This window comes from Candidatus Bostrichicola ureolyticus, from assembly GCA_029851125.1.
GTDB lineage: Bacteria > Bacteroidota > Bacteroidia > Flavobacteriales > Blattabacteriaceae > Bostrichidicola > Bostrichidicola ureolyticus.
In genome coordinates this window covers 115,344-173,014 of the sequence record CP100319.1, presented here as the reverse complement: position 1 = coordinate 173,014, position 57,671 = coordinate 115,344, and the positions used below count along the sequence as shown (strand labels likewise).

The following is a 57,671-nucleotide window of genomic DNA, read 5'->3' as shown; positions in this document are numbered from 1 at the left end:
AATAATTTTTCTAAACTATTTTTTTTACCATATAATACTCCTACTCCTGTAGGACCATACATTTTATGTGCAGAAAATACGTAAAAGTCAGCATCCAAATTTTGTACATCAATCACTAAGTGAGATAAAGCCTGTGCACCATCAATTAATACTTTGGCACCATAAGTATGAGCTTTTTTTATAAATTTTTTAACAGGTGGATTTATACCTAAAACATTAGATAAGTGGGTAATTGCAACAATTTTAGTATTAACTGAAATAAGTTGTTCAAAAACTTCCCATTTTAATGTACCTTCTTTATCAATTGGAATAACTTTTAAACAAGTTTTTGTACGTTCACAAAGCATTTGCCATGGAACAATATTAGAATGATGTTCTAAATATGAAATTAGAATTTCATCTCCTGGTTTTATAAAATTTGAAATTCCTAATGCTACTAAATTAATTGCTTCTGTAGTATTACGTGTAAAAATAATTTCTTCTGAATATCTTGCATTAATAAAATTTTTAATTTTTAATCTACTATTTTCAATAGCATTCGTTGCTATTTGACTAAGATAATGAGCTCCTCTATGAACATTAGCATTAATAGTAGTATAATATTTTTTAATAGCATTAATAACTTGTATTGGTTTTTGAGTGGTAGCAGCATTATCTAGATAAATTAAAGGATTTTTATAAATTTTTTTTTTTAAAATAGGAAATTGTTTACGAATATATAAAATATCTTTGTCTGATAACATATTTAATCTATAATACTATTAATTAATTCATGTATTATATTAATAATATATAATTTTAAATCATATATTATAATATATTTTATGTTTTCTTCAAAAAAAGTATTTAACAATAATAATTGAGCATCTTTTTCAGAAATTCCCCTTGAACGAATATAAAATAAAATTGATAGATTTAAAGGTCCTATTGTACATCCATGTGAACATTTAACATCATTGGCAAAAATTTCTAATTTAGGAATAGCTTTAATACGTGCTTTATCAGACAGAATAATATTATTATTTTGCTGAAAAGCATTAACTTTTTGAGCATATTTATGAATTAATATTTTTCCATTAAAAATACCATTAGATTCACCTGAAAATATATTATTATATAATTCATAACTATTACATAATGGATATTTATGATTTATTAAAGTATTATGAGATATTGATTCTTTAGATTTACCTATTGTAAGACCTCTTAAATAAGATGAAATACCTGGTCCCTCTTGATAAATGTTAAGATTATTTTTTACCAACTTTCCTTTAAAAGAAAAAGTATTAATTGAACATTTACTATTTTTTTTTTGTAAAAAAAAAGTATTATCAATTAATGAAGAATTCATTCTATCATTTTGTATTTTAAAATATTCTATTTTACTATTAGATAGTGCATAAATTTCTGTTAATGAATTATTTATAATTAAATTATTATTTAATGATTGATATTGTTCTATTATATTAACATTAGAATTTTCACCTACAATAATTAAATTTCTAGTATTAAATATTATATTATTATCATAATATGAAAAATATATTATATGTATAGGTTCATTTATAATAATATTATTTGGAATATTAAGGTATATACCTTCTTGTATAAAAGCAGTATTAAGGACATTAAAAATATTATTTTTTAATACTATTTTATTATAAAAATCATAAAATTGTTTATTATATTCAGATTTTAAAGAAAAGAAATTAGATAATTTCTTTAAATATTTATTATTATATGTAGAATATTTATGGTTATAAATTCCGTTGATAAAAATAATACGAAAACCATTTATTTTTAAGTTTTTTAATATTTTTTCAGTAGTAGTATCCGTTAAAAAAAATTTTTTATTATTAAACTTGTAATTATTAAATAAATCTTTGCATTCTTCTTCATTCAACAAATGATTATTTATAATCATATTTATTGATTCATTACGTATATTTTGGATATATTCATTTTCTGAATGAAAAATATTTTTTTTTGCATTTAAAAATTCAGAAATAATTTTATTTTTCATTATTAATTAACCAATTAAATCCTTTTTTTTCAATTTCTAAAGCTAAATTTTTATTTCCAGATTTTATAATTTTACCTTTATATAAAATATGAACATAATTAGGTGTTATATACTCTAATAATCTTTGATAATGAGTAATAATTAATACTGAATTATTTTTAGATTTTAAACTATTAACTCCTTTATAAATAATATTAATTGCATCAATATCTAAACCTGAATCAGTTTCATCAAGTATAGCTAATTTAGGATTAAGCATAGTCATTTGAAATATTTCATTTCGTTTTTTTTCACCTCCAGAAAAACCTTCATTAACAGAACGTTTAAGAAGATCTTTGTCTAAACCTAAATACTCAGCTGTTTTATGTATATTTTTTAATATTTCAGATGTAGAAATTGGATTTAAATTACGGGCTTTATTTAATGAATTAATAGCTGTTTTAATAAAATTATAAAGTGATACCCCTGGAATTTCCACAGGATATTGAAACGAAAGAAAAATACCTAAATATGCACGTTCTTCAGTAGACATATTTAATATATTTTGTTCTTCAAAATACATTGTACCTTTAGTAATTTTATAATCATTTTTTCCTGCTATTACATAAGCAAGTGTACTTTTTCCTGATCCATTGGGACCCATAATAATATGTATTTCCCCATGATTAATAATTAAATCAATTCCTTGTAATATATGTTTTCCTCCTATAAAAACATGTAAATCCTTTATTGTTAACACTTTATTTAAAAAATTTTTTATCCTACAGAATTATCTAAAGATATTTCTAATAATTTTCTTGCTTCTATAGAAAATTCCATAGGAAGTTTATTTAAAACTTCATTACTAAAACCATTTACTATAAGTGATATAGCTTTTTCTATACTAATACCACGTTGATTACAATAAAATATTTGATCTTTCTCAATTTTAGAAGTAGTTGCTTCATGTTCTACTAATGCTGAAGAATTATTAACATCAATATATGGAAAAGTATGTGCACCACATTCATTACTAAGAAGTAATGAATCACATTGAGAAAAATTCCGTGCATTATACGCATTAGAATTTATTTTAACTAAACCCCTATAACTATTTTGAGATCTATCAGCAGATATTCCTTTAGAAATAATAGTACTTTTGCTATGTTTCCCTATATGAATCATTTTTGTACCAGTATCTGCTTGTTGAAAATTTTTAGTAAATGCTACAGAATAAAATTCTCCTACTGAATAATCTCCTTTTAATATGCATGAAGGATATTTCCAAGTAATAGATGATCCAGTTTCTACTTGTGTCCAAGATATTTTAGCATTTTTTTCACATAAACCACGTTTAGTAACAAAATTATATATTCCTCCTTTACCATCTTTATTACCTGGAAACCAATTCTGAATTGTAGAATATTTTATTTCAGAATTTTCTAAAGCAATAAGTTCAACTACAGCGGCATGTAATTGATTTTCATCCCTACTAGGGGCTGTACAACCTTCTAAATAACTAACATAAGAATCTTCGTCTGCAATAATTAATGTTCTTTCAAATTGACCTGTTCCACTTTCATTAATACGAAAGTAAGTAGAAAGTTCAATAGGACAACGTATACCTTTTGGTATATAACAAAAAGATCCATCTGAGAAAACGGCAGAATTTAATGCGGCATAAAAATTATCATTTCTAGGAACTACTGTACCTAAATATTTTTTTATTAAATCAGAATATTTTTGTATAGCTTCACTAATAGGACAAAAAATAATACCCATTTCATATAACGTTTTTTTAAACGTAGTAGTTATTGATACTGAATCCATTACAACATCTATAGCTACTTTTTGTTCTTCTAATGAAATTCCTAATTTGTTAAAAGTATCAAGTAATATAGGATCAATATTTTTTTTTTTAGGAGCTGAGTAATAAATTATATTATTAAAATCTGGTTCTATATATTTTATATTAGCCCATTTAGGACAATGCATTTTTTTCCAAAAATCAAAAGATTCTAAACGCCAATTTAATAACCAATTTGGTTCATTATTTTTTTTAGATATAGCTGAAATAATTTCTTCATTTAGTCCTTTTGGAAACTTATATGATTCAATATCAGTATAAAAACCATATTTATATTCAGAATTAGCAATTTTTTTAATTAAATCATTGTGGCTATTATCCCCATTCATATATTTTTTATTTTGTTATATGGAAAAACTTTTTCCACATCCACAAGTATGTTTTGCATTAGGATTTTTAAAATAAAATCCTTTTCCCTGTAATCCACCATTATATTCTAATATAATGTTATTTAAATAAGATTCATATTTTTTTTTAATTAAAATTTTTATTCCATTTAAATCATAAATATTATCGTCTTTTTTTTGTGTTTTATCAAAAGATAAATCATAATAAAAACCTGAACAACCTTTATTTGAAATAGCTAATCTAACAAAAGCATTATTAGGAGATAAACCTTCTTCTTTCATAATAAGAATTAATTTTTTTTTAGCTGAATCAGATATATTTACCATATTTTTAATAAATAAGTAGCGGGGACAGGATTCGAACCTGCGACCTTCGGGTTATGAGCCCGATGAGCTACCACTGCTCTACCCCGCGTTATAATTTTTATAATAAAATAAATTTTTATAATAATATAATATAAAAAAATACGTTCAAATATAATAATTCAATTATTTATTAATAAATAATTAAATTTTTATATATATAATATTTATATTATAATAATATATATAAAGATTATATAAAATCTTTATTATTTTTTAATTTTTATTAAATTTTTAATAAAATGTTTAAAACAAATAATATAATATATATAATATATATATAAAATATGTTTAAAACAAACATTAAATATTTTTTATTAAAATTAATAATATTATTATTAATTTTAATATTCTTATTAAATATAATTTATTATTATTAAATATATTTTATTTATTATTAAATAATAATAAATTATAATAATTATAATAATATAAAATATATATATATATATTTTTTATTATTTAATAATAAAAATAAATATATATATTTTTGTTTTAACAAAAATATATATATTTATTTTTATTTTTTTTTTATAAAAAATATATATATATATATTTTATATATATATTATATATATAATATATAAAAAATATATATAAAAAAAAAAAAAAAATAAAAAAATAATAATAAAATAAATAATAAATATATTTTTTAAATAAAAAAATAAAATTAATAATATTTAATATATTATTAATATAAATAATATTATAATAATATAATATAAATAATATTGTTTATTTTTAAATAAATAAATAATAATAAAATAAATAATAAATATATTTTTTAAATAAAAAAATAAAATTAATAATATTTAATATATTATTAATATAAATAATATTATAATAATATAATATAAATAATAATATATATTTTTTAATAAAATTTTATATAAAACAAATATGCATTTAACTTTTTATGAAAAAGAAAAACTTTTTATTTTTTTAGCAGGAGAATTAGCACAAAAACGTTTAAATAGAGGTATAAAACTTAATTATCCTGAATGTGTAGCATTAATAACATGTTATATATTAGAATGTGCAAGAGAAGGAAAAACTATTGAAAATATTATTAATAATGTTAAAAATCTTATTACTTATAATCAAGTAATTTCTGGTGTTCCAGAAATGATTGATAAAGTACAAGTAGAAGCAACATTTCCAGATGGAACTAAATTAGTGACTATACGTAATCCTATACCTATACAAAGTAATAATGAAAAAATTATAGCTGGAGAATATTTATTATCTGAAAATGATATTACTTATCTATCAACTAGAAAAAAAATTATAAGAAAAGTTACAAATACTGGAACAAAACCTATTCAAATAGGATCACATTTTAATTTTTATAAAGTTAATTCATATTTAAAATTTAATCGTGAAGGAACAAAGAATTATCGTTTATACATTCCTTCTGGAACATCTATACGTATAGAACCTGGTGAAACAAAAGAAGTAACATTAATAGAATATTATAATAAATTATAAAAAATAATGAAAAAAATTAATAGAAAAATATATACTAGTATGTATGGGCCTACAGTAGGAGATAAAATACGTTTAGGAGATACTTCTTTATGGATAAAAATTGAAAAAGATCATACTATATATGGAGAGGAATGTATGTTTGGTAGTGGAAAAGTTATTAGAAGTGGAATGGGACAACATCCTATTGCCAGTAGGAATGATGGAGTAGCTGATTTAGTAATAACAAATGCTATAATTATTGATACTTGGGGAATAATTAAAGCTGATATTAGTATTAAAGATGGATTTATTACTGGAATAGGTAAAGCTGGTAATCCTATTACAATGGAAGGAGTAAAACATGGAATGTATATTGGAGTAGGGACAGAAATTATATCTGCTGAAAATAAAATAGTTACTGCTGGATGTATAGATAGTCATGTCCATAATATATGTCCCCAAATTTTTAAGGTTGCTATTGAAAATGGCACAACTACTATTATTGGTGGTGGATCAGGTCCTACTACTGGAACTTTAGCAACTAATTGTACAAGAGGTATATGGAATATACAATCAATGATAAAAGCTACAGATAATATACCAATTAATTTTTTATTTCTTGGTAGTGGAAATAGTTCTGGAACAAAATCTTTAATAGAACAAATAGAATCAGGAGCAGGAGCATTAAAAATTCATGAAGATTGGGGAAGTACACCTGATGTAATTAATAATTGTTTAAACATTGCTGAAAAATATGATGTACAAGTTAATATTCATACAGATACTTTGAATGAATCTGGATATATAGAAGATACAATTAAATCTATTAATAATCGTACAATTCATGCATATCATGTAGAAGGAGCTGGTGGAGGACATTCTCCAGATGTAATTAAAATTATTACTAATAGTAATGTTTTACCATCATCTACTACTCCAACTATGCCTTATACTATAAATACTATAGATGAGCATTTTGATATGTTAATGATGTGTCATCATTTAGATAATAAAATAGATGAAGATATTGCATTTGCAAAATCTCGTATTAGAAAGAATACTATAATGGCTGAAGGTATATTACATGATTTAGGTGCTATTAGTATTATTAATTCAGATTCTCAAGCTATGGGTAGAATTGGAGAAGTTATACGGAGAACATGGCAAACAGCAGATAAAATGAAAGAAGAATATGGTATATTATTAAATAACTATAATGATGATAATGATAATTTTAGGGTAAAACGTTATATAGCTAAATATACTATTAATCCTGCAATTACACATGGTATATCTGATTATGTAGGATCAATTGAAGTTGGGAAAATGGCTGATTTAGTTATATGGAAGCCATCATTTTTTGGTACTAAACCGGATTTAGTATTAAAGAGTGGAATGATAATAGATGCTATTATAGGAGATCCTAATGCAGCAATTTCTACTACTCAACCATTTATGTATCGTACTATGTTTGGATATAATAATCCTGAGTTAAGTGCTATTTTTGTATCAAAAATTTCTATAGAAACTGGAAATATTTATAATTTAAATATAAAAAAACAAATTAAATCAGTAAATAATTGTAGAAATATTTCTAAAAAAGATCTAATATTAAATAATGAAATACCAATAATAGAAGTAGATCCTAAAACACATGTTGTATATATAAATAATGAAAAAATTGTATCTAATCCATCAAATAAATTACCATTAACACAAAGATATTATTTATTTTAATTTATAAATAATTAACAATATTTTCTAAACTCATTTTACGAGAACCTTTTATTAAAAGTATTCCTATGGAAATATTATTTTTTAAATAAACAAGTAATTTTTTTTTATTTTCAAATTTTTTAATTTTTTTACTATAAATATTAATCTTATTAAACCAATGTCCTATTAAAAATATAAAATCTATATTGCTTTCAATAGCTATATTGGCAATATATTCATGCATATAATGCATATTATTATTTCCTAATTCTAACATATCTCCTAGTATAGCTATTTTTTTAATGTTTAAATTTAAAAAATTAATATTGTTAATAGATTCTTTCATACTACTAGGATTAGCATTATAAGCATCAAGTATAATATATAGTTGTTTTTTTATTATAATTTGAGAACGATTATTTATTGTTTGAAATTTTTCTAGAGAATTAATAATATTATTTATAGAAATATTAAAATAATAAGCTATAGTAATAGCTGCAGATATATTAGTAATATTATATCTTCCCCAAAGATTGGGATAAATTAATTGTTTTTTAAAAAAAAAACTTATAGTATTATATTTATATATTGGTTTAATATATAAATTATAATTTTTATTTGTTGTAGAAAATTGATATGTATTTATTCCTAAACTTTTTTGTATTTGCAAAGGATCATCAGCATTAATAAAAACAATATTACCATAGCGTTTTATATATAAATATAATTCTGACTTTTCATTAATAACTCCTTCTAAATTATTAAAGCCTTCCAGATGAGCATACCCAAAATTAGTAATATATCCATAATTTGGTTGAACTAATTCACATAAAAATTTTATTTCTCCTTTATAATTACTAGCTATTTCTATGATAACGATTTGAGTATCTAAAGGAATAGAAAGTATAGTTAAAGGTACACCTATATGATTATTTAAATTATTTTTTGTGGCAAATGTTTTATACTGAGTAGATAATATAGTATATAGTAATTCTTTAGTAGTAGTTTTTCCATTACTTCCTGTAATGGCTATAAAAGGTATATTAAATTTTTTTCTGTGAAAAACAGCTAATTCTTGTAAAGCAATTAAACTATTATTTACTAAATACATTTTTTTTTTTGGTAAATAATATTTTTTATTATCAATTACTGCTGCTGAGGCTCCTTTTAAAATAGCATCATTTGCAAAACAATTTCCATCATAAACTTTTCCCTTTATTGCAAAAAATAACTTATTTTTTATAGATTGTCTAGTATCTATAGACACTCCTGAACTAATAAGATATTGTTTATATAAGTTTTTAATATTCATGAATTTTAGAAAAAATTTTAATTTAAAAGATTTTAATACATTTAAAATAAATGCAAAAACTAATTTTTTTATAAAAATTAATACTTTAAAAAGTTTAAAATTTATTTTTCAATGTAAAAAATTTAAATATTTACCTAAATTTATTTTAGGAAATGGAAGTAATACTTTATTTGTAAAAGATTTTAATGGTTTAATAATTAAATTAAATTTAAAAGGTAAATTTATTATTAAAGAATATTCATATCATGTTATTATAGCAAGTTTTGCAGGTGAATCTTGGACAAATTTTGTAATTTGGAATGTTAACCAAGGATTTAGTGGATTAGAGAATTTATCTTTAATTCCTGGTACTGTAGGTGCTGCATCTATACAAAATATAGGTGCTTATGGAGTAGAAATTAAAGATATATTAATAGGATTATATGCATATGAAATTAAAACTGGAAAAATAGTTTTTTTTTCTAAAAAAGAATGTGAATTAAATTATCGTAATTCTATATTTAAAAATAAATTAAAAAATAAATATGTTATATTATTTATATATTTTTTTTTAAGAAAAAAAAAGAAAAAATTCAATCTTTTATATAAAGAAGTAATAGAAGAATTAGAAAAAATGAAAATTATTAAACCTACACTTAAAAACATAACCCAAGCAATAATAAATATACGGACCAATAAAATTCCAAATCCAATTAAAATTGGAAATTGTGGAAGTTTTTTTAAAAATCCAATTATTAATAATAATTATTATAATTTTTTAATAGAAAAATATCCTAATATTATTGGATATTTTTTTTCTAAAAATTTAGTAAAATTATCTGCTGGTTGGTTAATAGAAAAATCAGGTTGGAAAGGAAAAAGAATTGGTAATGTAGGAATATATAATAAATCTTCTAATATAATAGTTAATTATGGAACAACTAATGGTATTGATATTTATACTTTCTCAAAAAGAATAATTGATGATGTTAATAAAAAATTTGGAATTATTCTTGATAGGGAAGTTATAATTGTTTAAATTAAAATAAATTATATTTTATATTGAATGAATTAACAATTAATTTATCTGGTTTTTCTATTAAAGATTTTTATGGAGAAAATAATAATAATTTGGAAATTATTATTTCTTATTTTCCACAAATAAAAATTATTGCAAAAGATTATGAATTAAAAGCTATAGGAAATAATAATATATTATTATTATTTAATAATAAAATAAATCTTTTAATTAAATATTTAAATAAATATGGTTATTTAAATAAAAATAATGTTGAAGAAATTATTTTATCTAAAAATGATTTTTTTTTAGAAAAAAATCCTAAATCTATTATTTATAGTACTATTGGTAATCCAATTATTCCTAAAACAAAAAATCAATTAGCTTTAGTAGAAGCTATTAAAAAAAATGATCTAGTTTTTGCTATTGGTCCATCAGGAACAGGAAAAACATATATTAGTGTTGCTTTAGCCGTTAAAGCTTTAAAAAATAAAAATGTAGAACGTATTATACTAACAAGACCTGCAATAGAAGTAGGAGAAAGTTTGGGTTTTCTTCCTGGAGATCTTAAAGAAAAATTTAACCCATATTTGCAACCTATTTATCAAGCTTTAAATAAAATGATTAAATATGAAAAATTAATTGAATTTTTTGATAAAAGAATTATTGAAATTGCCCCTTTAGCTTTTATGCGTGGACGTACATTAGATAATGCTTTTGTTATATTAGACGAAGCACAAAATACTACTAATGTTCAAATGAAAATGTTTTTAACTCGTATGGGAAAAAATGCTAAATTTATAATAAATGGAGATCCTGGTCAAATTGATTTACCTAATAATAATAGATCAGGATTATTAGAAGTAATGAATATACTAAATAATATAAATGGTATAAAATTTATATTTTTTAATGAAAATGATATTTTACGTCATTATTTAGTAAATAAAATTATTAATGCTTATTTAAAATTAAGTAGGTAACTTTATCGCGTCATATTATAATGATGAGGAAAGTCCGGACACCATAGAGCAACGTAACGGGTAACGCCCGTACACCGTAAGGTGATGACTAGTGCAACAGAAAGAAAGTACAGTTAGGCTGTAGTGAAATCAGGTAAACTCTACGTGGTGAAATGCCAAATATACCGATTATTATATTGCTCGTATATTATCGGAGGGTAGGCAGTTTGAGATAATAGGTAACTATTATCCTAGATAAATGATAAAGATTTATAATAAATACAGAATCCGGCTTATATACCTACTTAATTTTAATTATTTATTATGGAATTACCAATTAGATATAATCACAAATTGATAGAAGAAAAACGTTATAAACAATGGATAAATGCAAATTATTTTAATTCAAAACCAGATAATAGAAAACCATATGTTTTGATAGTGCCACCACCTAATATTACTGGTGTACTTCATATTGGTCATATATTAAATAATACAATACAAGATGTTTTAATACGATTTGCTAGAATGAAAGGATATAATGCTTGTTGGATTCCAGGTACAGATCATGCATCTATTGCTACTGAAGCAAAAATTATATCTGAATTAAAAAAAGAAAATTTATCTAAAGAAATTTTAGGAAGAAAATTATATTTAGATCGTGTATGGAATTGGTCATATAAATATACAAATATAATATTTGATCAATTAAAAAAATTGGGATGTTCTTGTGATTGGAAACGTAGTAAATTTACTATGGATAAAGAATTATATCAATCAGTTATTAAAGTTTTTATTGAATTATATAATAAAGGATTAATATATAGAAAATATGGTATGATTAATTGGGATCCAGTTGCAAAAACTACAATTTCAGATGAAGAAATTATTTATGAAAAAAGACATGATAAATTATTTTATATAAAATATAAAATTGAGGGTGAAAAAAATTATCTTGTAATAGCTACTACACGTCCTGAAACTATTTTAGGTGATACAGCTATTTGCATAAATCCTAATGATTCACGTTATACTAAATATAAAGGTAAAAGAGTTATAGTTCCTATTGTAAATCGTTATGTTCCTATTATTGAAGATAAATATGTCGATAAATCATTTGGAACTGGATGTTTAAAAGTAACTCCTGCTCATGATATTAATGATAAAGCACTTGCAGATGCACATAATTTACCAATTATAGATCTTTTTAATGAAGATGCAACTTTTAATAAAAATGGATTACATTTTTATAAAAAAGATAGGTTTGAAGTTCGTAAAGAAATTATTAAAGAACTTAAAGAAATTAATTGTTTATTAAAAGTAGAAAATTATGTACATACAATACGTGTTTCAGAACGTACTAAAGCTATTATTGAATCAAGACTTTTATTACAATGGTTTTTTAAAATTAAAAAACTTGCTAAACCAGCATTAGATGCAGTAAAATATGGAGAGATAAAATTTTATCCAAATAAATATAAAAAAAATTATATTAATTGGATAGAAAATTTATCAGATTGGAATATATCTAGACAACTTTGGTGGGGACATCGTATACCTGTTTATTATTATGGAAAAGGAAAAAATGATTTTGTTGTTGCAGAAAATTTTGAAGAAGCTTTATACAAAGCCAGTTTAATAACAAATGATCCTAATATAAAAAATAAACTTAAACAGGATTCAGATGTTTTAGATACTTGGTTTTCTTCTTGGTTATTGCCTATATCAGTATTTGATGGTATACGTAATCCTAATAATATAGATATTTCATATTATTATCCTATAAATGATTTAGTAACAGGACATGATATTTTATTTTTTTGGGTAGCTCGTATGATTATTGCAGGATATACTTTTAGAAAACAAAAACCATTTAATACTGTTTATTTTACTGGTATAATTAAAGATAATTTAGGTAGAAAAATGTCTAAATCATTGGGAAATTATCCTGATACTATTAAACTTATAAATAAATATGGAGCAGATGCTGTTCGTGTAGGATTATTATTAAATAATAATGCATGGAATGATCTATGTTTTAATGAATTAATTTTTATTCAAGGTAGAAATTTTTTAAATAAAATTTGGAATGTTTTTAGATTGATAAAATCATGGAAAATTGAAGATAAAATGTGTGATATTTATTCTAACATAGCTATCAAATGGTTTAAACATAAATTAAATTTTTCTTTAAAAAAAATAGATTCTTTATTAAAAGAATATAAAATTTATGATGCCTTAATGTTATTATATAAATTAATATGGAATGATTTTTGTTCATTATTTATTGAAATAATTAAACCTAATAATAGTATATCTATCAATATATATTATTTTACTATAAAATATTTTGAATTTTTATTAAAAATTTTACATCCATATATGCCTTTTATAACTGAAGAAATATGGCATTTATTAAAAAAACGTTCAATTAATGAAGCTTTAATTATTACAAAATTTCCTAATGTTAAATCATATAATACTTTAATTTTGGATAAATTTGAAAATACATTAAAAATAATAGAACATTTACGTTCTATTAGAAATAAACAAAAAATAATAGATAAAAAACTTTCATTATTAATTTTAAAAAAAAATAATAATAATTATTATTATCCAATAATTAGAAAATTAGCTGATATATATCATATAATTTTTATTAAAGAAAAACCATCAAAAAATAATTTTTTGTCATTTATTATAGATAATGATGAATTTTATATTACTTTAAATAAAAATATAATAATGGATAAAAAAAAATTACAACAAAAAATTAATTTTTATAAAAATTTTTTGATATTATTACGTAACAAATTATCTAATCCAAAATTTATATTATATGCTCCTAAAAATATAATTTCGTTAGAACGTAAAAAAGAATTTGATATTTCAAATAAAATTCTTTTTCTTGAAGAAGAATTAAAAAGAATTAAGAATTTATAAATATATTATATATATTTTATATGGTCTCATAGCTCAGTTGGTTAGAGCACCTGACTCATAATCAGGGGGTCGTTGGTTCAATTCCAACTGGGACCACTATTTTAAGTTTTTCTAATTACTTCTATACTTTTTATTCTTTTTTTATCAACTTCTTTGATTATAAATGTATAATTAAAAAAATTTATTTGTTGTTTTATTATTGGAAATTTTTTGTTTAGTTGCATTACAAAACCTCCTAAAGTATCTGCATTTCCTTTATATTTTTCAAATATATCTTCTTCTTCTTCTTTTATTTGCATAAAACGATAAAAATCTATTAATGATATTTTACCATCAAAAATATACTTATTATTGTATTCTTCTTTAAAATAAGAAATATTTTCTTCATCATATTCATCTTTTATATCACCTATAATTTCTTCAATTACATCTTCAAATGTGACTAATCCACAAGTACCTCCATATTCATCAACAACAATAGCTAAATGAATTTTTTTATCTTTAAAATCTTTTAATAGATCGTCTAATTTTTTATTTTCGGGTATAAAAAAAGGTAAATGTATCAGTTGATTCCAATTATAATTTATTTCATTAATAAATGGTAAAAGGTCTTTAACAAATAAAATACCAACAATATTGTCAATATTTTCTTTATAAACAGGAACACGAGAATATCCTTCTGATATAATTATTTTTAGTACATCAGCATAATAAGTATTATAATTTAAAGCAAAAATATCTATACGTGGAGTCATTATCTGACGTGTTTCAATATTTCCAAAATGAACTATTTTTCTAAGAAATAGTATATCTTTATCATATTTTTTATTTATAGTAATTTTTAAAGCTTGTGAAAGTTGATATAAAGAAAGTTTATTTTGTTTTTTACCTATCCATTTTTCTATATAATTTGATATTATCATCATAATATATATTAAAGGATTTAATAATATCATAATAATATGAATAGGTTTTGACATAAATACAGCTAATTTGAAATTATCAAGACTAGCATATATTTTAGGTATTATTTCTACAAATAAAAGTAATATAAAAGTTATTCCTACTACTTCAAATAAAAATTTTAAAGAAAAAAATATTTTATATTTAAATATATAAATATTTATATCTGGAAAAGTAAAATATTTATTTATTAAATAAGAAGAAAATATAACTATTCCAATATTTAAAAAATTATGTGATATAATAAGAGCAGCTAAAAGTTTTTTCCTATTATTAATAATATTTATTACAATATTAGCTTTAGTAAGATCTTTTTTTTTCTCTTTTTCAAGTTGTTTTTTATTAAGAGAAAAAAATGCTATTTCAGAAGCGGATATTATAGCCGATAATAATAATAATATTATAATGTAAATAAAATAATTAATCAATTAATTAAAAATTAAATATAATTTAAATTAAAAAATGCTATAATTGTAGATTATTATACAAATTATTTTTGTAGTACATAATTCAATTAAAAATAAATAATGCATAATTATGCCTAATGGAAAAAAAAGAAAAAAACATAAAATTGCTACCCATAAAAGAAAAAAAAGAAGTAGAAAAAATAGACATAAAAAAAAATAAATAAAAAGTTTTTGTGTTAGTTAAATAAAAATGAGCAAAGAGTTAATAATAAGCACTAAAAAAGGAGTTATAATAGCTATTATAGAAAATGGAAAATTAACAGAACTTCATCGTGAAAATATTAATAATAAATTTTCTGTAGGAGATCTTTATGTAGGAATAGTCAAAACTATAGCTATAGGTATAAATGCAGCATTTATTAATATTGGATCATCCAAAGATGCATTTTTACATTATCAAGATTTAGGGCCTCAATTTAAGTCATCAATAAATTTATTTAATAAGTCATCAATAAATTTAGAAAATAAAGGACTAATAACAGATTTATTACACACTGGACAAAAAATTTTAGTACAAATAACAAAAGAACCTATTTCTAATAAAGGTCATAGACTGACTGCTGAAATATCTATTGCTGGTAGATATTTAATACTTATGCCTTTTTTAGACAAAATTTTAATTTCAAAAAAAATTAAAGATAATAAAGAAAGACATCGATTAATATCAATTATTAAAAATATAAAACCTAAAAATTTTGGAATTATTATTAGAACAATTGCTGGTAAAAAAAAAATTGATTCTTTTAAAAAAGATATAAATTATTTAATAAATAAATGGAACAATGTAGTTAATATGATTGTTAAAAAATCAGAAACAGAAATACCATATAAACTATTAAGTGAAAAAGATAAAGCATCTTGTATATTAAGAGATACTTTTAATGATGATTATACTTCAATAATTTGTGATGATGAGTCTCTTTATAAAGATATTTATACTAATATTTCTATTATTGCACCCCATAAAACTAATATAATTAAATATTATAATGGTATAACTCCTATATTTGAAAAATATGGTATAGAAAAACAAATAAAAATTTTGTTTGGTAAAAATGTTCCTCTTACTAAAGGTGCCTATTTGGTAATTGAACATACTGAAGCACTTCATGTAATTGATATTAATAGTGGAATTCATATTAATGGTAGTAAAGAAAACACAGCATTAGAAATTAATATTATAGCTGCTACTGAAATAGCTAGACAAATTCGTTTGAGAGATATGGGAGGTATTATAGTAATTGATGCTATAGATATGTATTTATATGATCATAGAAAAAAACTTTATGAACATATAAAATATGAAATGAAAAATGATAAAGCTAAACATAAAATATTACCTCTTAGCAAATTTTGTTTAATACAAATAACACGTCAACGTGTACGGCAAGAATTAAATATAAATACTACTGAACCTAATCCTAATCAAGTAGTAGAATCTCCAATAGCGCATATTAATTATATAGAATCTCTAATAAATGTTATTAATCATAATAGAATCATTTTGCACATACATCCTTTTATAGCAGCTTATTTACAAAAAGGTTTGTTTTCTATTCAATTAAAATGGTTTTTTAAATATAAAAAATGGATTAAAATAATTCCTAGATATTCTTTTAAATATTTAGAATATAAATTTGTTGATTATAATAATAATATTTTCTTTGAATTTAAAAATTAAACTACGCAGGTGTGGTGAAATTTGGAAAACACGCCAGAATTAGAATCTGGTGCTTAATTAAGAAGCATGAGGGTTCAAATCCCTTCACCTGCACTAAAAAGCGTATAGAAAAAATAAGCGGAGAGAAAGGGATTCGAACCCTTGACATAATAAAATGAACACGCTTTCCAGACGTGCGCCTTAAACCACTCGGCCATCTCTCCAGAATTTTAATAAAATGATTTTCTTAATCTAGCAACTGGAATATTAAGTTGTTCTCTATATTTAGAGATAGTCCGTCTAGCAATAGGATATCCTTTATTTTTTAATATAAAACTTAAATTTTTATCAGTAAAAGGTTTATTTTTATCTTCTTCATTAATAGAATCAATTAATATTTTTTTTACTTCTATAGTTGATATTTCTTTGCCTTTTTCATTAATGAATTTGTCAGAAAAAAGATTTTTAATTAAAAATGTACCATATTCTGTATATACATATTTGCTATTAACTACGCGAGATATAGTAGATATATCCATTCCAATTTTATTTGAAATATCTTTTAATATCATAGGTTTTATTTTTAATTTATCACCAGTAATAAAATATTCTTTTTGTAAATTTATAATTGCACTCATTGTTAACAATAATGTATTTTCACGTTGTTTTATAGCATTTATAAAAAATTTAGCTGTTTCAATTTTTTTTTTAATAAAAAAAAAAGTATTATTTTTTTTATTTTTGTAATGTTTTAACATTTTAATATATGAAGATGATATTTTTAATTTAGGAGTATTTATATTATTTAATGATAATTCTATTTTTCCATTAATATTATTAACAATAAAATCAGGAATTATATAATTTGTATTATTTAATTCAGAATAAATTATTCCTGGTTTTGGATTTAATTTTTTAATTTCATAAATAGCTTCCTTAAGTTGATATTTAGAAATAGAAAATTTTTGCATTATTTGTTCATAATGATTTTTATAAAATTCTTTAAAAGAATTTTTAATAATTTTTGTTGCTAAATCAATTGAATGGGTTTTATATTTATTATTTAATTGTAAAATTAAACATTCTTGTAAATTTCTAGCTCCTATTCCATAAGGCTCTAATTTGTGAATATAATCACAAATTAATTGTTCTATTTTATAAATATTAATTTTTATATTAAATAATAATGTTAAATCATTTGCTAGACTTTCAACAGATCTTCGTAAATAACCATCTTTATCTAAAGATCCTATAATAAACTTAGTTATAATATAATCTTCTTTTTTTAAAAAGAATATTTGTAATTGATTTTTTAAATGTTCATATAAACTTATATTAGGTAAAGTTCTTACAGATTCTAAATAGTTTATCTTATTAATCTTATTTGATTGATAATCTTTATTTTGTTCTTCTTCTTGTTCTATTTCTTCTTGTTCTATTTCTTCTTGTTCTATTTCTTCTTGTTCTATTGCTGGGTTTTCTTCCAATTCTTGAATTATTCTTTCTTCAAAAGCTAATGTAGGTAACTGAACTAATTTCATTAATTGAATTTGTTGTGGAGAAAGTTTTGTTTCTAATTTTTGATATGATATTTCTTTTAACATAAAAAAAAAATTTTAAAATTCTGCATTGCCAGGTATTCTAGGAAAAGGAATAACATCACGTATATTACTCATACATGTAACAAATTGAACTAATCTATCAAAACCTAAACCAAATCCACTATGGGGAACAGATCCAAATCGTCTAGTGTCTAAATACCATTTAATATTATTAATATCAATATTCATTTTATGAATACGTTTATATAAAATATCATAACGTTCTTCACGTTGAGATCCTCCTATTATTTCACCTACATTAGGTAAAAGTATATCCATAGCACTAACAGTTTTTTCATCTTTATTTATACGCATATAAAAAGCTTTTATTTTTTCGGGATAATCAAATATTATAACTGGTGATTTAAAATATTTTTCTACTAAGTATTTTTCATGTTCAGATTGTAAATCAATACCCCAAACTATATTAGAATATTTTTTTTGTAATATATTTATAGCTTTAGTATAACTAATTATTTCAAAAGGTTTGTTTAAAATTGATTCTAAATAATTAATTGTATTTTGTTTTTTTATTTTTTGATTAAAATCATTTAAAAAAATTAAATCTTCTGAACAGTATTTTGTTACAAACAAAATAATAAATTTCAAAAATTTTATTGCTAACTGAATAGTTTCATTCAATTCATAAAAAGCTATTTCAGGTTCTATCATCCAGAATTCAGATAAATGTCTATATGTATTAGAATTTTCTGCCCTAAAAGTTGGACCAAAAGTATACACTTTTCCTAAAGCTAAAGCAGCAGCTTCTGCTTCTAATTGTCCAGAAACTGTTAAATATGTAGTTTTTCCAAAAAAATCAATTTTTTTATCAAAATTATCTAATGTTGTTACACGAAACATTTTTCCAGCACCTTCAGCATCTATAGAAGTAATAATTGGAGTGTGAATATAATAAAATCCTTTATCATTAAAAAACTTGTGAATAGCAAAAGCTAAATTATGACGTATTCGCATAATAGCACTAAAAATATTAGTCCTAAAACGTAAATGTGCTTGTTCACGAAGTTTTTTAAGACTATGATTTTTAGGTTGTAAAATAGTTTTTTGTAATTCTTTTATATCAGATGAACAAAAAATATGAATTGATTTAGCATAGATTTCTATATCTTGTTTTTTTCCTTTACTATTTACAATTATTCCATTTACTTCAATTGAAGCGTTAATATTAATTTTTTTTAAAAATGATTTATCAAAATTATTATCAATAAAAATTTGTATATTTTTCCATGTAGACCCATCATTAACTTCAATAAATCTAAAACTACGAAAAGCACGTACCCACCCTTTTATAACTATATCTTTGGATATCATTTTATCTTTATTAGATAAAATATTTTTAATATTCATTATTTTTTTCTTCTTTTAAACTGTTAATATTTCTTTTTCTTTTAATTTTGATAAATTATCAATAATATTTATATATTCGTTAGTAAGTTCTTGTATTTTATTTTCTATATTTTTTAATATATCTTCAGATATTCCTTGGGTTTTTTTTAAATATTTATTAGCATTTTTACGAACATTACGAATATCTATTTTAGATTTTTCAGACTCGTATTTAACTTTTTTTACTAATTCTTTTCTTCCTTCTTCAGTAAGAAAAGGTAATCTAATATGTAATAATTCTCCATTATTAGATGGCATTAAACCTATATTTGCATTTATAATGGCTTTATTAATATTAGATAATGTAGAAATTTCCCAAGGTTGTATAACTAAAGTCATTGCATCTAAAACACTTATATTAGCTATTTTATTCAAAGGAATAATGTTACCATAATATTCAACTTTTATTCCTTCAAGCATTGATGGATGAGCTTTTCCAGCTCTTATATGAGAAAATTTTTTTTTCAAAACTAATAAATATTTTTGCATTTCTATTTTGCTATTATTTATTATTGAATTTAATTCTTCCATATTTTATATTATTGATAATTATTTTAAATAAATTTAATTTAATAATTAAATTTAATATCATTTTACCCATACATGAAAAATTCAAAAGGAAAAATAGTACAAATTATGGGACCAGTAGTTGACGTAATTTTTGAAAATGTTAAATATCTACCTAAAATATATGATTCAATTGAAACTTTCAATTATATGGGAGATAAAATTGTATTGGAAGTACAACAACATATTGGAGACAATATAGTACGTTGTATTTCAATGGATATTACTGATGGTCTAAAACGTGATCAAGAAGTTATATCAAATGGTAAACCTATTCTTATGCCAATTGGTAATGAAATTAATGGCCGCATATTTAACGTAATTGGAAATGATATTGATGGTTTGGGAGAAATTAGTAGTAAAAAAAAATTACCAATTCATAGAAAAGCCCCTGAATTAAAAGATATTTCAACTGATGTAGAAATTTTATATACAGGAATTAAGGTAATTGATCTTATAGCACCTTATGTAAAGGGTGGAAAAATTGGCCTTTTTGGTGGTGCAGGAGTAGGAAAAACTGTATTAATACAAGAATTAATTAATAATATTGCAAAAAAACATGGAGGATTTTCTGTATTTGTAGGTGTAGGAGAACGTACTCGTGAAGGTAATGATTTATTGAGAGAAATGCTTTTATCAGGCATAATTAAATATGGTGAAAATTTTATGAAATCAATGAAAGAAGGAAATTGGGATCTTTCTAAAGTAGATAAAAATGAATTAAAAAATTCTAAAGCTACTTTTGTATTTGGACAAATGAATGAACCTCCTGGAGTAAGGTATAGAGTTGCTTTATCAGGTTTAACATTAGCTGAATATTATCGTGATAGTAGTGTAAAAGGTCGTGATGTACTATTTTTTATTGATAATATATTTCGTTTTATTCAAGCTGGATCAGAAGTGTCAGCATTATTAGGAAGAATACCTTCTGCAGTAGGTTATCAACCAACTTTAGCATCAGAAATGGGAATGATGCAAGAAAGAATTGTTTCAACAAAAAAAGGATCTATAACTTCTGTACAAGCGATATATGTTCCTGCAGATGATTTAACTGATCCAGCACCAGCTACTACATTTTCACATATTGATGCAACTACTGTATTATCAAGAAAAATAAGTTCTTTAGGTATTTATCCAGCAATAGATCCCCTTGAATCAAGTTCAAATATTTTAGATTATGATATTGTAGGAAAAGAACATTATATGTGTGCAAAACGTGTAAAAGAAATTCTTCAACGTTATAAAGTAATTCAAGATATTATAGCCATTTTGGGATTGGAAGAATTAAGTGAAGAAGATAAAATTATAGTTCATCGTGCTAGACGTATACAAAAATTTTTATCTCAACCATTTCATGTAGCAGAACAATTTACTGGAATTGCTGGTAAATTTGTTGATATTAAAGATACTATTGAAGGATTTAATATGATAATAAATGGAAATTTAGATAAAATTCCAGAATCAGCTTTTAATTTTAAAGGAACAATTGAAGAAGTAATAAATAATGAACTATGAAAGTATATATTATTACTCCAGAAAAGATAGTATATAATAATGTAAATGCTTATTGTGTTAGTGTTCCAGGAGCTATTGGATATTTTCAAATTTTGAATAATCATGATTCTATTTTATCTATTTTAAATTCTGGAATAATAAAAATTAAATTAAAAAATAATATTATAAATATATTTAAAATAAATTTGGGTGGTTTAGTTGAAGTTAATAATAATATTATAAATATAATGGTATATGATATTGAGAAATTGTAGTATTTCTTTATTACATTTGTATATAATAATACTAAATATAAATATATGTCAGATATTTCCTCAATAGTAAAAGCTATTATTGTAGAAAAACTAGGAGTTGATGAAAATGAAATTACTACATCCTCTAATTTTGCTAATGATTTAGGTGCAGATTCGTTAGATCAAGTTGAAATTATTATGGAATTTGAAAAAGAATTTAATATTGAAATTTCTGATGAAGATGCAGAAAAAATTTCTACTGTAGGTGATGCTATTTCTTATATAGTAGAAAAACATAAAAGTGAAAAATGTCAAAAATGAAGTTAAAAAGAGTAGTAATTACAGGATTAGGAGCATTTACTCCTATTGGAAATAATGTTAATGATTATTGGAATTCATTAATTAACGGAAAAAATGGTTGTAATTTAATTAGATCTTTTGATACTACAAATTTTAAAACAAAATTTGCTTGTGAAATAAAAAATTATGATAAAGATGTTTTTTTTGATAAAAAAAATCAACGTAAATTAGATTTATGTACCCAATATGGTATAATAGCTTCTAATGAAGCTATTATTGATAGTGGTTTAAATAAAAAAAATAAAGATCGTATAGGTGTTATATGGGGTTCAGGTCTGGGAGGTATTATCACTTTTGAACAAGAAACGTATAATTTTTTTAAAAAAAAAAACACAGATATAATCCATTTTTTATTCCTAAAATAATAATTGATATTACTCCTGGAATTATTTCTATAAATAATGGATTTAGTGGACCTAATTACGCAACTGTATCAGCATGTGCTTCATCGGCTAATGCTATTGTTGATGCATATCACTTAATATGTTTAGGAAAAGCTGATATAATAATTTCTGGTGGTTCAGAATCTGCTATAACCTATAGTGGTGTTGGTGGATTTAATGCATTAAATGCTTTATCTACGCGAAATAATGATTATAAAACAGCTTCTCGTCCTTTTGATAGAGATAGAGATGGTTTTGTTTTAGGTGAAGGTGCTGGATGTATTGTCATTGAAGAATATGAACATGCTAAAGCAAGAGGAAGTAAAATGTATGCTGAAATAAAGGGAGTAGGATTATCAAGTGACGCATATCATATAACAACTCCTAATCCTTCAGGTATAGGAATAATAAATGCAATGAAAAATGCATTAGAAGATGCTAATATTCTTACTTCAGAAGTTGATCACATAAATACTCATGGTACGTCTACTATATTAGGAGATAGAACAGAAATAAAAGCTATTGAACATCTATTTTCAGAAAATGTTTATAACATAAATATAAATTCAACAAAATCAATGACAGGTCATTTATTAGGTGCAGCTGGAGCTATAGAAACTATAGCAGCTATATTGCCATTTACTAAAGGTATTATACCTCCTACAATTAATATTTTTAATATTGATATAAATACTAAGTTAAATTTAACTAAAAATAAAGCTCAAAAAAGAAATATAAATATAAGTATGTCTAATACTTTGGGATTTGGTGGACATAATGTTAGTATTTTATTTAAAAAAATATAAAAAATACAAATTATTTAAATAAATTAATTTGTTTAAAATAAATAAATAATGAAAAAATATACAGTTTTATTTATATTTTTATTACTTACATCTTTTTTTATACATGCTGAATCAGCCAAATCAAAATATTCAATAAATGTTGAAAAAAAATCAATAGATATATTTAATAATAACAATAATTTTATTATAAAAGATATTATATTTAATATAGGAAATAAAAAAGATTTATTAAAATTTTTTAAATTAAAAATTGGAGATAATATATCTAAATATAAAATAAATACTATTATAACTAAATATAATTCTGCATTTAAAGAAATGCATTTATATATTTTTAATATAAAAAATAATAAAATTATTTTATTTTTTAAATTAAAAAATTGGCCTTTAATTGAAAATATAAATATAAAAGGTATAAATATATCTTATTTTAAAAAAAATTTTAATACATTAATTAAAAAATATAATAAATATTATTATATAAAAAATGGAATATTATTAAATGATAATTTAATTATAGATATTAAAAATAATATTAAAAATTTTTTCATAAAAAAAGGAATATATAATATATATATAATATTTACTATTATTAAAAATGATTTGCATATTTCTATATTAAATAGAAATAATATAAAAAATAAGATAACAAATATAATATTTGAAGGAAATAAAAATATTTCTTATAATAAATTAATTTCTTTTTTATATAAAAAAAATCTAGAAATTAATAAAGTAATTTATTACTTAAATAAATATAATATAATTAATTATTATAAATCTTTAGGTTTTATAAATGCCAAAATTATAAAAGAAAAATTTTTTAAAACTAAAAATAATAATTATATATTATATATTAAACTTTATGAAGGGGAGAAATTCTTTTTAAGAAATATTTTTTTTAAAGGTAATAAAATATTTGATTCAAATTTTTTAAATAATAAATTTTCTTTTTTAAAAAGAAAAAATAATTTAATTGATATTAATAAGATTATTATAGATAATATTAGTTCTTTTTATTTAGATAAAGGTTATTTATTTTTTAAAATTAAAATAAATGAAAAAGTTATAAAAAAAAATAATCAAATTGATTTATATGTATATATATATGAAGGTCCAATAATTATTTTAAATAAAGTAAAATTTTCAGGAAATTTAAAAACTAAAGATAATATTATTATTAATGAAATAACTACATATCCAGGAAAAGTTTTTTCTAAAAAAGAAATTGAAAATACTATAATTAGACTTTCTAATTTAGGTTATCTTAAAGCTAAGAATGAGTTAAAATTAAATAGTAATAATACTGTAGATTTAGAATGGAAAATATCAGAATTAAATAATAATAAAATTTTTTTAAATTCGTCAATAATTGATGATAAATTGGTATTTAATATAGTTTATAACATTTATAATTTTTCTATTTTAGATAAATTTCGAAATCCTATAAATCCTATTGGAAGTGGAGAATATTTATCATTAAATACAAAATTAGGATTAAATATTCAAAATATAGGAATTTTATTTATTAAACCATTAATAAATAATACTTCATTATTAATAAATATTGATTTGAAAAATCAAAAAATTATTTCAAATAATTTAAAATATGATGATTCTTATAAAGATAATATTTTTAATAAATTTATATATAATCAGATAAATAATATTTATAATATTAAAAATAATATAAAAAAATATTTATCTTTGGATGATAATAAAGAAAATAAAGAAAATAAATATAATATAGGATTTTCTATAGGAATAAATAAAATAATTAATAATTTTAATATTAAATCATTTATTAACTATTATATATATAATAATGGAGTTGATATAAATTATAATTTTATATATAATGCTAATTCTTTACCACAAAAACATTTTTTTTATCCTAAAACTGGTTCAGTATTTAATATAAATACAATATTTACTTTACCTTATTTTAAAAAAACTTTAGAATTATTTGAATATTATAAAATAGAATTATCAGGATTTTTGTATAAAGAAATATTTAATAATTTGATTGCAAAAATTGGAATAGAATTTGGAATTTTAGGAAACTATACAAATAAAAATTATAGATTTCCTATTAATATTAATAATTTTATTTTAAATATTAGAGGTTATGATTCTAATTCTGATTTTATTAAAAATAAAATTTTTATTGAAATTATTTATCCATTTTTTATTAAAAATCCATTTTTTAATCAACCAATTAAAATGGGTATATTAGGATTTTTAGAAGCTGGAAATATATATTCTAATATTAAAAATTATAATCCTTTAGATTTAAAAAAATCTATTGGTACTGGTTTTAGGATATTTATTCCTTATATTGGTATTTTAGGAATTGATATAGGATATGGATTTGATAATTCAAATTATAAACTACATTTTATGATAGATAGATAAAATATTATATTATATATAAAATTATATGATTATGAAAAAATATAAAATATTAATGTTTATATTGATAACATCTATAGGGACTATAGTATTATCTAATAAAGTATTATCTAATAATAATAATAAGATATATAATACTGCTAATATCACTCCTTATAAAATTGTTTGTGTAAATAGTATTGAGGTTTTAGAAAAAATACCTGAATATATTAAAGCTAAAAAAGAATTAGAAAAAATAATAGCAAATCATCAAAATTCATTAAAAGAAATTAATAATGAAATAGAAATGTTATTATTTAATAATAAAAAATCATATTCAGATTTTAAATCAAATTTGATGGATTTATATAAAAAAAGAGAAAAACTTCAACAAATGATTACTAATGATTTATCAAATAAAGAAAAAGAATTATTATTTCCTGTTTTTCAAAAATTTGATTTAGCATTGAAAAATATAATGAATAAAGATAAAACAATTATGCGTATAGATGATAGTAGTCCTGGAAAAGGAATATTAATTAATATTGGTCCTGATATTACAAATCAAGTAAAAAAAGAATTAAAAATTAATTAATATATGGGGCTGAATTTGGATTTGACAAGAAGATAAATATAACAATTAAGCATATCGTGTCAAATATAAGATATACACGTTAATCTTGTCTTATAATTAATTAAATGGCAATAATAATTTTGCTCTCGCTGCTTGATAAATAAACATTTATCATAGCTTTATTTGTTAATATACAAAAGTGAGATATCCCTCCATAATGTTTGCCTTACTGCATTGGATACAGGGATACTAATAAGTAAGGTATAAAAGTCGATGTCTCTAAGACTTTTGTAAAAAAAAAGAGACTGATATGTAGTTTAGGATGCTGATAATACTAAATTACAAAAAACTAACTATCAGCTAAATATGTAGAAATATTGTTATGTTTCTTCTATGGACGCGGGTTCAAATCCCGCCAGCTCCACAAAAAAAACCCTTATTTAAGGATTTTATTATATATAGATGATATATCTTCTATTTTAGAAGAAAATAATTTTATTTTATTTTTTTTTCTTTGAATAAAATTTTCAATTTCGGGTAGTAAGATTTCATCTTCTTTTATTATATAATCAGAAAAATATATGCATAATTTGGTTAAATTAATGTAATTAGGATTTTTTTTAATATATTTGAAAAAATTAATACCATCGTTTTTTATCTTTTTAATAAGATTATTATTAAGATTTCCTTTAAAATAATTATTAAAAATAGATGCTAAAATTTTTACTTTTTTGTATATTACATGATTTTTATAATATAATTTTACATATAATGGAATTAATGAACTTATCCATCCATAAATATGAATAACATCTGGTATCCAATTTAATTTTTTTACAGTTTCTAACACACCTTTTGTAAAAAATAATGTTCTTTCATCATTATCTTTGAATAGATTGCCTTTTTCATCTTCATATATAGCTTTTCTTTTGAAATATTCTTCATTGTCTATAAAATAGACTTGTAAACGTTCTGATGGTATAGTAGCTACTTTTATTAATAAAGGTTGTTCTATGTTATCTATAACTAAAGTTGACCCTGATAATCTAATTACTTCATGTAATTGATGACGTCGTTCATTAATAATGCCAAAACGAGGAATAAATATACGTACATCATTTCCACATGAATGCATTAATTTAGATACTTTTAAAGTAGTTTTAGAAATAGAATTATGGTTAGAATATGGAAATATATCAGATGATATATACAATATACTTTTTCCTTTCATGTAGCATTTATGTTAATAAACACAAAGTTATGTAATTAATAAACAACAAATGGTTATAATAAACAACTTGGTAATAGTTGAATCTCCTATTAAAGCTAAAACAATTCAAAAATATTTAGGAAAGAATTTTTTAGTAGTATCTAGTTTTGGTCATATTGTAGATTTACCTAAAAAAAATTTAGGAATCGATATAGAAAATAATTTCAAACCTAAATATGAAATTAATAATCTAGAAATAGTTGTTAAACTAAAAAATATGGTTAAAATTGCTAATATTGTATGGTTAGCTACTGATGAAGATCGTGAAGGTGAAGCTATTTCTTGGAATCTGTATAAAATATTAGAAATTAAATCTGAAAAAATGAAACGTATTGTTTTTAATGAGATTACAAAAAAATCTATATTATATGCTATTAAAAATCCTAGATCAATTAATTTAAATTTAGTTAATGCCCAACAAGCTAGACGAATATTAGATCGTTTAGTAGGATTTACTCTATCACCTATACTTTGGGCTAAAATAAAAAATGGATTGTCTGCTGGACGTGTTCAATCAGTAGCTTTACGTTTAATAGTTGAACGCGAAAAAGTTATTAATAATTTCTTAAAAACTACATATTATATAGTATTTGGTTTTTTTCTTACAAAAGATGGACAATTAGTAAAAGCAAAATTAAATAAAAAAATAAATAATAAAGAAAATGTAAAAGAATTTTTTAATTCTTGTATTAATTATAATTTTGTTGTTTCTAATATAGAAACTTTTTTAACAAAAAAAAGTCCAGAACCACCATTTACAACTTCTACTTTGCAACAAGAAGCATCAAAAAAATTTGGATATTCAGTATCATTAACTATGAATATAGCACAAATTTTATATGAAACAGGTTATATTACATATATACGTACAGATAGTACTCATATTTCTGAAGAGGCACTGATTGATTTACAATCTTTTATTATTTCAAATTATGGAAAAAATTATTTTTTTTATAGAAAAAATAATAATAAAAATAAATATGCACAGGAAGCACATGAAGCAATAAGGCCTACAGTAATAACTAAAAAAACTTTATCTACAAATAATAAATATATTTTACGTATTTATGAATTAATATGGAAACGTACGGTATCTTGGCAAATGTCTTACGTTGATTTAGAAAAAACTAATATCTATATTAGCACACCTACTAAATATAAATTTATCATTCAAAATGAAAGGATTATTTTTGATGGTTTTTTAAAAGTCTTTAATGAAAATTTTGAAAAAAAAAATATAAACTTAAATGAAGGAGAAATATTAAATAATATTAAATTATCAGCATTACAACAATTTACTGAACATCCACCAAGGTATAATGAAGCTTCATTAGTCAGGACTATGGAAAAATTAGGTATAGGAAGACCATCTACATATGCATATATTATTTCAATAATTCAAAAAAAAAAATATGTGAATATTATTCATAATAATATTGAAAAATTCAATGAAATTATAGTCCTTTATAAAGGAAAAATTATTTCTACTTTAAATAAAAAAAAGAATAAAAAAACCAATAAGTTTTTAGTTCCTACAAATATAGGAATTATAGTAACTGATTTTTTAAAAAAACATTTTAAACAAATATTAGATTATAATTTTACATCAAAAATAGAAAATAAATTTGATAATATTGCAAAAGGTAATCAATCTAAAATTGAACTTATTAAAGAATTCTATGAAAATTTTTACAAAAAAGTAAAATATGTTAAAGAACATGTTGATAAATTACATTAATCTTTAAATTTAAATACTTCCATAAAAGTATATTTTGGAATTTTTACTTGTCCTATTTTACGCATCTTTTTTTTTCCTTTTTTTTGTTTTTCTAGCAATTTACGTTTACGTGAAATATCTCCTCCATAACATTTAGATGTAACATCTTTGCGAAGAGCTTTTATGGTTTCTCTAGAAATAATTTTACTACCAATAGCTGCTTGAATAGGAATATCAAATTGTTGTCTTGGAATTAAATTATGTAGTTTTTCACAAATTTTTTTTCCAAATTTAAAAGCATTATTTTTATGTACTAAAGCTGAAAGAGCATCAATATTTTGATAATTTATCAATATATCAATTTTAACTAAATCAGAAATTCTATGTTCTAAATAAGTATAATCAAATGAAGCATACCCTTTAGATATAGTTTTTAATTTATCGTAAAAATCAAAAATTACTTCAGATAGTGGCATTTCAAAAATTAATTCTACTTTTTGGTTAGTTATATAATTTTGTTTTTTAATATGTCCACGTTTTTCTATACATAAAGATATAATTTTACCAATATAATCTGTAATAGTTATAATTGAAGCTATTATATAAGGTTCTTCTATTTTTTCCCAATTAGGAAATTTAACTAAATCTGAAGGACTATTTAATATATAGTTTTTTTTTTTAAAAAAAACTTTATATGAAACATTAGGGACAGTAGTTATAACTGTAATACCATATTCACGTTTAAGACGTTCTTGTATAATTTCCATATGAAGCATTCCAAGAAATCCACATCTAAAACCCATTCCTAATGCTATTGAATGTTCAGGTGTCAAAGTAATAGAAGCATCATTTAAACGTAATTTATCTATTGATAAACGAAGTTCTTCATATTCATTAGCATTTTCAGGATAAATACCAGCAAATACCATAGATTTTACCTCTTTAAATCCTTTTATAGAGTATAATGAAGGATTTTCAAATGTAGTTAATGTATCACCTACTTTTATTTCATTAGTATTCTTTATACCAGTTATCACATAACCTATATCTCCAGTGTGTATAATTTCTTTAGGAAAATAATTTAATTTAAAATTACCTATTTCATAAGCATATGATATTTTATTGGTGGCCATAAATTTAAGTTTTTGTCCTTTGCAAATAACACCATTTTTAACCCTAAAAAAAACTTCTATTCCTCTAAAAGGATTATAGATAGAATCAAATATTAACGCTTGCAAAGGAGCATTAGGATCTCCAGAAGGATTGGGAATACGTTTAATAATATTTTCAATAATATTTTTTATACCATATCCTTTTTTAGCACTAGCATAAATTATATCATTAGGATTACATCCTATTATATTAATAATATCATTAGTAATTTTATCAATATTTATATTAGGCAAATCTATTTTATTTATTATAGGAATAATAGTTAAACTATTTTCTAATGCTAAATACAGATTAGAAATAGTTTGTGCTTGCATTCCTTTAGTAGCATCTACTACAAGAAGAGCACCTTCACAAGCATAAATAGAACGTGATACTTCATATGAAAAATCTACATGTCCCGGAGTATCAATTAAATTTAATATATAAGTTTTTTCTTTGTATTTATGTTTCATTTGTATTGCCTTACTTTTTATTGTAATTCCTCTATCACGTTCTAAAGGCATATCATCTAACATTTGATCCCTTTTATCTTTATCCATTACAGTGTTTGTATATTCTAATAAACGATCAGCTAAAGTACTTTTACCATGATCTATATGAGCAATAATGCAAAAATTACGAATGTACTCCATAAAATTTTTATTATAAAAAATTTTTTATAAATGAATTTACAAATTGATATTTATCAAATATGATTAAATCTTTAATATCTTCACCTATTCCAATATAATTAACAGGAATTTTGAATTGATCTGATAGACTAATAATTATCCCCCCTTTTGATGTGCCATCTAATTTAGTAACAATTAATGATGATACATTTGTAGATGATATAAATTCTTTAGTTTGTTCAACTGAATTTTGTCCTATAGATCCATCTAAAACCAGTATAATTTCATTTGGTCCTGAAGGTAGAAGTTTTTGTATAGTACGTTTAATCTTTGATAGTTCATTCATTAAATTTATTCTATTGTGTAATCTACCAGCAGTATCTATCAATACAATATCTATATTTTTCTGTTTAGCTAATTGTATAGTTTCAAAAACTACGGAAGAAGGATCACAATTATATTTATAATAAATAATTGCCCCAGCTTTTTTAGCAAAAAAACTTAATTGATCTGAAGCAGCAGCTCTAAATGTATCTGCTGCACTTATTATAACACTAAATCCTTTTTGTTTAAATAAATAGGATAATTTTCCTACTGTGGTAGTTTTTCCTACCCCATTTACTCCCACAATCATAATAATATAAGGATTTTGTGAGTGTTTTATATTAACCTTTGGAGTTTCATGTAATAATGTTAAAAGTTCTTCTTTAAGAAGAGATACAGTGATTAAATTATTTTTAATTAATTTTTTTTTTATATTCTCAATAATTTTAAAACTAGTTTGACTACCTATATCAGAAGATATTAATATTTCTTCAAGTTCTTCAAGTTTAAGAATTTTATTTGTTTGTTTTTCATTGGTTTTAAACAAAAAATTTTTAAACCAATTAAATATGTTTTTCATTAAAAAAATTATCTACATTTTCAATAGAAATTATTTTTTCAGTAAATTTATATCCATTAGGAGATTTTACCATACGTATAGTTTTGACCATTTTTTTATTTTTTATTTTGTTTTCAGTATTTTTTTTTGACATTATTTAATTTCTTTATGTATAGTATTTTTTTTTAAAATGGGATTATATTTTTTTAATTCTAATCTATTTGGGGTATTTTTTTTATTTTTTGTTGTAATATAACGAGATATTCCAGAAATACCATGTTTTTTGTGTTCAGTACATTCAAGTATTACTTGTATTCTATTTCCTTTTTTTGCCATATTATTTTATTTAAATTTTTTTAATGCTTTTTCAATACCCAATTTATCTATTAATTTTAAACCTGCTGCAGAAACCTTCAATTTTATCCATTTATTTTGTAATAAAAATTTTTTTTTTTTTAAATTTATAGAAAAAATTCGTTTACTTTTATTATTAGCATGAGAAATTTTATTACCTATAATTGGTTTTTTTCCTGTTACAACACATATTTTTGACATGATTATAATATAATTTAATTTATTTATAATATAGTAAATTTCTTTTTTCATATACATATCGTAACTACGTTTTAAAATTGTATTATATATTTATATAAAAAAAAATATGTTGCAGGTATCCTTTATTAGGAATAATACAGAAAAAGTTTTATCAGGACTTGATAAACGTAATTTTTTAAAAAAAAATTTAATTAATGAAATTTTATGTTTAGATAAAAAAAAAAAAAAAACACAAATACAATTAAATAATTTGTTAGAACAATCTAATAATTTTTCAAAAGAAATAGGAAAAAATCTGAATAAAAAAAAAGATGTTAATTTATTATATAATGAATCTGTTATTCTTAAAAAGAAAATAAAAGAAATTAAAAATAAACTTAATGATATTACTAATATCTTAATAGATAAATTGATTCAAATCCCTAATATTCCTAGTGAATATGTCAGTAAATCATCAAGTGAAATTATATATCAAGAAATAGATTTTAAATATGAAGATATAATGCTTCCACATTGGGAATTATCTAAAAAATTTGAATTATTTGAATTAAGTAATAAAATTACTACTACTGGTTTTCCCGTTTATATTGGGTTATGTGCAAAATTACAACGTAGTTTAATTCAATTTTTTTTAGATAAAAATATTCAATCAGGTTATTTTGAATATTATCTTCCATATCTTGTTAATAGTATATCGGCTTATTCAACTGGACAACTTCCAGATAAAGAAAATCAAATGTATCAAATTAAAGAAGATAATTTATATTTAATTCCTACTGGTGAAGTACCATTATTGAATTTTTATAGAGATAAAATTTTTTTATATAATGAACTACCTATTAAAGCTACTACTCATACTTCTTGTTTTAGACGTGAAGCAGGTTCTTATGGTTCTAATGTTAAAGGATTAAATCGGGTTCATCAATTTGAAAAAGTAGAAATAATTCAAATCACTACATATGAAAATTCTTATGTAGCTTTAGATGATATGGTTTTGCATATTAAAAATATATTAAAAATGTTAAAATTACCTTTCAGAATATTACGATTATGTGGTGGACAACTTGGATTTACTGCAGAAATAACATATGATTTTGAAGTTTATGCTGCAGGTCAAAAAAAATGGTTAGAAGTTAGTTCAGTATCTAATTGTAACACTTTTCAAAGTTATCGTTTAAAGTTACGTTATCGTACAAAAGATAATAATATAAAATATTGTCATACTTTAAATGGTAGTGCTTTAGCTTTACCACGTATTTTAGTAGCATTATTAGAAAATAATCAAATGATAAAATATATAAAAATTCCTGAAGTTCTAATTCCTTATACTGGATTTAATCAAATTAAATTAAAATAATATGAAAATTATTGAACATATTGCTAATGCCAAAAACAAAACATTAGTTTCTTTCGAAATTTTGCCTCCATTAAGAGGAGGGAGCCTTGATAGTATTTTTAATATGCTTAGTATTTTAAAAGAATTTAATCCAGCATTTATTAATGTTACTTATCATATAAATAAAGAATTTATATCTCGTAGACCAGGAACTATTGGTATTTGTGCATCCATTATGAATAAATATAATATTGATACTGTACCTCATTTACTTTGTTTAAATAAACAAATTATTGAAGATTTATTAATTGATTTATATTTTTTAGGAATTGAAAATATTTTTGCTTTAAGAGGAGATTCAACTAAATATAGTCATGCTATAAATTTAGTTAAACAAATAAATTATTTAAATAAAGGTAAATATATATATATTGAAGGTGGACATTCATCTAATTTCTGTATTGGTGTAGCTGGTTATCCAGAAAAACATTTTGAATCACCTAATCTAGAAACAGATATTTTATATTTAAAAGAAAAAGTTGAAGCTGGAGCAAACTATATTATTACTCAGATGTTTTTTGATAACAAAAAATATTTTAATTTTGTTGAAAAATGTAGAAAAGTAGGTATTAGAGTGCCCATAATTCCAGGGATAAAACCTATATCATCAAAATATCAATTAAATACTTTACCTGCTAACTTTTATATTAATATTCCTGAAGAATTAGTAAAAGAAATAAATAACTCTAAAAATGAACAATCAATTTATAAAATTGGTATTGAATGGGCAATTCAACAATCTAAAGAATTAATAAATTCTGGTGTTAAAATTATTCATTATTACACTATGGGAAAACATGATAATATTTATAGTATTCTTAAAGAGATATTTTAAAATTTTGTGTATATACAGATTTATTAATCTTTTTTACTAAAGATTGTAAAATATTTCTTGGTCCTATTTCTATAAAAATATTTGCACCATTTGATATCATATTTTCTACAGATTGTTTCCATTTTACAGGATTTGTTAATTGATTAATAATATTTTCTTTTATTTTGAAAGGATTTGTTGTTCCTAAAGCATTTATATTTTGATATATAGGACAAATAGGATTTTTAAAATCAAGTTTGCTAATGTAATCGGCTAATTTATCACGTGCTGGTTCCATAATAGGTGAATGAAAAGCCCCTTCTACTGGAAGTAGAATTATTTTTTTAGCTCCTTTTAATATTAATAATTCACAAGTTTTCTTTATTGCTGTTGTTTCACCCGAAATTACTAATTGACCATTACAATTATAATTAGCAGTTACTACAATACCAGAAACTTCTTTGCAAGTATTTTCAATTAAATTATCTTCCAATCCCAATATAGCGGCCATATTAGATTTAATATTTTTACAGGCTGTTTCCATAGCTAATGCTCTTTTATATACCAAATTTAAACATGTTTCAAAATCTAATACTCCACTTATTGTTATAGCAGTATATTCTCCTAACGAATGTCCAGCTATCATATCTGGTACCCAGTTTAATATTTTGTTTAATATTTTGTAAGCAATAAAAGAATATATATAAATTGCTGGTTGAGTAATTCTTGTATATTTTAAATAATGGCCATATTTTTTGTCCAATAGATATTTTGTAATATCAAATCCTAATATTTTGTTAGCTACATTAAATAATTTTATAGCCAAAGGATAATATTTATATAAATATATTCCCATACCAGGAAATTGAGAACCTTGTCCAGGAAATATGTATGCTTTCATATTTATTAATTTTATTAATTTTAAATAAAAATTTTTATGAATATTATAGATACTCATGTTCATCTTTATGATGAACAATTTAAGAATGATATAGATAATGTAATTAAACGTGGCTTAGAATTTGGTATTAAACATTTTTATCTTCCTTCTCTTAATAAGAATACTATTAAACCAATGTTAGAATTAGAAAAACGATATTACAATATATGTTATCCTATGATAGGATTACATCCAATATATGTACACCCTAAAACAATCAATTTAGAATTGGATATAATTAATAATTTGCTTAATAAACATTATTTTGTTGCAATTGGTGAAATTGGAATTGATCTTCATAAGAATAAACAATTTTTACATGAACAAAAATATGCATTTGCTACTCAAATATCTTGGGCTAAGAAAAAAAAACTACCTATAGTAATTCATTCTCGCAAAGCTTTTAATGAAATTTTCAATATTCTTGAAGAAGAATATTCGAATTCTACTATAAAAGGTATATTTCATTGTTTTTCTGGAACTTTAAAACAAGCTAATAAAATTATTAATTTGGGTCTTAAATTAGGAATAGGTGGTATTATTACATATAATAATAATAATATTGATAATTTTTTATCTAAAATTCCTTTAGAATCTATTGTAATGGAAACTGATGCACCTTATTTAACTCCAGAACCTTATAGAAATAAACGAAATGAACCATTTTACTTAAAGTTTATTTTAAATAAAATTTCTAAAATTTATGGACTTTCTTCAGAAGAAATAGCTATTATTACAACTAAAAATGTTGACGATATTTTTAAAACGATTTTATGAAAAAAATATTAAATGAACTTACTTGGAGAGGTTTAGTACAAAATTGTACACCAGGAATATATTCAGAATACAAAAAAATAACACTTTATACTGGATTTGACCCAACATCAGATTCATTGCATATTGGTAATCTTGTTCCTATTTCAATATTAGTTCATTTTCAAAATGCTGGTCATAACCCTTTAATTATTATTGGTGGAGCTACAGCTATGATTGGAGATCCTTCATATAAAAATACTGAAAGACAATTGTTGAATAATGATGTAATAGAAAATAATATTAATAGTATTAAAAGTCAGTTAGATCGTTTTTTAGATTTTGAATTACTTAATAATTATGAGTGGATAAAAGATATTTCGTTTTTAAACTTTGCACGTAATATTGGTAAATATATTACAATTAATTATATGATAGCTAAAGATTCTGTTAAAAAACGTTTATATAATAATGGAATGTCTTTTACTGAATTTACCTATCAATTAATTCAAGGATATGATTTTTTATATCTTTATAAAACAAAAAATTGTCTACTACAAATAGGTGGTTCTGATCAATGGGGAAACATTACTACTGGCATAGAGCTAATTAAAAAAAAATTTTCAGTAACAGCTTATGGATTAACTGTTCCATTAATTACTAAAAATGATGGTAGTAAAATAGGTAAAACTGAAAAAGGAACAAATATTTGGATTGATCCACAACGTACTTCACCTTATAAATTTTATCAATTTTGGTTAAATATATCAGATAATGAAGCTGAAAAATTTATTAAATTTTATACTTTTTTATCTCAATTTGAAATTGAAAATTTAATTATAAAACATAGACAATCACCTAATAAAAGATTATTACAAAAAAAAATAGCTTCTGAAATAACAAAATGGATACACGGAAATAAAGCTTATGAAAAAGCTGTTAATACTTCATACATACTATTTAGTAAAAATATAGATGAATTAAAAAAAATAAATAAAGATCTATCTATTTTTAACGGAGTTCCTAAAGTAGAAATAAGTAAAGAATATTTAGAAAAAGGAATTACAATTGTTGATATTTTAGTAAAATATAGCAATTTTTTATCATCAAAAAATGCAGTTTATCGTCTTATTAAGAGTAAAGCTATATTGGTTAATAAAACTATTGTATATGAAAATATGTGTTTAACCACAAAGGACTTAATTGCTGAACGTTATATTTTATTACAAATAAGTAAAAAAAATTTTTTTATTATTAAAGTAATTTAAAAATTTTTAATTCTATTAATTAATTGTTTTTTATAATTATCCCAATTAGTAATATTGTCTCTTGCTACTCCAGAATCAATTGCTGCTTTAGCTACAGCTAAAGATACATATATAATTAAACGTTTATCAAAAGGTTTAGGTAGAATGTATTCTTTATTAAATGATAATTTATCTACAGGTTCTTTTGTTAATTTAGCTATAGATTTTATAGCTGCTAATTTCATTTCTTCGTTAATTTTTTTTGCTTTAACATCTAATGCTCCTCTAAAAATATAAGGAAAACCCATGACATTGTTAACTTGATTAGGATAGTCACTTCTTCCTGTTGCTATAATTAAATCATTACGAGTTTTTATAGCTAAATTATATTCTATTTCTGGATCAGGATTTGCAAGAGCAAATACTATAGGATCTTTAGCCATACTTTTCAACATGTAGGGACTTAATACATTTTTAACTGATAAACCAATAAATATATCAGCACCTTTAATTGCATCTTCTAAAGATATCTTAGAAGTTTTTACAGAAAATTCTTTTTTTTCTTTATTTATATCTGTTCGTTTATTATGAATAATACCTTTACTATCACACATTATTATATTTTTTACTCCTAATTTTTTATAAATACGTGCACAAGAAATAGCAGCTGCACCAGCTCCATTAATAACCATTTTGATATTTTCAATTTTTTTATTAACTAACTCTAAAGCGTTAAGCAATGCAGCTCCTGAAATAATAGCAGTACCATGTTGATCATCATGCATTATAGGAATATCTAGTTCTTCTTTAAGAATATTCTCTATTTCAAATGCTTCTGGTGCTTTAATATCTTCTAAATTTATTCCTCCAAATGTAGGAGATATAGCTTTTATTATTTGAATAAATTTTTTTGGATTATCTTCATTAATCTCTATGTCGAATGCATCTATACCAGCCAAAATTTTAAATAAAATAGCTTTACCTTCCATAACAGGTTTAGAGGCTAATGCTCCTATTTTTCCAAGTCCTAATACAGCTGTACCATTAGTAATTACTCCTACCAAATTACCTTTTGATGTGTAATTATATACTGTTTTAGGGTCTTTGAAAATTTCATTGCAAGGTGCTGCTACACCAGGTGAATAAGCTAAAGATAAATTATTATAATCTTTAGTGGGATATATTTGTATTTTTCCAGCTGGAAATTTTCTATGATAATTTAGAGCTTCTAATTTTTTATTTACCATTTTATATATGTTTTTAAACAATATTTTTTTCCATTTGAATTCCAACGTAATATAAGTTGGTAAACTCCTTTTTTTAATTTATTTGCATATATAAAGGTTTCTCCTTGAGAATTTAATTTTAATATTTGATAACTATCCCATTTTTTATTTGATGGTCTTAATAAAATTATATAACCTTTAGTATTTTTATAATTAAAAAATTCAGGAAAACATATTTTAATACCATAATACATAATTTTTATATCAATTTTTTTAGATAAATTAGTTGTATTTTGACACTCATCAATAATTTCTTGATATTTCATTTCTTCTTCATAATAATTGTCTGAAACTAATTCACTTGTAATATTTGATTTAAAAAAGGCAATATACATTATAAATAATATAAAACTAATTAATATAATTATTCCAAAATAATATATATAATTTTTCATTTGTTCCAAATTATTTTTTTTCCTTCAGGAACTTTTGCATTTTTAGGTTTTTTAGTATTTTGATTTATAAAATAAACATAACTAGCAATTTTTTCCAAATCATTACCCTTAATTTCTCCATTAGCTCCAAAAGCTCGCATAGTAGGATTATTTTTACTGCCATACCATATAATATAAAATATATTTTTAAAAAGATCATCTTTTTCTTTATTGATCCAATAATCATCTGTAAGATTAGGACCTAAATTACCACTACCATCAGAATTATGACAAATAGCACAATTTTCATTAAATAATTTTTTTCCTTCATTTATTAATTCTTTTTTAAAAGTTGCAGTGTTTATAGTTGCTTGAGGACGTATTTTTTCATATAAAGTAACTTCTAATAATTGTTTTTTATAAGCCACTTCATAATCTTTATAAGGATTAGCAAAATCGGTAAAAAAATATGCATAAATATAAATTATTGAAACTATAATAGTAAAATTAAAAATATATATCCATAATTTAGGTATTTCATTATTCATTTCAATAATTCCATCAAATCCGTGATCAATTTTTTCTATTTTTTCTTCATTAGAAGGTGGTAAAAAACCTGTTTTATATAATCTTATTAAATAATTTTCACTGTTTTTCTTTATAAGTATAGATCTTTCTTCTTCTGAAAGAAATTTTAATTTGTAATTATATATTATACTGTTTAATGTTTCTACTATTAGTAATAGTATTATTATTATAATAAATATGCTAATAGTTAGAGTATTATAAACTAAATTACCATTTGTCAATATATAAATTGTAATAATAACTATTGATAGTGTAAAAGAAATATTTATAATAAAAGGTATTCTAGGTTTCATAATAAATTTAATTTAATTTTTATCTAATGGAATATTAGAAATACCTTTATAATAAATTTTAGGTTTTTTATATACTAAATAAATTATTAAACAAAATATCAAAAAGAATATTAATAAAATTATTGATTGAATTATAATAAATATATAATTTTTTGATAAATATTGTTTAAAAAAAACAATCATATTATTTATCAATTTTTATATCTCGTCCAAGACGTTGTAAATAAGCTATTAAAGCAATAATTTCTCTTTTTTCTAAAGGAATAAATTTATCACATTGTTTTATTTCTTTTTTTATCTCAGGAGATTCACTATATATTTCTAATACAATTTGTTTTGCTTGTTTATCCATATCTTTATATGCATTTTTTATTTCTTCTTGTGTATATGGTACACCCAATTTTGCCAATGTTTTCATTTTATTTTGTATGTTAGATCTATCTAATTCATTAAATATTAACCATGGATATTTAGGCATAATAGAATTAGGTTCCAATGAACGTGGATTAAACATATGTTTATAATGCCATGAACTGGATTTTTTTCCACCTTCTCGTGATAAATCAGGACCAGTACGTTTTGAACCCCATAAAAATGGATGATCATATATAAATTCTCCTGCTTTAGAATATTCTCCATAACGAACTACTTCATCTCTAAATGGACGGATTTGTTGACTATGGCAACTATTACAGTTTTCTCTTATATATAAATCTCTTCCTTCTAATTCAAGAGGAGTATAAGGTTTAACATTTTTTATAATAGGAATATTAGATTTGACTACAAAAGTAGGTATAATTTCTATTAATCCACCAATAGCTACTACAATTAGCGATAAAATTGTCATTGTGATAGGTTTACGTTCAAGCCAATTATGAAGATATTTAGATTTATTATTAGATTTTAATAAAGTAGGTGCTTGAGTTATTTCATTATTAATAAAATATCCTTTTTGTATAGTTTTATAGATATTATATATCATAATAAATGCTCCTATTATATAAAGACTTCCTCCAATAAATCTTACAATATAAAAAGGTTTTAGAGCAATAACAGAATCAATAAAATTTTTATGAAGAAGAGTACCGTCTATTTTAAATGCTTTTAATATTTCTGCTTGTTTTACAGATCCCAAATACATTGGCATAATATATAATACTATACCTAATGTTCCTATCCAAAAATGGTAATTAACTAATTTTAATGAATATAATTTAGTATTCCATAGTTTTTCTATTAACCAGTATATTATACCAAAAGCCATAAATCCATTCCATCCTAAAGTCCCTAAATGTGCATGAGCAACAATCCAATCAGTAAAATGTCCAATAGAATTTAATGTTTTAGTAGCTAAAATAGGACCTTCAAAAGTCGCCATACCATAACATATAACAGACACAACAAAAAATTTTAGTATTGGATTGTTTTTAACAGATCCTCTTAATGTTAATAAACCATTTAACATTCCACCCCATGAAGGAGCTAAAAGCATTATAGAAAATACTGTTCCTAATGCTTGTGACCAACCAGGCAAAGAAGTATAAATTAGATGATGGGGACCTGCCCATATGTAAATAAATATTAAAGACCAAAAATGTATTATAGAAAGTTTATAAGAAAATACTGGATTTCCTGATGCTTTAGGAATAAAATAATACATTAATCCTAAAATAGGTGTAGTTAAAATAAACGCTACTGCATTATGTCCATACCACCATTGTATTAATGCATCTTGTACGCCAGCATAAATTGAATAACTTTTAAATGAAGTTAAAGATATAGGTAATTCAAGATTATTTAAAATATGTAACATTACCATAGCTGTCCACGTACTTATGTAAAACCAAATAGATACATAAAGATGTTTAACTCGTCTATTCAAAATTGTTCCTATCATATTAATACCATATATTAGCCAAACCAAAGTTATCATTATGTCTAATGGCCATTCATGTTCTGCATATTCTTTACTTGTATTAATTCCCATTAAAAATGTAATCCAAGATAGTAGAATAAATAATTGCCATCCCCAAAAATGTATCCAACTAAAAAGATCACTATACATTCTTGTTTTTAATAATCGTTGTAATGAATAATATGATCCTGTAAAAATTATATTTCCAATAAAAGCAAAAATAGCTGTTGTAGTATGTACTGCTCGTAACCTACCAAATCCTAATATACCATTAGAAAATTTTAAATTATTACCTATAATTAATTCTGGTAGGTCAGGATGAAATAACAATAAAGCTATTATTAATCCAGCTATAAATCCTATTATACCCCAGAATATAGTAGCATATAAAAATGCTTTTACGATTTTATTATCGTAATAAAATTTTTGTATTTGCATTTAATCTTCTTTATCGTCAAGTAATATACGTACAGCCTGTGAATCAATATCATCAAATTGTCCAGTATATACACTAATTATAAACATTATAAGAAATAATATACCTAAAAATATACTAGATGGTATCATTAAAAGTAATACATCCATATTAAAATTATTAAATTATAAATATATAATTTATTAAATTATTTTTTTTTATTTATAAAATAAGATATTATATAAGTAGATAATGTAGTAAATATAATAACTGATATTGAACTTATAGGCATAAGTATAGCTACAATAATAGGTGTTAAATATCCGTAAATAGCAAAACTTAATCCTATTAAATTATAAATAATACTAATTAAAAAACTTAATAAAATTATACGTATTCCAAATTTTGATAATTTTAATATATAATTAATTTTAGTAATGTTTTTTCCATCTATTAAAACATCACAACTAGGATAAAAATTATTTGAATTTTCAAATATTGCAATACCTACTTCACTTTGTTTTAAAGCTCCAATATCGTTAATACCGTCACCTAACATCATTACTTGTTTTCCTTTCTTTTGAAGATTAATTATATAATTAAGTTTAGATTCGGGACTTTGAAAAAAGTAAATTTTGCTTTTTGGTAATAAAGAATTTATATACGATTGTTCAGAATTATTATCTCCTGATAATATATGAATTTCATAATTGTTTTTAATTAATTGATTAAATATTTCTTGTATTCCTTTACGATATTTATTACTAAATAAAAAATAACCTAATATTTTTGATCCTATAGAAACGAATACTTTTGTTTTTTTTTCTGTTTTTTTTGATTTTGATGGATTTATATAATTTATTGATCCAATTTTTATTATTATTCCATTAATTAAAGCTTTCAACCCTTTTCCAGGAATTTCTTCAAAATGTTTAATTGAATAATATTTTTTACCAGGAATATATAAATGTTTATAAAGCATTTGGCTTAAAGGATGCTTTGAATTTTTTAATAATGAAATTATATATATAATTTCATCCTCAGTTAGTTTTTTTCCTACAAAAAAAATTTTTGTTTTATCTGTTTCAGTTATTGTTCCTGTTTTATCAAATACTAATGTTGTTATTTTAGATATGCGTTCAATAGTATAAATATCTTTAACAAAAATTCCTTGTTTAGCAAAAATCCGCATAATGTTACCTAAAGTAAAAGGATATGAAATAGCTAATGCACAAGGACAGGCTACAATCAATACTGAACATATTGTTGAATATATTTTAGATTTATCTAAAAAAAACCAATATACACCAGTAATTAATGAAATAACTATAATAATTATTGTAAAATAACGAGACCATATATTAATAATATTATACATTAATATTTTTTTCTTATAAGATTTTTTAGTCCATAAACAGTTTAAATAACTTTGATTTACTTCTTTAATAACTTTTAATATTATTGATTCTCCTTTTTGTTTACCGCCTGCATAAATTTTATCTCCAATTTGTTTTGAAATTAATCTAGATTCTCCTGTAATAAAACTATTATCAATCATTGCTGACCCATCAATTAAAATAGTATCAGATGGAATAATTTCTTCGTTACGTATTATAATTTTATCTCCTATTTTAATATTTGATATTAAAATATTTTCTTCTATACCATTATTATTAATACGAGTAACAGATATTGGGTAATAATATTTATAATCTCTGTCAAAATAAATAACTTGATAAGTTTTTTGTTGAAAAAATTTTCCTAAAAGAAGAAAAAAAATAAATCCAGTTAAACTATCTAAATAGCCTGATCCTATATTATATATAATTTCATAAATACTGCGAAAAAAAAGTATTAAAATTCCTAAAGTAATAGGAACATTAATATTAATGTTACGTTTTTTTATGCTTAAAAAAGCAGATTTTAAATAATCTATTGCAGAAAAAAATATTGATGGTAATGATAATATTATTATAATATAATGAAAATAATATTTATGAGTTAAAAACCAAGAATCATCATTATGACTTAAATATTCTGGAAATGTTAAAAGCATAATATTTCCAAAACAAAAAAAAGCTATTGCTATTTTATATAAAAGTTTTCTATAGATTAATAGATCTTTATTTTTATATTCATTATTATTATTAAATAATGGTTTATATCCTAATTGAGTAAGTAAATTAGCTATTTTACTTAAAGTGTAAGGTTTTTTTATATAAAGAAAAATTTCTCTTTGAGAAAAATTTACTATTGAGTGAATAATACTGGAATTAATTTGGGGTAAATTTTCGAGTAGCCATATACAAGAACTACAATGAATAGATGGAATAACAAATTTTATTATTGATATATTTTCATCATCAAATGATAGAAATTTTTCTATTATATCATTTTTATCTAAAAAATCAAAATAATAATTTTTATTATTAGGAATAATTCCTGGATTATTATTTAATTCATAAAATTTTTTTAAATTATATGTATTAATAATTTGATATACATTTTTGCATCCATTACAACAAAAAATTTTATCATCAAATGATTCTTGTTTAAGACAAGATTTTCCACAATGATAACAAATATTATTCAACTTAATTATTTTTTATATTTTTAGCATTTAAAAATAAAATATTTTTTAATAATGTTATGTTTTCTTTAGTATATGCAGATATAAACACTGATGGATAAAATTTTTTAGCAATATATGTTTCTTCCCATTTTTTTTCAAAAAATGAATTATTCAATTTAATTTTATTATTAAATATGCATTTATCTATTTTATTAAATACTATAATTTTTGGTTTATTTGCAGCTTGTATTTCAAATAATGTTTTATCAACTACTTTAATATGCTCTTCAAAATTATTATTAGATATATCTACTACATGCATAAGAATATCTGCTTCTCTAACTTCATCTAATGTTGACTTAAATGATTTAATTAATTGTTGTGGTAATTTTCTAATAAATCCTACTGTATCAGTTAATAAAAATGAATAATTATATATTACAATTTTTCGTACTGTAGTATCTACAGTAGCAAACAATTTATTTTCTGCAAATATATTAGATTTTGTTAAAACATTCATTAATGTAGATTTTCCTACATTAGTATATCCTACTATAGCAACACGTATCATATTTTTTCTATTATTTCTTTGAGTAGATCTTTGTTTATCTATTAATTTCAATTTCTTTTTAAGAATATTAATTCTATTACGTATTATTCTTCTATCTGTTTCAATTTCAGCTTCTCCAGGTCCACGTAAACCTATTCCTCCTTTTTGTCTTTCTAGATGTGTCCACATGTGAGTTAAATGTGGTAGCAAATATTGGTATTTAGCTAATTCAACTTGAGTTCTAGCATATGAAGTTTTTGCTCTTTGAGAAAAAATATCTAGAATTAATTTAGTTCTAGATATTATTTGACATTGAAAAATTATTTCAAGATTTTTAACCTGAGTTGGTGAAAGTTCATTATAAAATATAACAGTATTTATATTAGATATATTAATATAATTTTTAATATCTTCAATTTTTCCTGAACGTATAAAAGTTCGTGGATTAGGATAATATAATTTTTGTATAAATGTTTTATCAACTATAATGTTAGCAGTTTTTGCTAAAGATTCTAATTCTTCAAAATATTCTGGTAATATAGTTTCTGAGTTATTTATTATATAAATAATAATACTTTTTTTATATTTTTTTTCAATCATAATTAATTCATAATTAATTAATTTATGATAACTTTTTTAAAGTTTCTTTTATTAAGTCTTCAGTTGAAAGTTCAGGTGTTTTTTCAATAATGTCATCAAGTATTTGTTTTGTATTTTTTGTTGAAAATCCCAAAACTTTTAAAGCACTTAAAACATCTTCTTTTTCATTTTGTTTTAATAAATCTTTTTTATTATAAATGTCTGTTGGTATTTTATCTTTTAATTCTATAATTATTCTTTTTGCATTTTTTAGACCTATACCTTTTATTTTTAAAAAAGTATCAATTTTATTATTTAATATTGAATATACTACTTCTTTAGGAGTTAAAGATGATAATATTAAAATAGCATAATTAGGACCTATACCATTTATAGTTATTAAATAACGAAATATTTTTCGTTCAATTTTATCAAAAAAACCATATAATATATGGTTGTTTTCTTTAATAAAGAAATGTGTATATAAAATAATTTCTTTATTAGTATTAGATAATTTATGATAAGTATTAAGTGATATTCTAATAAGATAACCTATACCATTAATTTCTATAATTGTATAATTATGGTGTTTTTCTATTAATTTTCCTTTTATATATGTTATCATCTATGTAATCATTTTATCATATTTATTTTTTTCGAAAATGAATTCCTATAGGTATTCCTTTTAATTTAAAAAAAATACGCATTTTATTTTCTATAAATTTTTTATAAGAATATTTAATATAATTAGGAAAATTAGTAAAAAACACAAATTGTGGAGTATATGTTGGCAATTGAGTACAATATTTAATTTTAATAAATTTTCCTTTAACAGAAGGTGGTGGTGTATTTTGTAGAATAGGTAATAAAGTTTTGTTTAAAACACTAGTTTTTATTTTTAATTTTCTATTTTCAGCTAATTGCATAGCTGCTTCCATCATTGGAAGTATACCTTTTTTATTTATTGAAGAAATAAAAAAAATTGGAACATCTTTGAAATTGCTAATTTTATTTTTAATTATATTTTTAAATAAATTATTTGTATCAGTTTTTTTTTCAACTAAATCCCACTTATTAATTATTATTAATATTCCTTTATTATTATTTTTAATAATATTAAATATATTAGTATCTGTAGATTCCCATCCTCTTGTAGCATCAATCATCAATAAACAAACATCTGCATCTTCAATAGATTTTATAGTTCGTATTACTGCATAAAATTCTATATTAGAATTAAATAATTTAGATTTTTTCCGAATTCCAGCAGTATCTATAAGAATACATTTAAATCCAAATAGATTATAATTTATATTTATAGGATCTCTAGTAGTACCTGGAATATTAGTTACAATATTTCTATTTTCCATAAGTAATGTATTAATAAGTGTAGACTTACCTACATTTGGCCTACCAACTATAGCTAGTTTAGGTAAACTAGGTAAACTTTCGTTTTTTTGAGTATCTTTACCTTTAGGAAAAGTTTTTAATAATTCATCTAAAAGATCTCCTGTACCACTACCATTTATAGATGAAATACAAAAATATTTATCAAATCCTAATTTATAAAAATATGTAGCGTCATATATATTTTTAGTGCTATCAATTTTATTAACTGCTAAAATAATTTTTTTATGTTCTTTTCTAAGAATTTTTGCTATTTCAATATCAATATCTATTAGCCCTGTTGTTACATCTACCATAAAAATTATTGAATTCGCTTCTTTTATAGCAATAAATATCTGTTTCCGCATTTCTTCTTCAATTATATTATTACTATATAATGTATATCCTCCTGTATCAATAATAAAAAATTTTACACCATTCCAATAAGATTCTCCATAATGTCTATCTCTAGTAACTCCACTAACTATGTCAACAATAGCTTTTCGACGTCTTAAAAGACGATTAAATAATGTTGATTTTCCTACATTAGGACGTCCTATTATAGCAGCTACATTCACAAATTTTATTTTTATTATTAATTATAATATATTAATAATTAATTAAAATAAAATATAAAAATATTTTATAAAAAATTTATCATTTTATGTTAAAATTTTGGGATTATTTTAAATATTTATTTAATCCTGAATGGATTTTTTTCCATTTTGGTAATACCACTTTACTTATTATTTTTATTATTATTTTTGCTGAAACAGGTTTATTTATTGGATTTTTTTTACCTGGTGATTCTTTACTTTTTACTGCTGGTATTTTTGGAAAAAAATTATCTGAAAGTTTTTATAATGTATCTTTTTTTGTAATTATTTTGTTAATTGCGTTAGCAGCTATTATGGGAAATATTGTGGGATATTATATAGGATATAAATCTGGTAATATTCTTTATAAAAAAAAAGATTCTTTTTTTTTTAAAAAAAAATATCTTATAATTGCTGATTTATTTTATAATAAATATAAAATAATATCTCTTACTTTAAGTAGATTTTTACCTATATTTAGGACTTTTGCTCCAATTATTGCAGGAATTGTTAAGGTAAATTTTAAGCAATTTATGATTTATAATATTATCGGAGCATTAATATGGACATTTTCTTTAATGATGGCTGGTAATTTATTAGGTAATAAATTTCCTATATTAAAAGATAATTTAGGAATTATTATTATAATTTTTATATTATTAACAACAATCCCTACCTTTAAAAGATTTAGAAGATTTTTAATAAAAAAAATACAAAAATAAATTATTTATATATTTTTTTAAAAGCTTTTCCTAAATTTTCTGCTATATCTCCTGCTATTAATCCTTCAAAACTTGTTTTTTTTACTACAATATCTGCAGATAATCCATGTAAGTATACTCCTAAAATACAAGCTTCTTTATGTAAATATCCTTGACATAATAAACTTAAAATTACTCCTGTAAGAACATCTCCGCTTCCAGCTGTCGCCATACCTGGATTTCCTGTACTATTAAAATAAAGTATACCATTAGGAGTAACTGTTATAGTATAAGCTCCTTTTAATATAATATAAAATCCATTTTTATTAGCAAAATGTTTTAACATTTCTAATTTATCATAATCATTTTTCCAACCACCAAAACCTAATAAACGATTAAATTCTTTTGGATGTGGAGTAAAAATAGTATTTTTTGGTACTATTGAAATTAATTCCGGATTTACAGCCAGTATGTTAATTGCATCTGCATCTATAACTAACGGAGTTTTTATTTTTAATAAATAATTTTTTAAAAGATTAACATTTTGTGAATTTTTTCCTAATCCAGGACCTATTGCTATTGAATTAGCAATATTAGGATTTGGAAAATTTTCCCAATTATTATTTAATATAATTGCTTCAGGAATTGCAATTTGTATTATTTTATGTCCGAATAAAGGTGTATGTATACTTAATTTTCCAATACCACTACGTAAAGATCCTTTTGCACTTAGAATAATAGATCCTATCATTCCATAATCACCTCCTATTATAAGTCCATGTCCAAAAGTTCCTTTATGTGAAAATTTTTTACGTTTTTTGTAAATTGATTTAATTAAAGAATTATCTACGTAATAATTTGTAGTTTTAAACAAATTAAAAATTTCTTCTAAATAGTTTTTTGGTAAAAATTCTAATATATGCCATCTACCTACATATTTATATAAATCTGGTAATAAGAAAGATAATTTAGGTGCATAAAAACTAAGGGTATGATTAGCTTGAATAATTCCTTTATTATTTTGTATTGGTTTTTCTGAAAAAAGACCAGATGGCATATCTATAGATATAATATTATCTATATTTATATTTATATATTCAATTAAATTTTCCCAAAATCCTTCTATTGGTTTATTAATACCAATTCCAAAAAGTGAATCAATAAGTATGTATGTATTGTTAAAACAATATGTATCTCCTTCAGATAATTCATTAATTATAACGTTCATTTCCTTAAGTCTATTCAAGTTTAAATAAAATTCTTGTGAATAAGAATGTGTTATATTAGCTATGTATATTTTTACTTTTTTTGCTTTATTATTTAATAGCATTCTTCCTATAGCTAAACCATCGCCTCCATTATTACCTTTTCCAGCTAATATTAGAAATTTTTTTTCTTTTATGTTATAATTTGAATTAATCCAATTAAAACAAGATTTTGCAGCTTTTTCCATTAAATTAATAGGAGTAATAGGTAAATTTTTAATTATGTATTTATCTATATTTTTAATATTTTCTGAAGAAAATATTTTCATATATTATATTTATTACAATTATAAATTAAAAATAGCTAAAAAAAATTAAGTTTTATGTTATTTTGATTCTATAAAGAAATATCATAAAAAAATTATATATTATATATAATATATAATTTTTTATGATTTTCAATTATTCAATTGATAATGAATCTGAAATTTTTTTAAAAAAATATTTAAATACTGCTTCACCAAGTGGTTATGAAACTAATGGTCAAAAATTATGGAAAAATTATATTAATCCTTATGTTGATAAGATAAATGTAGATATTTATGGTACTGTTGTAGGAATTATTAATCCTAATAAAGATTATAAAATATTAATTGAAGCTCATGCTGATGAAATTTCTTGGTATGTTAATTATATTACAGATGATGGATTTATTTATGTAATTCCTAATGGAGGATCAGATCATAAAATAGCACCCTCTAAAAGAGTATATATACATACTAAAAAAGGTTTTGTAAAGGGTATTTTTGGATTTCCTTCTATTCATACCAGAAAATCTGAAGAAAAATCTGACCAATTATCTAAGGTTAATAATTTATTTATAGATATAGGCGCATCAAGTAAGAAAGAAGTTAAAGATTTAGGTGTTCATATAGGTTGTGTAATATCTTATGTAGATGAATGTTTTATATTAAATAATAAATATTATGTTTCTCGTGCTTTAGACAATAAAATTGGTAGTTTTATAATTGCTGAAGTAATTAAATTATTAAAATATAATAATATAATATTACCATTTGCTTTATATGTAGTTAATGCAGTTCAAGAAGAAGTTGGATTAAGAGGTGCTAAAATGATAACTAATGTTATTAAACCTAATATAGCTATAGTTACTGACGTAGCTCATGATACTTCTATTCCTATGATTGAAAAAAAAATAGAAGGAGATATAAAATGTGGATTAGGTCCAATAATTAATTATGCCCCTTCAGTACATAATTTTTTACGTGAATTTGTATTAAAAATAGCTAAAGAAAATAAAATATCTTATCAACGTTTAGCTTCATCTCCACTAACTTATACAGATAATGATGTAATTGCTTATTCTAATGGTGGTGTGGCCTCTGTTTTAATATCAATACCATTACGTTATATGCATACTACAGTTGAAATGGTCTATAAAAAAGATGTTGAAGAAACAGTAAAACTTATTTATAATACTATAGTAAATATAAATCAAAATCAAAATTGGAATTATTTTTAATTAAATTTTTTTCTATATTTTCTATATATTCAAATGAATCATCTAATCTAAAATAGATATTAGGAAATTTTCTAAATTGATATCTTAATTTTTTAGATAAAATTTTTTTGAAAATAGATGAGTAATTACATATTTGTTGGAATAACACATTTTTATTTTCATTTGAAATAGAATATATACTAATATATATATGTGCTGAACTAATATCTTGTGTTAGTGTGACTTTAGTAACACTAATAATAATTTTATTTTTATTTTCTATATTAATAAATAATTCAGAAATTTTTTTACGTATTAATGAAGTTGCTCTTTTGTGTTTATTATTTATCATATAAACAAAATTTTTTATTTAATTTATTTAAATAAATTATGATTTCAAATCATGTTATAAAACAAATATTTGCTGTAGCACGAGTAGAAGAGGTTATAAACGATTTTATTTTTTTAAAAAAAAGTGGTTCTAATTATAGAGGATTAAGTCCTTTTTCTAATGAACGTACACCTTCTTTGATAGTTTCACCATCAAAACAAATATGGAAAGATTTTAGTTCAGGAAAAGGAGGTAACGTAATATCTTTTATTATGGAACATGAAAATATTGGTTATGTTGAAGCATTATTTTTTTTAGCAAAAAAATATGATATAAAAATCTTTGATAATTATTATTATAATAATAAAAAAAATGATGAAATAGAAAGTAATTATTTAATTCAAGATTATGCTAAAGAATTTTTTGTAAAAAATTTTTTTAAAGAAAAAGATGGGTTATTGGCTAGAAATTATATCATTAGTAGGGGATTAAAAATTGAAATAATTAAAAAATTTGAAATAGGATATGCTAATGATAATTTTACTAAATCAGCTTTAAATAAAGGATTTAATATTAATTATTTAATTAAATCTGGATTAACTACTGTTAATCATAAAGATTTTTTTAGAAATCGTATTATTTTTCCAATATATAGTATATCAGGTAGAGTATTAGGTTTTGGTGGCAGAATAATTCAAAATAATTTTAAACCAAAATATATTAATTCTACTGAAAGTGAAATTTTTAAAAAAAAAAATATAATATATGGATTATATCAATCTAAAAATTTCATTTTAAAAAATGACTGTTGTTATTTAGTAGAAGGTTATATTGATGTAATTTCTTTATATCAAATTGGTTTAAAAAATGTAGTAGCTACTTTAGGGACTTATATTACTTATGATCAAATACGTTTTATAAAACGTTTTACATCTAATATCATATTATTATATGATGGTGATAATGCTGGTATAAAAGCTGCTTTACGCGCTATAGACATAATTTTAGAACAAGATATGAACGTTCATATATTATTATTTCCTAATGAAGAAGATCCCGATAGGTTTGTTAATAACAATAATAATAATTTAGAAAAAATTTTGTGTTTTATAAAAACAAATACTTTGAATTTTATTCAATTTAAAATTAAAAATTTGTTAAAAAACCACAATTCTTTAATAAATAAAGAATTAGTTATTAAAAGTGTTATAAATAGTATTGCTAAAATACCAAATATAATTCGTAAAGAAATTTATATAAAAGAAGCATCTAAATTACTTAATTTAGATGAAAATATAATAAAAAAATATGTATTAAATAATAATTGTGTGGTTAAAAAACAATATTATAAAAAAAATAGTTCAAATACTATAGATACATTATTAATAGTTGAAAAAGAAATTATTAAAATAATAATTAATTATGGAGAAGAAAATTATAAAAATACTACGATTATACAATTAATAATAAATTATTTTAATAATAATAATTTTCATTTTTGTTATGATTTATATGAAAAAATATTTTATTATTTACAATTGGGATTAAGAAATAATAATTATAAATTTATTTATAATAAATTATTAATGAATAATAATATTAAAAGAATAATATATAATATATATGATATTAATGATAATCTAAATATAGAATATTTACATTCTACACTTCTTCGTCATAAATCATTATTTATATCAAAAATTATTAATGAATATATTCATAAAATTAAAAATGGTAATGAAAATAATTTTTTAATAAAAAAAATAATGAAATTAACTTATTTAAAAAATAAAATTAATTTAAAATTAAATTATTTAATTTAAATAATTTATTTTTCTTTTTAATATTTTTTTATATGAGAAATATGATATAAATATTATTATTAATAATATAATCAATGTATAATAAATCCATTTAGGTATTGGTATAGGGTCACCTTTTCCGTATGAATGTAATCCAGCAAAGTAATAATTAACTCCTAAATAAGTCATTATTATTGAACTAATACCCAATAAACTAGCCATATTAAAAATAAATTTTCCTCTAAGATTAGGTATTAATCGCATATGTAATATAAAACTATATACTAATATACTTATTAAAGCCCAAGTTTCTTTAGGATCCCAATTCCAATAGCTTCCCCAACTTTCGTTAGCCCATATTCCTCCTAAAAAAGTTCCTATTGTTAATAGAAAAAGACCTATAGTTAGGGTAATTTCATTAATTATGGTTAATTTTTTTGTATAAAGTATTATGTTATTTTTTTTATTATGTATTGCATTAATAATATATAATATTAATACAATTAATCCTATGAATGAACCTATTATTAAGAATGCATAACTAAAAATAATTATTGCAACATGAATTATCAACCAATATGATTTAAGTACTGGAACTAAATTAGTAATTTCTGGATCCATTAAATTTCCATGTGCAATGCTTAAAATGCTAGTTGATGCTAATGATGTAACTGATTGAACAAAAGAATAATTTACTTTGTAAAAAAATAATCCTATTAATATAATACACCAACTTATGAAAATAGCTGATTCATATCCATTGCTCCAAGGAGCATGATTAGAAATATACCATCGGAGTATTAAACCATATGTATGATATACAAATATTATAAATAATGAATAAAAACAAATATTAATATATTTATTATAATAATTTTTATTTAGAAATAAAACTTTAAAAAAAGATAAAAATAATAATATTATTCCTAATAATAGATATAATAACATTACATAATAAAAAATATTTAAACGGTTGTATAATATTTCTGCTTTAATTTTTTGTTGTGTAGGAATTATTTTATCACCATATTTCATTTGATAATTATGAATATCTTTTAATGCTTTATCAGCTATTTCCCAGTTATTTTGTTGTTGTGCTTTATATAAAGCTATAAAATAATTATTTAATAATAAATTACTTTCAGAATTAGTAATTTTAAAAAAATTTTCAAAAGTCCAAGTATTTTTTTCATCATTAGGAATTGGAAATATTTTTATATATATACCTTTAAAAATTCCTGATAATATATTTATACGTTCATTTAATTTTATAACTGCTTTATCATATTCATTTCTTTTATTAGGACTTTTTATTAAAGCATTTTCATATTCTTTTTCAAGAATATATATAATATTATTATTATTATTAATAAATAAATTATTTAAAGATGTGTAACCGTTTTTTGCATTTACCAATTTTAATAATTTTTTAGATCCTTCTACTTTAATAAAAGGTATCATTGACCAACCAATATTTTTATTTAAAAAAAATATTATCCAACTTTCTTGAATTATAGAAAGAAACCATTGATTGGCGTTTAAATTATTTATTTTATCTTTTTTATAAATTTTTCTTAAACATTCTAAAGCTATAGTATTAATAGGTTTAATACGTCCTTGTTGATCCTGTACTAGTAAATTACCAAATTTATCTGCGTGTTTTTTTTGAATATAAAATTTTTCATTAATAATGTAGTCTTCTTTAGCATTAATTTTAGTAAATAAACTAATAATAAATAATAATATAAATAATAATTTATTTGAAGATAAATTCTTTAACTTCTTTTTAAGTTTAAAAAAATGAGTTCCTTTAGAAAATAAAGTTAAAAACATACCAATAATAACTAAAAAATAACCTAAATAAGAAATTCGTGTTCCCCATATATCATTATTTACTGATAATATTGTTCCTTTTAGATTAGGATAATAACTATTTTGAAAAAACCTATACCCTTTATAATTTAGAACATTATTCATAGAAATTTTAAAGTTTTTTCTTTGATTATTATCAATAATAGTTACAAAACTTGTAAATGAAGAAGGTAATTCTGAACCTGGATATTTATTTATAACAAATTTATTTAATTTTATACTAAAAGGTAGATCAATTAATATTGAACCATAACCTATATATATTTTTTTATTATCAAATTTTATATATTTACCACTATTAATAAACCCTTTTCCTCCTATAAATGTTACTATTTTTGATTTATTATTATTATTAATTTGGGCAGTAATTACATTGGGGAATTCTTTTTCTTTTGATGATATATATTTCATATATCCTTTTAAAATTCCTTTAGGAATAACTATATAAGTTGTTCCAATATTATATAGAGCTTGGTAATTAATTGGGTATTTCTTTTTTTTTTCTAAATTAAAAATTTTAGAATTATTCATCAATGTATAATTGATATTATTAGGTGATATTATATATAATTTGCCTTTATAATCTAAAATTTGTATAGCATTTTTTACTGATTTATTATTAAAACTTACCAATATACTTCCTAATTTTTTTAATTCTCCATTTTTAATATATGTCTCTATACGTTTACCTTCTTGTAAGAAAACAATTTTTATATATTTATGTCCATAGTTATTTTGAATAAAAGTTTCTTTAGCATAAGGAATATAATTCAGTATTTTAACATTAAATAAATTTTTTTTATAAAAAAAATTTACTTCATATTTTTTATTAAAATGTGATAAAATATATGGAACTTTATAATAGTTTACTTCATTGTTTTCATGTATTTGTAATTGTATATATGTTTTATCAGAAATGGCGTTTTTAACAGTATCTCCTTCACCAATATTTATTAGACCTTCAAATCCACTGTATCTTGATATAGCTCCTCCAATTAATATAATTATGAATGCTAAATGAAATATTAATATGGGAATTTTTTTTCTTTTAAAAAGACGAAATATGATTTTAATTAAATTTAAACATAATAATAGTAATATTATTTCAAACCAAACAGATTTATAAATAAGTGCCATTGCTGTTTCTATTGAATATATTTCTTCAATAAAAGTTGCAGTTGCAAGAGATATAGCAGTGATTATAAATAATAAAGCAGTTGTTTTTGTAGATCCCAAAATCTTATTAAAAATATTAAACATATAAATTTAAAATTAATCCCGTTTTTTAGGTTTTAGTAATTATTCATAAAATGAGATCTATGTTTTTTTTTTGAAAAATATTTTAAATAAAAGAGCATGTTAGATAGTATGAATCTACTATGCGCATTTATTTATTTTTATAAAAAAGTTGTATAAATCTTT

Annotated in this window: 49 protein-coding genes, 4 tRNA genes, 2 other RNA genes and 1 pseudogene (1 of these 56 only partly in view); 24 read left to right on the top strand and 32 right to left on the bottom strand. The window is 21.7% G+C overall.

All coding sequences use genetic code 11. From position 1 onward, the window contains the following. The 6 genes from NHG04_00935 to NHG04_00910 all read right to left on the bottom strand — a co-directional run. On the bottom strand, nt 1–743 hold the 5' portion of the coding sequence (locus NHG04_00935) for a cysteine desulfurase (protein WGH27542.1). It extends 484 nt beyond the left edge of the window; only the first 743 of its 1,227 coding nucleotides appear in the window; its start codon is at nt 741–743; its stop codon lies beyond the left edge, outside the window. A 2-nt stretch (nt 744–745) separates the two neighbouring features. Beyond that, a complete protein-coding gene (gene sufD, locus NHG04_00930) occupies nt 746–2,023 on the bottom strand; it encodes a Fe-S cluster assembly protein SufD (GenBank protein WGH27541.1) in 1,278 nt (425 codons plus the stop codon). Then, on the bottom strand, nt 2,013–2,762 hold the full coding sequence (gene sufC, locus NHG04_00925) for a Fe-S cluster assembly ATPase SufC (protein WGH27540.1): 750 nt from the start codon (nt 2,760–2,762) through the stop codon (nt 2,013–2,015). Before sufC ends, sufD begins: the two co-directional genes overlap by 11 nt. Nucleotides 2,763–2,779: 17 nt before the next feature. Then, nucleotides 2,780–4,198 carry a Fe-S cluster assembly protein SufB gene (gene sufB, locus NHG04_00920; GenBank protein WGH27539.1) on the bottom strand — a complete coding sequence of 473 codons (1,419 nt, stop codon included), beginning with the start codon at nt 4,196–4,198 and terminating at the stop codon, nt 2,780–2,782. 15 nt (nt 4,199–4,213) lie between these two features. Further along, nucleotides 4,214–4,543 (bottom strand): iron-sulfur cluster assembly accessory protein, encoded by a 330-nt coding sequence (locus NHG04_00915; protein ID WGH27538.1) that lies wholly within the window; start codon nt 4,541–4,543, stop codon nt 4,214–4,216. A 16-nt stretch (nt 4,544–4,559) separates the two neighbouring features. Beyond that, nucleotides 4,560–4,631, bottom strand: a tRNA-Met gene (locus NHG04_00910). A gap of 848 nt (nt 4,632–5,479) precedes the next feature. Between NHG04_00910 and ureA the strand changes: the two genes are divergently transcribed. Beyond that, the gene (ureA, locus tag NHG04_00905) at nt 5,480–6,067 is read left to right on the top strand and encodes an urease subunit gamma (GenBank protein ID WGH27537.1); all 588 of its coding nucleotides are present in this window, start codon (nt 5,480–5,482) and stop codon (nt 6,065–6,067) included. 6 nt (nt 6,068–6,073) lie between these two features. Next, complete coding sequence (gene ureC / locus NHG04_00900; protein WGH27536.1) at nt 6,074–7,783, top strand: urease subunit alpha; 1,710 nt, start codon at nt 6,074–6,076, stop codon at nt 7,781–7,783. A 1-nt stretch (nt 7,784) separates the two neighbouring features. Here the strand turns inward: ureC and murF are convergent, their stop codons facing one another. Continuing rightward, on the bottom strand, nt 7,785–9,074 hold the full coding sequence (murF, locus tag NHG04_00895) for a UDP-N-acetylmuramoyl-tripeptide--D-alanyl-D-alanine ligase (protein WGH27535.1): 1,290 nt from the start codon (nt 9,072–9,074) through the stop codon (nt 7,785–7,787). On the opposite strand from murF, the gene murB reads away from it, so the two are divergent. From murB to NHG04_00870, 5 genes are all read left to right on the top strand, one after another. Then, nucleotides 9,073–10,092 (top strand): UDP-N-acetylmuramate dehydrogenase, encoded by a 1,020-nt coding sequence (gene murB, locus NHG04_00890; protein ID WGH27534.1) that lies wholly within the window; start codon nt 9,073–9,075, stop codon nt 10,090–10,092. The genes murF and murB overlap by 2 nt on opposite strands. Nucleotides 10,093–10,115: 23 nt before the next feature. Continuing rightward, nucleotides 10,116–11,054 (top strand): PhoH family protein, encoded by a 939-nt coding sequence (locus NHG04_00885; GenBank protein WGH27533.1) that lies wholly within the window; start codon nt 10,116–10,118, stop codon nt 11,052–11,054. After that, nucleotides 11,044–11,345: RNase P RNA component class A (rnpB, locus tag NHG04_00880), an RNA gene on the top strand. The genes NHG04_00885 and rnpB overlap by 11 nt, the downstream gene beginning before the upstream one ends. 12 nt (nt 11,346–11,357) lie before the next feature. Beyond that, on the top strand, nt 11,358–13,976 hold the full coding sequence (locus NHG04_00875; protein WGH27532.1) for a valine--tRNA ligase: 2,619 nt from the start codon (nt 11,358–11,360) through the stop codon (nt 13,974–13,976). Between the two features lie 22 nt (nt 13,977–13,998). Then, nucleotides 13,999–14,072 (top strand) — tRNA-Ile (locus tag NHG04_00870). Between the two features lie 5 nt (nt 14,073–14,077). Here the strand turns inward: NHG04_00870 and gldE are convergent. Continuing rightward, nucleotides 14,078–15,367 (bottom strand): gliding motility-associated protein GldE, encoded by a 1,290-nt coding sequence (gene gldE, locus NHG04_00865; protein ID WGH27531.1) that lies wholly within the window; start codon nt 15,365–15,367, stop codon nt 14,078–14,080. Between the two features lie 229 nt (nt 15,368–15,596). Here gldE and NHG04_00860 point away from each other — a divergent pair, with 229 nt between their 5' ends. Together NHG04_00860 and NHG04_00855 are read left to right on the top strand one after the other, a co-directional pair. Beyond that, a complete protein-coding gene (locus NHG04_00860) occupies nt 15,597–17,087 on the top strand; it encodes an Rne/Rng family ribonuclease (protein ID WGH27530.1) in 1,491 nt (496 codons plus the stop codon). Between the two features lie 5 nt (nt 17,088–17,092). After that, nucleotides 17,093–17,180 (top strand) — tRNA-Leu (locus tag NHG04_00855). A 25-nt stretch (nt 17,181–17,205) separates the two neighbouring features. On the opposite strand, the gene NHG04_00850 is transcribed toward NHG04_00855, so the two are convergent. From NHG04_00850 to frr, 4 genes are all read right to left on the bottom strand, one after another. Further along, nucleotides 17,206–17,290, bottom strand: a tRNA-Ser gene (locus tag NHG04_00850). 6 nt (nt 17,291–17,296) lie between these two features. Continuing rightward, nucleotides 17,297–18,670, bottom strand: coding sequence for an RNA polymerase factor sigma-54 (rpoN, locus tag NHG04_00845; GenBank protein WGH27529.1), 1,374 nt, complete (start codon nt 18,668–18,670; stop codon nt 17,297–17,299). A 12-nt stretch (nt 18,671–18,682) separates the two neighbouring features. After that, on the bottom strand, nt 18,683–20,035 hold the full coding sequence (gene asnS / locus NHG04_00840; GenBank protein ID WGH27528.1) for an asparagine--tRNA ligase: 1,353 nt from the start codon (nt 20,033–20,035) through the stop codon (nt 18,683–18,685). 15 nt (nt 20,036–20,050) lie between these two features. Next, a complete protein-coding gene (gene frr, locus NHG04_00835) occupies nt 20,051–20,605 on the bottom strand; it encodes a ribosome recycling factor (GenBank protein WGH27527.1) in 555 nt (184 codons plus the stop codon). A gap of 72 nt (nt 20,606–20,677) precedes the next feature. Here frr and atpD point away from each other — a divergent pair, with 72 nt between their 5' ends. The 7 genes and pseudogenes from atpD (at nt 20,678) to ssrA (ending at nt 27,330) form a co-directional block, all read left to right on the top strand. Next, the gene (gene atpD / locus NHG04_00830; GenBank protein ID WGH27526.1) at nt 20,678–22,156 is read left to right on the top strand and encodes a F0F1 ATP synthase subunit beta; all 1,479 of its coding nucleotides are present in this window, start codon (nt 20,678–20,680) and stop codon (nt 22,154–22,156) included. Continuing rightward, nucleotides 22,153–22,410 (top strand): hypothetical protein, encoded by a 258-nt coding sequence (locus tag NHG04_00825; protein WGH27525.1) that lies wholly within the window; start codon nt 22,153–22,155, stop codon nt 22,408–22,410. Before atpD ends, NHG04_00825 begins: the two co-directional genes overlap by 4 nt. A gap of 45 nt (nt 22,411–22,455) precedes the next feature. Further along, nucleotides 22,456–22,710, top strand: a complete 255-nt coding sequence (locus NHG04_00820; GenBank protein ID WGH27524.1) for an acyl carrier protein — start codon at nt 22,456–22,458, stop codon at nt 22,708–22,710. Next, a pseudogene (fabF, locus tag NHG04_00815) lies at nt 22,698–23,938 on the top strand (beta-ketoacyl-ACP synthase II). Before NHG04_00820 ends, fabF begins: the two are co-directional and overlap by 13 nt. Nucleotides 23,939–23,986: 48 nt before the next feature. Further along, nucleotides 23,987–26,353, top strand: coding sequence for a hypothetical protein (locus tag NHG04_00810; GenBank protein WGH27523.1), 2,367 nt, complete (start codon nt 23,987–23,989; stop codon nt 26,351–26,353). 31 nt (nt 26,354–26,384) lie between these two features. Next, on the top strand, nt 26,385–26,924 hold the full coding sequence (locus NHG04_00805; GenBank protein ID WGH27522.1) for an OmpH family outer membrane protein: 540 nt from the start codon (nt 26,385–26,387) through the stop codon (nt 26,922–26,924). 5 nt (nt 26,925–26,929) lie between these two features. Next, nucleotides 26,930–27,330, top strand: a transfer-messenger RNA (tmRNA) gene (gene ssrA, locus NHG04_00800). A 9-nt stretch (nt 27,331–27,339) separates the two neighbouring features. Here the strand turns inward: ssrA and NHG04_00795 are convergent. Beyond that, nucleotides 27,340–28,134: a glycogen/starch synthase gene (locus tag NHG04_00795; GenBank protein ID WGH27521.1), complete on the bottom strand. Its 795-nt coding sequence runs from the start codon at nt 28,132–28,134 to the stop codon at nt 27,340–27,342. 49 nt (nt 28,135–28,183) lie between these two features. Here NHG04_00795 and topA point away from each other — a divergent pair, with 49 nt between their 5' ends. Next, nucleotides 28,184–29,911 (top strand): type I DNA topoisomerase, encoded by a 1,728-nt coding sequence (topA, locus tag NHG04_00790; GenBank protein ID WGH27520.1) that lies wholly within the window; start codon nt 28,184–28,186, stop codon nt 29,909–29,911. Here the strand turns inward: topA and lepA are convergent. The 5 genes from lepA to rpmB are packed head-to-tail and all read right to left on the bottom strand — an operon-like array spanning nt 29,908 to nt 33,112. Then, the gene (lepA, locus tag NHG04_00785) at nt 29,908–31,695 is read right to left on the bottom strand and encodes a translation elongation factor 4 (GenBank protein ID WGH27519.1); all 1,788 of its coding nucleotides are present in this window, start codon (nt 31,693–31,695) and stop codon (nt 29,908–29,910) included. The two genes, topA and lepA, sit on opposite strands and share 4 nt — an antisense overlap. 10 nt (nt 31,696–31,705) lie before the next feature. Beyond that, nucleotides 31,706–32,578 (bottom strand): signal recognition particle-docking protein FtsY, encoded by an 873-nt coding sequence (gene ftsY / locus NHG04_00780; protein WGH27518.1) that lies wholly within the window; start codon nt 32,576–32,578, stop codon nt 31,706–31,708. Then, a complete protein-coding gene (locus tag NHG04_00775) occupies nt 32,562–32,711 on the bottom strand; it encodes a DUF4295 family protein (GenBank protein WGH27517.1) in 150 nt (49 codons plus the stop codon). The genes ftsY and NHG04_00775 overlap by 17 nt, the downstream gene beginning before the upstream one ends. Beyond that, entirely contained in the window at nt 32,711–32,893 is a 183-nt protein-coding gene (gene rpmG, locus NHG04_00770) for a 50S ribosomal protein L33 (GenBank protein WGH27516.1), read from the bottom strand. Before rpmG ends, NHG04_00775 begins: the two co-directional genes overlap by 1 nt. 6 nt (nt 32,894–32,899) lie before the next feature. After that, complete coding sequence (rpmB, locus tag NHG04_00765) at nt 32,900–33,112, bottom strand: 50S ribosomal protein L28 (protein ID WGH27515.1); 213 nt, start codon at nt 33,110–33,112, stop codon at nt 32,900–32,902. 106 nt (nt 33,113–33,218) lie between these two features. On the opposite strand from rpmB, the gene serS reads away from it, so the two are divergent. Next, on the top strand, nt 33,219–34,469 hold the full coding sequence (gene serS / locus NHG04_00760) for a serine--tRNA ligase (protein ID WGH27514.1): 1,251 nt from the start codon (nt 33,219–33,221) through the stop codon (nt 34,467–34,469). 1 nt (nt 34,470) lies between these two features. Then, entirely contained in the window at nt 34,471–35,343 is an 873-nt protein-coding gene (locus tag NHG04_00755) for a methylenetetrahydrofolate reductase (GenBank protein ID WGH27513.1), read from the top strand. On the opposite strand, the gene fabD is transcribed toward NHG04_00755, so the two are convergent. Further along, entirely contained in the window at nt 35,327–36,223 is an 897-nt protein-coding gene (fabD, locus tag NHG04_00750; GenBank protein ID WGH27512.1) for an ACP S-malonyltransferase, read from the bottom strand. The genes NHG04_00755 and fabD overlap by 17 nt on opposite strands. Nucleotides 36,224–36,259: 36 nt before the next feature. On the opposite strand from fabD, the gene NHG04_00745 reads away from it, so the two are divergent. Further along, nucleotides 36,260–37,039 (top strand): TatD family hydrolase, encoded by a 780-nt coding sequence (locus NHG04_00745; GenBank protein ID WGH27511.1) that lies wholly within the window; start codon nt 36,260–36,262, stop codon nt 37,037–37,039. Further along, nucleotides 37,036–38,283, top strand: a complete 1,248-nt coding sequence (gene tyrS / locus NHG04_00740) for a tyrosine--tRNA ligase (GenBank protein ID WGH27510.1) — start codon at nt 37,036–37,038, stop codon at nt 38,281–38,283. Before NHG04_00745 ends, tyrS begins: the two co-directional genes overlap by 4 nt. Here tyrS and NHG04_00735 read toward each other — a convergent pair. The 10 genes from NHG04_00735 to der are packed head-to-tail and all read right to left on the bottom strand — an operon-like array spanning nt 38,280 to nt 48,798. Beyond that, entirely contained in the window at nt 38,280–39,509 is a 1,230-nt protein-coding gene (locus NHG04_00735) for a malate dehydrogenase (protein ID WGH27509.1), read from the bottom strand. The genes tyrS and NHG04_00735 overlap by 4 nt on opposite strands. Next, complete coding sequence (locus tag NHG04_00730; protein WGH27508.1) at nt 39,503–39,883, bottom strand: FixH family protein; 381 nt, start codon at nt 39,881–39,883, stop codon at nt 39,503–39,505. The genes NHG04_00735 and NHG04_00730 overlap by 7 nt, the downstream gene beginning before the upstream one ends. Before the next feature lie 56 nt (nt 39,884–39,939). Beyond that, nucleotides 39,940–40,803: a c-type cytochrome gene (locus NHG04_00725; GenBank protein WGH27507.1), complete on the bottom strand. Its 864-nt coding sequence runs from the start codon at nt 40,801–40,803 to the stop codon at nt 39,940–39,942. A gap of 12 nt (nt 40,804–40,815) precedes the next feature. Further along, on the bottom strand, nt 40,816–40,986 hold the full coding sequence (locus tag NHG04_00720) for a cytochrome oxidase (protein ID WGH27506.1): 171 nt from the start codon (nt 40,984–40,986) through the stop codon (nt 40,816–40,818). A gap of 1 nt (nt 40,987) precedes the next feature. After that, entirely contained in the window at nt 40,988–43,156 is a 2,169-nt protein-coding gene (gene ccoN, locus NHG04_00715; GenBank protein ID WGH27505.1) for a cytochrome-c oxidase, cbb3-type subunit I, read from the bottom strand. Beyond that, a complete protein-coding gene (gene ccoS, locus NHG04_00710) occupies nt 43,157–43,303 on the bottom strand; it encodes a cbb3-type cytochrome oxidase assembly protein CcoS (protein ID WGH27504.1) in 147 nt (48 codons plus the stop codon). A 38-nt stretch (nt 43,304–43,341) separates the two neighbouring features. Further along, a complete protein-coding gene (locus NHG04_00705; protein WGH27503.1) occupies nt 43,342–45,726 on the bottom strand; it encodes a heavy metal translocating P-type ATPase metal-binding domain-containing protein in 2,385 nt (794 codons plus the stop codon). A gap of 1 nt (nt 45,727) precedes the next feature. Further along, nucleotides 45,728–46,855, bottom strand: coding sequence for a GTPase HflX (hflX, locus tag NHG04_00700; GenBank protein WGH27502.1), 1,128 nt, complete (start codon nt 46,853–46,855; stop codon nt 45,728–45,730). 22 nt (nt 46,856–46,877) lie between these two features. Beyond that, nucleotides 46,878–47,459, bottom strand: coding sequence for a Holliday junction branch migration protein RuvA (gene ruvA / locus NHG04_00695; GenBank protein ID WGH27501.1), 582 nt, complete (start codon nt 47,457–47,459; stop codon nt 46,878–46,880). A gap of 22 nt (nt 47,460–47,481) precedes the next feature. Then, nucleotides 47,482–48,798, bottom strand: a complete 1,317-nt coding sequence (gene der, locus NHG04_00690; protein WGH27500.1) for a ribosome biogenesis GTPase Der — start codon at nt 48,796–48,798, stop codon at nt 47,482–47,484. 86 nt (nt 48,799–48,884) lie between these two features. Here der and NHG04_00685 point away from each other — a divergent pair, with 86 nt between their 5' ends. Continuing rightward, complete coding sequence (locus NHG04_00685; protein WGH27499.1) at nt 48,885–49,538, top strand: VTT domain-containing protein; 654 nt, start codon at nt 48,885–48,887, stop codon at nt 49,536–49,538. Between the two features lies 1 nt (nt 49,539). Here the strand turns inward: NHG04_00685 and NHG04_00680 are convergent, their stop codons facing one another. Then, entirely contained in the window at nt 49,540–51,051 is a 1,512-nt protein-coding gene (locus NHG04_00680; GenBank protein ID WGH27498.1) for an NAD(P)H-hydrate dehydratase, read from the bottom strand. Between the two features lie 122 nt (nt 51,052–51,173). On the opposite strand from NHG04_00680, the gene NHG04_00675 reads away from it, so the two are divergent. After that, a complete protein-coding gene (locus tag NHG04_00675; GenBank protein WGH27497.1) occupies nt 51,174–52,265 on the top strand; it encodes a M42 family metallopeptidase in 1,092 nt (363 codons plus the stop codon). Here the strand turns inward: NHG04_00675 and NHG04_00670 are convergent. Further along, complete coding sequence (locus tag NHG04_00670; GenBank protein WGH27496.1) at nt 52,222–52,596, bottom strand: ribosome-binding factor A; 375 nt, start codon at nt 52,594–52,596, stop codon at nt 52,222–52,224. The two genes, NHG04_00675 and NHG04_00670, sit on opposite strands and share 44 nt — an antisense overlap. Nucleotides 52,597–52,634: 38 nt before the next feature. On the opposite strand from NHG04_00670, the gene dnaG reads away from it, so the two are divergent. After that, nucleotides 52,635–54,398 (top strand): DNA primase, encoded by a 1,764-nt coding sequence (gene dnaG / locus NHG04_00665; protein ID WGH27495.1) that lies wholly within the window; start codon nt 52,635–52,637, stop codon nt 54,396–54,398. Here the strand turns inward: dnaG and ccsB are convergent. Further along, nucleotides 54,390–57,509, bottom strand: coding sequence for a c-type cytochrome biogenesis protein CcsB (gene ccsB / locus NHG04_00660; GenBank protein ID WGH27494.1), 3,120 nt, complete (start codon nt 57,507–57,509; stop codon nt 54,390–54,392). The genes dnaG and ccsB overlap by 9 nt on opposite strands. Nucleotides 57,510–57,671 lie beyond the last annotated feature (162 nt).

Coding starts and splice junctions, on each gene's coding strand:
- sufD (WGH27541.1), bottom strand. CDS start 2,023: ATGAAAAATAAAATTATTTCTGAATTTTTAAATGCAAAAAAAAATATT.
- sufB (WGH27539.1), bottom strand. CDS start 4,198: ATGAATGGGGATAATAGCCACAATGATTTAATTAAAAAAATTGCTAAT.
- NHG04_00915 (WGH27538.1), bottom strand. CDS start 4,543: ATGGTAAATATATCTGATTCAGCTAAAAAAAAATTAATTCTTATTATG.
- ureA (WGH27537.1), top strand. CDS start 5,480: ATGCATTTAACTTTTTATGAAAAAGAAAAACTTTTTATTTTTTTAGCA.
- ureC (WGH27536.1), top strand. CDS start 6,074: ATGAAAAAAATTAATAGAAAAATATATACTAGTATGTATGGGCCTACA.
- murB (WGH27534.1), top strand. CDS start 9,073: ATGAATTTTAGAAAAAATTTTAATTTAAAAGATTTTAATACATTTAAA.
- murF (WGH27535.1), bottom strand. CDS start 9,074: ATGAATATTAAAAACTTATATAAACAATATCTTATTAGTTCAGGAGTG.
- NHG04_00875 (WGH27532.1), top strand. CDS start 11,358: ATGGAATTACCAATTAGATATAATCACAAATTGATAGAAGAAAAACGT.
- NHG04_00860 (WGH27530.1), top strand. CDS start 15,597: ATGAGCAAAGAGTTAATAATAAGCACTAAAAAAGGAGTTATAATAGCT.
- rpoN (WGH27529.1), bottom strand. CDS start 18,670: ATGTTAAAAGAAATATCATATCAAAAATTAGAAACAAAACTTTCTCCA.
- asnS (WGH27528.1), bottom strand. CDS start 20,035: ATGAATATTAAAAATATTTTATCTAATAAAGATAAAATGATATCCAAA.
- frr (WGH27527.1), bottom strand. CDS start 20,605: ATGGAAGAATTAAATTCAATAATAAATAATAGCAAAATAGAAATGCAA.
- atpD (WGH27526.1), top strand. CDS start 20,678: ATGAAAAATTCAAAAGGAAAAATAGTACAAATTATGGGACCAGTAGTT.
- NHG04_00825 (WGH27525.1), top strand. CDS start 22,153: ATGAAAGTATATATTATTACTCCAGAAAAGATAGTATATAATAATGTA.
- NHG04_00820 (WGH27524.1), top strand. CDS start 22,456: ATGTCAGATATTTCCTCAATAGTAAAAGCTATTATTGTAGAAAAACTA.
- NHG04_00810 (WGH27523.1), top strand. CDS start 23,987: ATGAAAAAATATACAGTTTTATTTATATTTTTATTACTTACATCTTTT.
- NHG04_00805 (WGH27522.1), top strand. CDS start 26,385: ATGAAAAAATATAAAATATTAATGTTTATATTGATAACATCTATAGGG.
- NHG04_00795 (WGH27521.1), bottom strand. CDS start 28,134: ATGAAAGGAAAAAGTATATTGTATATATCATCTGATATATTTCCATAT.
- topA (WGH27520.1), top strand. CDS start 28,184: ATGGTTATAATAAACAACTTGGTAATAGTTGAATCTCCTATTAAAGCT.
- lepA (WGH27519.1), bottom strand. CDS start 31,695: ATGGAGTACATTCGTAATTTTTGCATTATTGCTCATATAGATCATGGT.
- ftsY (WGH27518.1), bottom strand. CDS start 32,578: ATGAAAAACATATTTAATTGGTTTAAAAATTTTTTGTTTAAAACCAAT.
- NHG04_00775 (WGH27517.1), bottom strand. CDS start 32,711: ATGTCAAAAAAAAATACTGAAAACAAAATAAAAAATAAAAAAATGGTC.
- rpmG (WGH27516.1), bottom strand. CDS start 32,893: ATGGCAAAAAAAGGAAATAGAATACAAGTAATACTTGAATGTACTGAA.
- rpmB (WGH27515.1), bottom strand. CDS start 33,112: ATGTCAAAAATATGTGTTGTAACAGGAAAAAAACCAATTATAGGTAAT.
- serS (WGH27514.1), top strand. CDS start 33,219: ATGTTGCAGGTATCCTTTATTAGGAATAATACAGAAAAAGTTTTATCA.
- NHG04_00755 (WGH27513.1), top strand. CDS start 34,471: ATGAAAATTATTGAACATATTGCTAATGCCAAAAACAAAACATTAGTT.
- fabD (WGH27512.1), bottom strand. CDS start 36,223: ATGAAAGCATACATATTTCCTGGACAAGGTTCTCAATTTCCTGGTATG.
- NHG04_00745 (WGH27511.1), top strand. CDS start 36,260: ATGAATATTATAGATACTCATGTTCATCTTTATGATGAACAATTTAAG.
- tyrS (WGH27510.1), top strand. CDS start 37,036: ATGAAAAAAATATTAAATGAACTTACTTGGAGAGGTTTAGTACAAAAT.
- NHG04_00735 (WGH27509.1), bottom strand. CDS start 39,509: ATGGTAAATAAAAAATTAGAAGCTCTAAATTATCATAGAAAATTTCCA.
- NHG04_00730 (WGH27508.1), bottom strand. CDS start 39,883: ATGTATATTGCCTTTTTTAAATCAAATATTACAAGTGAATTAGTTTCA.
- NHG04_00725 (WGH27507.1), bottom strand. CDS start 40,803: ATGAAACCTAGAATACCTTTTATTATAAATATTTCTTTTACACTATCA.
- NHG04_00720 (WGH27506.1), bottom strand. CDS start 40,986: ATGATTGTTTTTTTTAAACAATATTTATCAAAAAATTATATATTTATT.
- ccoN (WGH27505.1), bottom strand. CDS start 43,156: ATGCAAATACAAAAATTTTATTACGATAATAAAATCGTAAAAGCATTT.
- ccoS (WGH27504.1), bottom strand. CDS start 43,303: ATGGATGTATTACTTTTAATGATACCATCTAGTATATTTTTAGGTATA.
- hflX (WGH27502.1), bottom strand. CDS start 46,855: ATGATTGAAAAAAAATATAAAAAAAGTATTATTATTTATATAATAAAT.
- ruvA (WGH27501.1), bottom strand. CDS start 47,459: ATGATAACATATATAAAAGGAAAATTAATAGAAAAACACCATAATTAT.
- NHG04_00685 (WGH27499.1), top strand. CDS start 48,885: ATGTTAAAATTTTGGGATTATTTTAAATATTTATTTAATCCTGAATGG.
- NHG04_00680 (WGH27498.1), bottom strand. CDS start 51,051: ATGAAAATATTTTCTTCAGAAAATATTAAAAATATAGATAAATACATA.
- NHG04_00675 (WGH27497.1), top strand. CDS start 51,174: ATGATTTTCAATTATTCAATTGATAATGAATCTGAAATTTTTTTAAAA.
- NHG04_00670 (WGH27496.1), bottom strand. CDS start 52,596: ATGATAAATAATAAACACAAAAGAGCAACTTCATTAATACGTAAAAAA.
- dnaG (WGH27495.1), top strand. CDS start 52,635: ATGATTTCAAATCATGTTATAAAACAAATATTTGCTGTAGCACGAGTA.
- ccsB (WGH27494.1), bottom strand. CDS start 57,509: ATGTTTAATATTTTTAATAAGATTTTGGGATCTACAAAAACAACTGCT.